54 protein-coding genes, 3 tRNA genes and 1 pseudogene are annotated in these 54,845 nt (G+C 63.7%); 31 read left to right on the top strand and 27 right to left on the bottom strand.

Translation table 11 applies throughout. The annotated features are described in order from the left end of the window. The first annotated feature begins 381 nt into the window (after positions 1-381). Positions 382-837 carry an Hsp20 family protein gene (locus Q0D31_RS22710; RefSeq protein ID WP_291856291.1) on the top strand — a complete coding sequence of 152 codons (456 nt, stop codon included), beginning with the start codon at positions 382-384 and terminating at the stop codon, positions 835-837. Positions 838-920: 83 nt separating this feature from the next. Next, positions 921-1,238 (top strand): hypothetical protein, encoded by a 318-nt coding sequence (locus Q0D31_RS22705; protein WP_291856289.1) that lies wholly within the window; start codon positions 921-923, stop codon positions 1,236-1,238. A 133-nt stretch (positions 1,239-1,371) separates the two neighbouring features. Here Q0D31_RS22705 and Q0D31_RS22700 read toward each other — a convergent pair whose 3' ends face one another. The 3 genes from Q0D31_RS22700 to Q0D31_RS22690 form a co-directional block, all read right to left on the bottom strand. Continuing rightward, positions 1,372-1,962: a transglutaminase-like cysteine peptidase gene (locus Q0D31_RS22700; protein ID WP_291856287.1), complete on the bottom strand. Its 591-nt coding sequence runs from the start codon at positions 1,960-1,962 to the stop codon at positions 1,372-1,374. Between the two features lie 346 nt (positions 1,963-2,308). After that, entirely contained in the window at positions 2,309-2,926 is a 618-nt protein-coding gene (locus tag Q0D31_RS22695) for a PilZ domain-containing protein (RefSeq protein ID WP_291856285.1), read from the bottom strand. Between the two features lie 123 nt (positions 2,927-3,049). Beyond that, on the bottom strand, positions 3,050-3,496 hold the full coding sequence (locus tag Q0D31_RS22690) for a host attachment protein (protein ID WP_291856283.1): 447 nt from the start codon (positions 3,494-3,496) through the stop codon (positions 3,050-3,052). 241 nt (positions 3,497-3,737) lie between these two features. Between Q0D31_RS22690 and Q0D31_RS22685 the strand changes: the two genes are divergently transcribed. After that, positions 3,738-5,252 (top strand): DASS family sodium-coupled anion symporter, encoded by a 1,515-nt coding sequence (locus Q0D31_RS22685; RefSeq protein ID WP_291856281.1) that lies wholly within the window; start codon positions 3,738-3,740, stop codon positions 5,250-5,252. Between the two features lie 47 nt (positions 5,253-5,299). Then, entirely contained in the window at positions 5,300-6,073 is a 774-nt protein-coding gene (locus Q0D31_RS22680) for an enoyl-CoA hydratase-related protein (protein ID WP_291856279.1), read from the top strand. A 61-nt stretch (positions 6,074-6,134) separates the two neighbouring features. On the opposite strand, the gene Q0D31_RS22675 is transcribed toward Q0D31_RS22680, so the two are convergent. After that, entirely contained in the window at positions 6,135-6,689 is a 555-nt protein-coding gene (locus tag Q0D31_RS22675) for a PAS domain-containing protein (RefSeq protein ID WP_291856277.1), read from the bottom strand. A 451-nt stretch (positions 6,690-7,140) separates the two neighbouring features. Here Q0D31_RS22675 and Q0D31_RS22670 point away from each other — a divergent pair, with 451 nt between their 5' ends. Together Q0D31_RS22670 and Q0D31_RS22665 are read left to right on the top strand one after the other, a co-directional pair. After that, complete coding sequence (locus Q0D31_RS22670) at positions 7,141-7,929, top strand: rhomboid family intramembrane serine protease (RefSeq protein WP_291856275.1); 789 nt, start codon at positions 7,141-7,143, stop codon at positions 7,927-7,929. 218 nt (positions 7,930-8,147) lie between these two features. Further along, entirely contained in the window at positions 8,148-8,576 is a 429-nt protein-coding gene (locus Q0D31_RS22665; RefSeq protein WP_291856273.1) for a CBS domain-containing protein, read from the top strand. Positions 8,577-8,641: 65 nt separating this feature from the next. Here the strand turns inward: Q0D31_RS22665 and Q0D31_RS22660 are convergent, their stop codons facing one another. After that, positions 8,642-9,679: a patatin-like phospholipase family protein gene (locus tag Q0D31_RS22660; RefSeq protein ID WP_291856271.1), complete on the bottom strand. Its 1,038-nt coding sequence runs from the start codon at positions 9,677-9,679 to the stop codon at positions 8,642-8,644. A 229-nt stretch (positions 9,680-9,908) separates the two neighbouring features. Here Q0D31_RS22660 and Q0D31_RS22655 point away from each other — a divergent pair, with 229 nt between their 5' ends. Continuing rightward, the gene (locus Q0D31_RS22655) at positions 9,909-10,964 is read left to right on the top strand and encodes a hypothetical protein (protein ID WP_291856327.1); all 1,056 of its coding nucleotides are present in this window, start codon (positions 9,909-9,911) and stop codon (positions 10,962-10,964) included. A gap of 196 nt (positions 10,965-11,160) precedes the next feature. Beyond that, on the top strand, positions 11,161-13,629 hold the full coding sequence (locus Q0D31_RS22650; RefSeq protein WP_291856269.1) for an EAL domain-containing protein: 2,469 nt from the start codon (positions 11,161-11,163) through the stop codon (positions 13,627-13,629). A 9-nt stretch (positions 13,630-13,638) separates the two neighbouring features. Here the strand turns inward: Q0D31_RS22650 and Q0D31_RS22645 are convergent, their stop codons facing one another. Then, positions 13,639-14,202, bottom strand: a complete 564-nt coding sequence (locus Q0D31_RS22645) for a nitroreductase (protein ID WP_291856267.1) — start codon at positions 14,200-14,202, stop codon at positions 13,639-13,641. Between the two features lie 48 nt (positions 14,203-14,250). Next, positions 14,251-16,296, bottom strand: a complete 2,046-nt coding sequence (thrS, locus tag Q0D31_RS22640) for a threonine--tRNA ligase (protein WP_291856265.1) — start codon at positions 16,294-16,296, stop codon at positions 14,251-14,253. 137 nt (positions 16,297-16,433) lie between these two features. Here thrS and Q0D31_RS22635 point away from each other — a divergent pair, with 137 nt between their 5' ends. After that, the gene (locus tag Q0D31_RS22635; RefSeq protein WP_291856263.1) at positions 16,434-17,576 is read left to right on the top strand and encodes an MFS transporter; all 1,143 of its coding nucleotides are present in this window, start codon (positions 16,434-16,436) and stop codon (positions 17,574-17,576) included. Between the two features lie 6 nt (positions 17,577-17,582). Here Q0D31_RS22635 and Q0D31_RS22630 read toward each other — a convergent pair whose 3' ends face one another. Next, the gene (locus tag Q0D31_RS22630) at positions 17,583-18,551 is read right to left on the bottom strand and encodes an alpha/beta hydrolase (protein ID WP_366518545.1); all 969 of its coding nucleotides are present in this window, start codon (positions 18,549-18,551) and stop codon (positions 17,583-17,585) included. Positions 18,552-19,243: 692 nt separating this feature from the next. Between Q0D31_RS22630 and Q0D31_RS22625 the strand changes: the two genes are divergently transcribed. Next, the gene (locus Q0D31_RS22625; protein WP_291856322.1) at positions 19,244-20,617 is read left to right on the top strand and encodes an amino acid permease; all 1,374 of its coding nucleotides are present in this window, start codon (positions 19,244-19,246) and stop codon (positions 20,615-20,617) included. A 2-nt stretch (positions 20,618-20,619) separates the two neighbouring features. Beyond that, complete coding sequence (locus Q0D31_RS22620; protein ID WP_291856261.1) at positions 20,620-21,864, top strand: hypothetical protein; 1,245 nt, start codon at positions 20,620-20,622, stop codon at positions 21,862-21,864. Positions 21,865-21,893: 29 nt separating this feature from the next. Here Q0D31_RS22620 and yidD read toward each other — a convergent pair whose 3' ends face one another. Beyond that, positions 21,894-22,238, bottom strand: a complete 345-nt coding sequence (yidD, locus tag Q0D31_RS22615) for a membrane protein insertion efficiency factor YidD (protein ID WP_291856259.1) — start codon at positions 22,236-22,238, stop codon at positions 21,894-21,896. A 247-nt stretch (positions 22,239-22,485) separates the two neighbouring features. Here yidD and Q0D31_RS22610 point away from each other — a divergent pair, with 247 nt between their 5' ends. Then, positions 22,486-23,406, top strand: coding sequence for a hypothetical protein (locus Q0D31_RS22610; RefSeq protein ID WP_291856257.1), 921 nt, complete (start codon positions 22,486-22,488; stop codon positions 23,404-23,406). A gap of 134 nt (positions 23,407-23,540) precedes the next feature. On the opposite strand, the gene Q0D31_RS22605 is transcribed toward Q0D31_RS22610, so the two are convergent. Beyond that, a complete protein-coding gene (locus tag Q0D31_RS22605; protein ID WP_291856255.1) occupies positions 23,541-23,990 on the bottom strand; it encodes an iron-sulfur cluster assembly scaffold protein in 450 nt (149 codons plus the stop codon). A gap of 231 nt (positions 23,991-24,221) precedes the next feature. Between Q0D31_RS22605 and folE the strand changes: the two genes are divergently transcribed. The 4 genes from folE (at position 24,222) to Q0D31_RS22585 (ending at position 28,022) form a co-directional block, all read left to right on the top strand. Continuing rightward, a complete protein-coding gene (gene folE, locus Q0D31_RS22600) occupies positions 24,222-24,923 on the top strand; it encodes a GTP cyclohydrolase I FolE (RefSeq protein ID WP_291856253.1) in 702 nt (233 codons plus the stop codon). Positions 24,924-24,952: 29 nt separating this feature from the next. Next, on the top strand, positions 24,953-25,381 hold the full coding sequence (gene hisI / locus Q0D31_RS22595) for a phosphoribosyl-AMP cyclohydrolase (RefSeq protein ID WP_291856250.1): 429 nt from the start codon (positions 24,953-24,955) through the stop codon (positions 25,379-25,381). Between the two features lie 197 nt (positions 25,382-25,578). Then, positions 25,579-26,631, top strand: a complete 1,053-nt coding sequence (locus Q0D31_RS22590) for a transglycosylase SLT domain-containing protein (RefSeq protein WP_291856249.1) — start codon at positions 25,579-25,581, stop codon at positions 26,629-26,631. Positions 26,632-26,855: 224 nt separating this feature from the next. Beyond that, positions 26,856-28,022 carry a DUF2336 domain-containing protein gene (locus Q0D31_RS22585; RefSeq protein ID WP_291856247.1) on the top strand — a complete coding sequence of 389 codons (1,167 nt, stop codon included), beginning with the start codon at positions 26,856-26,858 and terminating at the stop codon, positions 28,020-28,022. Between the two features lie 162 nt (positions 28,023-28,184). On the opposite strand, the gene Q0D31_RS22580 is transcribed toward Q0D31_RS22585, so the two are convergent. From Q0D31_RS22580 to Q0D31_RS22560, 5 genes are all read right to left on the bottom strand, one after another. Beyond that, complete coding sequence (locus Q0D31_RS22580; protein ID WP_291856245.1) at positions 28,185-28,763, bottom strand: Hpt domain-containing protein; 579 nt, start codon at positions 28,761-28,763, stop codon at positions 28,185-28,187. 21 nt (positions 28,764-28,784) lie between these two features. Further along, on the bottom strand, positions 28,785-29,330 hold the full coding sequence (locus Q0D31_RS22575; RefSeq protein ID WP_291856243.1) for a response regulator: 546 nt from the start codon (positions 29,328-29,330) through the stop codon (positions 28,785-28,787). A gap of 101 nt (positions 29,331-29,431) precedes the next feature. After that, the gene (locus tag Q0D31_RS22570; RefSeq protein WP_291856241.1) at positions 29,432-30,211 is read right to left on the bottom strand and encodes an NAD kinase; all 780 of its coding nucleotides are present in this window, start codon (positions 30,209-30,211) and stop codon (positions 29,432-29,434) included. A 123-nt stretch (positions 30,212-30,334) separates the two neighbouring features. Beyond that, on the bottom strand, positions 30,335-32,491 hold the full coding sequence (locus tag Q0D31_RS22565; protein ID WP_291856320.1) for an adenylate/guanylate cyclase domain-containing protein: 2,157 nt from the start codon (positions 32,489-32,491) through the stop codon (positions 30,335-30,337). A 27-nt stretch (positions 32,492-32,518) separates the two neighbouring features. Then, positions 32,519-33,145 carry a hypothetical protein gene (locus tag Q0D31_RS22560; RefSeq protein WP_291856238.1) on the bottom strand — a complete coding sequence of 209 codons (627 nt, stop codon included), beginning with the start codon at positions 33,143-33,145 and terminating at the stop codon, positions 32,519-32,521. Between the two features lie 373 nt (positions 33,146-33,518). Here Q0D31_RS22560 and Q0D31_RS22555 point away from each other — a divergent pair, with 373 nt between their 5' ends. Beyond that, positions 33,519-35,030: a peptidase S10 gene (locus Q0D31_RS22555; protein ID WP_291856318.1), complete on the top strand. Its 1,512-nt coding sequence runs from the start codon at positions 33,519-33,521 to the stop codon at positions 35,028-35,030. A 98-nt stretch (positions 35,031-35,128) separates the two neighbouring features. Here the strand turns inward: Q0D31_RS22555 and Q0D31_RS22550 are convergent, their stop codons facing one another. Continuing rightward, positions 35,129-35,665: a tetratricopeptide repeat protein gene (locus Q0D31_RS22550; protein WP_291856236.1), complete on the bottom strand. Its 537-nt coding sequence runs from the start codon at positions 35,663-35,665 to the stop codon at positions 35,129-35,131. Between the two features lie 317 nt (positions 35,666-35,982). On the opposite strand from Q0D31_RS22550, the gene Q0D31_RS22545 reads away from it, so the two are divergent. The 3 genes from Q0D31_RS22545 (at position 35,983) to Q0D31_RS22535 (ending at position 37,802) form a co-directional block, all read left to right on the top strand. Continuing rightward, positions 35,983-36,363, top strand: coding sequence for a hypothetical protein (locus Q0D31_RS22545; RefSeq protein WP_291856316.1), 381 nt, complete (start codon positions 35,983-35,985; stop codon positions 36,361-36,363). Positions 36,364-36,627: 264 nt separating this feature from the next. Beyond that, a complete protein-coding gene (locus Q0D31_RS22540) occupies positions 36,628-37,341 on the top strand; it encodes an outer membrane beta-barrel protein (protein WP_291856234.1) in 714 nt (237 codons plus the stop codon). Between the two features lie 221 nt (positions 37,342-37,562). Further along, the gene (locus Q0D31_RS22535; protein WP_366518546.1) at positions 37,563-37,802 is read left to right on the top strand and encodes a hypothetical protein; all 240 of its coding nucleotides are present in this window, start codon (positions 37,563-37,565) and stop codon (positions 37,800-37,802) included. A 48-nt stretch (positions 37,803-37,850) separates the two neighbouring features. On the opposite strand, the gene Q0D31_RS22530 is transcribed toward Q0D31_RS22535, so the two are convergent. Beyond that, positions 37,851-38,123 carry a hypothetical protein gene (locus Q0D31_RS22530; protein WP_291856229.1) on the bottom strand — a complete coding sequence of 91 codons (273 nt, stop codon included), beginning with the start codon at positions 38,121-38,123 and terminating at the stop codon, positions 37,851-37,853. A gap of 183 nt (positions 38,124-38,306) precedes the next feature. Continuing rightward, on the bottom strand, positions 38,307-38,510 hold the full coding sequence (locus Q0D31_RS22525; RefSeq protein ID WP_291856227.1) for a hypothetical protein: 204 nt from the start codon (positions 38,508-38,510) through the stop codon (positions 38,307-38,309). A gap of 60 nt (positions 38,511-38,570) precedes the next feature. On the opposite strand from Q0D31_RS22525, the gene Q0D31_RS22520 reads away from it, so the two are divergent. Both Q0D31_RS22520 and Q0D31_RS22515 read left to right on the top strand, forming a co-directional pair. Beyond that, positions 38,571-38,936: a hypothetical protein gene (locus Q0D31_RS22520; protein WP_291856225.1), complete on the top strand. Its 366-nt coding sequence runs from the start codon at positions 38,571-38,573 to the stop codon at positions 38,934-38,936. Then, complete coding sequence (locus tag Q0D31_RS22515; protein ID WP_291856223.1) at positions 38,933-39,781, top strand: alpha/beta hydrolase; 849 nt, start codon at positions 38,933-38,935, stop codon at positions 39,779-39,781. The genes Q0D31_RS22520 and Q0D31_RS22515 overlap by 4 nt, the downstream gene beginning before the upstream one ends. Positions 39,782-39,804: 23 nt before the next feature. On the opposite strand, the gene Q0D31_RS22510 is transcribed toward Q0D31_RS22515, so the two are convergent. The 5 genes from Q0D31_RS22510 to Q0D31_RS22490 form a co-directional block, all read right to left on the bottom strand. Continuing rightward, positions 39,805-40,275: a hypothetical protein gene (locus Q0D31_RS22510; RefSeq protein ID WP_291856221.1), complete on the bottom strand. Its 471-nt coding sequence runs from the start codon at positions 40,273-40,275 to the stop codon at positions 39,805-39,807. Positions 40,276-40,434: 159 nt separating this feature from the next. Next, positions 40,435-40,686, bottom strand: coding sequence for a hypothetical protein (locus tag Q0D31_RS22505; protein WP_291856219.1), 252 nt, complete (start codon positions 40,684-40,686; stop codon positions 40,435-40,437). A 307-nt stretch (positions 40,687-40,993) separates the two neighbouring features. Continuing rightward, entirely contained in the window at positions 40,994-42,982 is a 1,989-nt protein-coding gene (locus Q0D31_RS22500; RefSeq protein WP_291856217.1) for an AI-2E family transporter, read from the bottom strand. A gap of 186 nt (positions 42,983-43,168) precedes the next feature. Continuing rightward, a tRNA-Thr gene (locus Q0D31_RS22495) sits at positions 43,169-43,243 on the bottom strand. A gap of 171 nt (positions 43,244-43,414) precedes the next feature. Further along, complete coding sequence (locus Q0D31_RS22490) at positions 43,415-43,813, bottom strand: hypothetical protein (RefSeq protein ID WP_291856215.1); 399 nt, start codon at positions 43,811-43,813, stop codon at positions 43,415-43,417. Positions 43,814-44,005: 192 nt separating this feature from the next. Here Q0D31_RS22490 and Q0D31_RS22485 point away from each other — a divergent pair, with 192 nt between their 5' ends. The 4 genes from Q0D31_RS22485 (at position 44,006) to Q0D31_RS22470 (ending at position 47,905) form a co-directional block, all read left to right on the top strand. Beyond that, positions 44,006-44,701: an urease accessory protein gene (locus Q0D31_RS22485; RefSeq protein ID WP_291856213.1), complete on the top strand. Its 696-nt coding sequence runs from the start codon at positions 44,006-44,008 to the stop codon at positions 44,699-44,701. A gap of 7 nt (positions 44,702-44,708) precedes the next feature. Continuing rightward, complete coding sequence (locus tag Q0D31_RS22480; protein ID WP_291856211.1) at positions 44,709-45,518, top strand: tripartite tricarboxylate transporter substrate-binding protein; 810 nt, start codon at positions 44,709-44,711, stop codon at positions 45,516-45,518. Between the two features lie 315 nt (positions 45,519-45,833). Then, a complete protein-coding gene (locus Q0D31_RS22475) occupies positions 45,834-47,234 on the top strand; it encodes a selenium-binding protein SBP56-related protein (protein ID WP_291856209.1) in 1,401 nt (466 codons plus the stop codon). A gap of 2 nt (positions 47,235-47,236) precedes the next feature. Then, a complete protein-coding gene (locus Q0D31_RS22470) occupies positions 47,237-47,905 on the top strand; it encodes a hypothetical protein (protein ID WP_291856314.1) in 669 nt (222 codons plus the stop codon). A gap of 37 nt (positions 47,906-47,942) precedes the next feature. On the opposite strand, the gene Q0D31_RS22465 is transcribed toward Q0D31_RS22470, so the two are convergent. Both Q0D31_RS22465 and Q0D31_RS22460 read right to left on the bottom strand, forming a co-directional pair. Then, positions 47,943-48,365 carry a nuclear transport factor 2 family protein gene (locus tag Q0D31_RS22465; protein WP_291856207.1) on the bottom strand — a complete coding sequence of 141 codons (423 nt, stop codon included), beginning with the start codon at positions 48,363-48,365 and terminating at the stop codon, positions 47,943-47,945. 10 nt (positions 48,366-48,375) lie between these two features. Beyond that, positions 48,376-50,016: an alkaline phosphatase family protein gene (locus tag Q0D31_RS22460; protein ID WP_291856206.1), complete on the bottom strand. Its 1,641-nt coding sequence runs from the start codon at positions 50,014-50,016 to the stop codon at positions 48,376-48,378. Between the two features lie 244 nt (positions 50,017-50,260). On the opposite strand from Q0D31_RS22460, the gene Q0D31_RS22455 reads away from it, so the two are divergent. Further along, complete coding sequence (locus Q0D31_RS22455) at positions 50,261-50,698, top strand: hypothetical protein (protein ID WP_291856204.1); 438 nt, start codon at positions 50,261-50,263, stop codon at positions 50,696-50,698. A 30-nt stretch (positions 50,699-50,728) separates the two neighbouring features. Next, positions 50,729-51,094: a hypothetical protein gene (locus Q0D31_RS22450; RefSeq protein ID WP_291856202.1), complete on the top strand. Its 366-nt coding sequence runs from the start codon at positions 50,729-50,731 to the stop codon at positions 51,092-51,094. A gap of 58 nt (positions 51,095-51,152) precedes the next feature. Here the strand turns inward: Q0D31_RS22450 and rlmB are convergent, their stop codons facing one another. Next, positions 51,153-51,980 carry a 23S rRNA (guanosine(2251)-2'-O)-methyltransferase RlmB gene (gene rlmB / locus Q0D31_RS22445; protein ID WP_291856200.1) on the bottom strand — a complete coding sequence of 276 codons (828 nt, stop codon included), beginning with the start codon at positions 51,978-51,980 and terminating at the stop codon, positions 51,153-51,155. A gap of 203 nt (positions 51,981-52,183) precedes the next feature. On the opposite strand from rlmB, the gene Q0D31_RS22440 reads away from it, so the two are divergent. From Q0D31_RS22440 to Q0D31_RS22430, 3 genes are all read left to right on the top strand, one after another. Further along, positions 52,184-52,269, top strand: a tRNA-Tyr gene (locus tag Q0D31_RS22440). A gap of 240 nt (positions 52,270-52,509) precedes the next feature. Continuing rightward, positions 52,510-53,574, top strand: a complete 1,065-nt coding sequence (locus tag Q0D31_RS22435) for an HWE histidine kinase domain-containing protein (RefSeq protein ID WP_291856198.1) — start codon at positions 52,510-52,512, stop codon at positions 53,572-53,574. A gap of 395 nt (positions 53,575-53,969) precedes the next feature. Continuing rightward, positions 53,970-54,043: transfer RNA gene (locus Q0D31_RS22430), tRNA-Gly, on the top strand. Positions 54,044-54,087: 44 nt separating this feature from the next. Here Q0D31_RS22430 and Q0D31_RS22425 read toward each other — a convergent pair. Further along, positions 54,088-54,845, bottom strand: a pseudogene (locus Q0D31_RS22425) (integrase core domain-containing protein); the annotation flags it as partial.

Genomic DNA, 54,845 nt, shown 5'->3' with positions numbered 1-54,845 from the left:
GACCTGCTTCAATGCGGCCGGTTAGCACAGGTCTGTCGCGTCTAAAACCCGCGTCTGGCTTGGCAACTATTGAATTCTTACCAAACCGCTCAGTATCGGGCTTTTTTGGGGCAAAAACGCCTTGGAACCCCCCGCGTCAGGCGAGGGGCCATCTGGAATCCGGCTACGAATGTCGGGAAGTCGGCTCCGTCTCGCTCTGCAAATACCGACCATTGGGGTTGCAGAATTTTCCTCTGCCCCCTTGAAACCAGATCGCGTTTTTCTCATTTTTTTCGCTGCCGCCAGAGGGCGGCCCGGGCGCCCGACGGGCCCGGTCGTGAGACGGGCACCGGTCGTGTCCGGTGCCGCTCGTATCCAACTTGCTCTATGGAGGATTTGGCTATGCGCACCTACGATTTTACACCGCTGTGGCGTTCGACGGTTGGTTTCGATCGCCTCTTCGATCTCGTCGAAACCGCACAACGGGCGGGTGAGGACAATTACCCGCCCTACAATATCGAGCGGCTTGGCGAAGACCGCTATCAGATATCGCTTGCTGTCGCCGGCTTCTCAACCGATGAGATTTCCGTCACGGCCGAGCAGAACACGGTCACGATTGAAGGCCGGAAGGCCGAGAAGGAGCCGCGCGAGTATCTGTATCAGGGTATCTCGGCGCGCCCCTTCAAGCGTCAGTTCAGCCTTGCCGACCATGTGCAGGTCAAGAGCGCGTCGTTTCAGGACGGACTGCTCAGGATCGAACTGTTCCGGGAAATCCCCGAGGCCAACAAGCCTCGCCGCATTGCGATCAATGGCGCGATGCCCGCTAACGTCCAGCAAATCGAGGCGCGGGCCGCCTAGCCGTCGCGCCACGAGAGGGACCGACAGCTCCCGCCCGGCCAGCACGGGCGGGCAGCCGGCGATTTTTTGGGAGATCACAAACCATGACCCACCGATCAAACAACATTGTTGAGCTTGATACCGTACTCAACCCCGCCAGCGTGTTCGATCACCCGCGCGACGTGGTGGCCGATGAAACGCTCTCAATCAGTGAGAAGCGCGCGATTCTCGCTTCCTGGGCATCGGACGCCGCGGCGGTTGCTTCAAGTCCCGCCCTGCGCGAGTGGTCCGGCGCAAAACGCATCGTAACGATCGACGAGATTCTCGAAGCGCTCTCGTGGCTCGATCGAAATCCGCCGGACCCGCCGGGCGGCAAGCCGATGCGAACGAAGCCGACGTCGCGCGTCGCGCTCGCGGCATAGCCTTTGGACGGCATACGCCTCTCGAAAAAGGTGCGGCCAGGCTTTGGGGGAAGCCTGGCCGCGCGCGAACCGGTCGGGGACGGGGAGGGGTGGGGATGTGACCGGATCGCGGGTTCGTGAATACCTGTTCGGGTTAGCGGTCGCGTGAGGAGGCGGTGGCAACCGCTGGGCGGTTGTCACCGAGCGAAACCCAGAGATTGGGGTCGGACTGCGACTGGCGCTTGACGAAGCGGTATCCGGTTTCGGTCCAGGCCAGGACGTTTTCGTTCTGGTTGTCGAGGACGAACTCGCCCTTGTCGGACTTCACGGTCAGCACCGCGTGGCCTTCGCCCTTCGTGTCGCGCACCACGGTGATCAGCAGCGCCTCGCGCGGCCATCCGGCGTCGATCAGCATCTTGCGCTTCAGCAGCACATAGTCCTCGCAGTCGCCGTAACCGTCCGTCGGCAACGACCATTTTTCGACCACGCCCCAGTGTTCGATGTCGGTGATCGGCTTGATGGTCTCGTTGACCCACTTGTTGACCCGCACCAGATCCCGCCATGCCGTCTGCGACATCACGATGTCGCGCGGCTCTGACGCGCCGCCGCGGCAATCGCCGGGGTTCTCGGCGCAGAATTCGACCCAGCCGATCGGCGGGCGCGCGGTGTCGGCGAGGCTTGCGTAGACGACGTCGCCGGCCTTGGCCGTGGCGGTCATTCCCAACAGGATGGCGATGAGCGCCATCCGCTTTCCCTGTCCCTTGAACAACATTGTGGCCCCCGTTTCTTGTTGGGGGCAGTATTCGCACAAAGGATTTTCGCCGCCGCTAAATGCAGCAAGCACATTCGACGCGAATACTAGTAAAACCTGCGGAAAATTGGATATATACTTGAATAAAACTCGAGTAAAATTGTAAACAACTGTAGTTGATTCAATTTTTATGCATTAACCCGGCCGGCGCTGTATCGACTGGGGTTTTCGGCGCTGGCGGGCGCGGGGTTAACCTGCTCTTGCCGGCGCCAAAATGCGCCGGGGCGGCACGGAATACCGCCTGCTCACGCCGCCAGAGGGGCTGCGGGCGTCCGGCTGTTTACCGCGCGGTAACCGCGTCTTCGAGCGTCTCGGGGGTCTGCTCGTGGACGAACTCGAGCGCAAAGCCTTCGTCGAGATTGCGCACCACGCGGGATTGCACCTTGCCAAGCATGACCAGCGACTTCACTGGCGGGCGGTTTTCCGCCGCAATTGCGGCGCCGGACATCGACAGGTCCATGATGCGGCAGGTCATCTTGCTGCCGTCCTCGAGCGTGAGCAGCGCGATCGGGTTGCGCGGCACGATACGGTCGTGGCGGCGGTCTTCCGGCAGGTTGAGGATATCGCGGTTGGCGAGCCAGGTGAGCTGGGCGGCGAGCTTGTCGCGCTTGCGCGCGGTGGCGCCGACCGTCATGGCAAAGCCATTGTCGATGATGCGGGTGATCTTGCCCTCGACCCGGCCGATATGGTCGAGATAGGCGATCACGCGGTCGCCGACATTGCCGATGCCGGGCGCCAGCAACGCCAGTCCGCCCGGCGACATGTTAATGATCTGGCAGGGAAATTCGCGGCGATCGGGCAGCATGTAGCGGCCGAGCAGGTGGACCTTGACGCGCTGGAAGCGCCGCCGCTCCTCGGTGGAGGGGAGGGAGGATGATTTCTTTTGCGCAAACGACATCTTCGCCACCCGACAGCCGGTCCCTTGGCGTCAGAACGACCCTACGACCGACAGGGTTAACGATGTGTTATCGCCGTTCGCGCGAACGCGCTGCGTTCGCACCATGCGCTGGCGAGCTGGCATTCAAGCCAGTAGCTGCTTCTCGATTTCATGCACGGGCATCTTGACCAGATCCTTGGCCACCTCGCCATGAAGGGCCTTTCTTATTGCATCCGAGTAATCCAGCCTGATCATGCCCAGCGCGCGGGGTGACGCCACCATCGTCAGGGCAGAGGTTTCGCCGGTCTTGACCGCGGCATCCAGCCGCTCGGCCAGCGCCTTCAGGAACGATCGCTCGGCCTCGTCGTGCCAGTCCGTCTGCTCGATCGAGCTTCTTGCGCCGCCGGTCGACTGGTAGACGCGACCCGGTGCCGCGCTGCCCTGGGCATGTGTAGGCAGGTCCGGCTGCTCACGCACTTCCCGCATGCGCAAGTTGGGAAACATGCGATCACCGACGTTTTCGAGGATGAGCGCCTTGCGGCCGTCGCAAACAACGATCCAGTCACCAGTCCCGACCTTCATCTTGGTCATCTGAATGCTCCGCGATGCCACGATATCAAACGGTTCGGTGCTTGTTGCATCAGCAAGCCCTGCAAAATAGGTAAAGGCTCCTGGGCCAGGGCAGTTTGCGCGAGATCAAATCGGCAGCGAATGCGGGCGACGACGCGCGACGGACACTGGGGAGAGTAGAGGCGGGGTGGTCGTGCGTTTGATCCAGCGCAAGACGGCGACTGCCGTCCTGGTCAATCGTGCCGCGCGGGGAGGAACGTGCATGGCCATTCTGGAACAGGGATCGGCGGGTGGCGCTGTCCCGCGCGACGAACAACGCGGCTGGATCAGGGCCAATTGGGGATTGCTGCTGGCGGTTGCCGCGATTGCCGCGATCCTGCTGCTGCCGACCCCTGAGGGTCTGCCGGTCGCGGGCCATCGAATGCTCGCCATTCTCGGCTTCGCCGTCATTGTCTGGATGACCGAAGCGATCGATTACGCGGTTTCGGCCGTCGTGATCGCAGTATTGATGGCGTTGCTGCTGGGGCTGGCGCCTGGCATCGCCAATCCCAAGGTGCTGATGGGCACCAGCGCCGCGCTCGGCCTCGCGTTCAGCGGCTTTGCCAATACGGCGCTGGTGCTGGTGGCGGCGGCGCTGTTCCTGGCCGCGGCCATGGCCGCGACTGGCCTCGACCGGCGCATTGCCCTGACGATCCTGTCGCGGGTGGGCACCGAGACTCGGAATGTCGTGATCGGTACCATTATCGTCGGATTTGTGATCGCGCTGATGGTGCCCTCGACGACCGCGCGCGTCGCCTGCCTGGTGCCGATCACGCTCGGTATCATCGCCGCCTTTGGCGTCGACAAGCGCGGCGCGTTTGCCGGTATGCTGATGATCACGACGGTGCAGACGGCGAGCATCTGGAACGTCGGGATCAAGACCGCCGCCGCGCAGAACATGGTGGCGATCGGCTTCATCGAGAAATCCTTCGGCGCGACCATCACCTGGCTGGACTGGCTGATCGCCGCCGGACCATTCGCGGTGCTGATGTGCATCGCGCTGTATTTCGTGATGACGCGGATGATGCCGTCGGAAGTAGCAACGGTGCCGGGCGGACGCGAGGCTATCCGCAAATCGTTGCTCGAACTCGGCCCGATGAAACCGTCGGAGCTCAAGCTGCTGTTGCTGTCGGTCACGTTGATCGGATTCTGGGCGACCGAGGGAGCCCTGCACAAATTCGACACCAGTACGACGACCATCACCGCGGTTGCGCTGATGTTCCTGCCGGGCTTCGGCATCATGAGCTGGAAAGAGGCGCAGCCCAGGATTCCCTGGGGCACGATCATCCTGTTCGGCGTCGGCATCAGCCTCGGCACCGCGCTGCTTCAAACCACCGCCGCGACATGGCTTGCCGACATCGTCGTCAATCAATTTGGCCTGAAGAACGCAACCGCGCTGTTCATTCTTGGCGTAATGAGCCTGTTCCTCGTGGTCATTCATCTTGGTTTCGCCAGCGCCACCGCGCTGGCGTCGGCCATGATTCCGATCGTGATCGCGGTACTCAAGAGCGTCGCGACGCCCGGCATCAACGTCGTCGGCATGACCATGCTGCTGCAGTTCGTCGTCAGCTTCGGATTCATCCTCGTGGTCAACGCGCCGCAGAACATGGTCGCCTATGGCACCGACACGTTCAGCGCCCGCGATTTTGTCCGCACCGGGCTGGTGCTGACCTTGATCGCGCTGGTGCTGGTGATGGTGCTGGCCTCGACTTACTGGCGCTGGCTGGGCTATGTGTGAGGAGGGGCGCGATCGCATCGCCTGTGCGCCCCGTTCGGAGGGGCAGGATGGCGGGAGTGAAGCGCGAACGCGACGGCAGCGTGGGGGTGCTAACGCTGGATGAGCCATCGACCCTGAACGCGATGACGCCGGATCTGTTGGGCGACCTGGCGGGCGCCATTGGCGAGATGACGGACGACCCGCAGGTGAGGGCGCTGGTCTTGACCGGCGCCGGCCGTGGTTTCTGCTCGGGCCAAAATCTCAAGGCTGCGCAAATCCTGGGCGACGACATCGTCGCGGGGGTGATGACGCACTACTGGCCGGCGTTCAAGGCGCTGCGCGAATGCCGGGTGCCGGTCGTGGTGGCCGTCAATGGCGTCGCCGCGGGCGGCGGATTCAGCCTGGCGATGGCGGGCGACATGATCGTGGCGGCGCGGTCGGCCAGCTTCATCCAGGTGTTCAGCCGCATCGGGCTGGTCCCGGACCTCGGCTCGACCTGGCTGTTGCCGCGTCTCGTCGGCCGCCAGCGCGCGCTTGAACTGATGCTGACCAACGAGCCGCTGTCGGCCGATCAGGCCAGGGAATGGGGATTGGTCCGCGAGGTGTTCGACGATGCGGCGCTTCTCGATGGCGCGCTGGCGCTGGCGGGCAGGCTCGCGCGAGGTCCGACCCGCGCGCTGGTGGCGACCCGCCGCCTGATCGAGGACAGCGAACATTCCAGCTATGCCGAGCAGTTCCGCCGCGAGATCGAAACCCAGGCCGAGGTGCGGCGCAGCGCCGACGCGCTCGAAGGGCGCAATGCCTTCCTCGAGAAACGGACCGCGCGCTTCAGCGGAACTTGAAACCAGGCTGCTATCGCGACGGATGACGCGCCGATATGGCTGGCGGCGCGCCAATTCGCGCCTACCGCAATCCCTCATACACCATGAAGCCGCGGGCGACCGCGAGCTTGCGCAGGGCGCGCGGCAGCAGTTTCTGCGGCCGGTGCAGGTAGCGCCAGGACGTCACCTTGAAATCCCCGAGCGTGCCGCGATCGCTTTCGAACGGGGCCAGCACGCCGGTCAGGCTGATCGGTGCGTGCGCGCGGTTGACGAACGGCAGCAGCAGCAATTCCAGATGCGCGACGCCGCCATCCTTTGTGGCCGCGGTGATGCCGGCAATCGCCGGCAGCGTCTCCTCGGCGACGTAGCTGATGATGTTCTCGATCTCGCGGCGGCCATCAGGCGCAAACAGCGCGGAGAAGCTGGCGTCCTTGAGGTCGCGGCCAAGCAGGGCTGAGACCCGCGTGCCGGCGACGCGAAACGGGTAGCCGGCCTCGTTGTCATAAGACAGCACGAAGATATCGCCGAGCAGTTCGCGCACCGCGCCGGGTTCGATCTCGCTGCGGTCCGGCGCCAGTGCATCGCCGCGCTTGGCGTCCCAATAGGCGTAGAACCCGCGGCTCGATGGGTGTTTCATGTTTGACCCTCCCGGCTGGCTCGGGCGGGACACTTCTGTCCCGCTTTTGCGCACCCGCCTTCCCTTGGTTGTTGTGCAGGACAGGCTTTGCAGCGTCCATGCCGGGGACCGCGAATTGGCAGCCAGAGGCGCGGCTTTGCGACGTTAAGGTTAAGTTAACTATCGGGTTGGCGACGGCAGTGCGTCGTGGCTAGGGTAGAGCGCATCAGGCAGCGCCGGATTGGCCCGATGAGCTGGCGGCGCGGTTGGTACACAGGTGGCGTCAAACAGTTTGATCATCGCGACGGACGGGGACGCGGTCCCGCTTCGGAAGCGCGAAAGATCGACAAGATGAGGGAGGGCTTTCTCAGGGCTCTCCCTTTTTCTTTGCGGTTTGCGCCCTTGCACCGGGCGGGCAAAGCCGCCTATCTGGGCCGATACGCCGCATGCCACCAGCGAAGGCCCTCGACCCTTGGAATCCCAGCCTGATACCTTCCGGGGAGCGCCGCCGGACGCCCCGCGGGAACCCATCTTGACGCTGCCGCGCGCACTGACAGCCTATGTCGTGCTGATTGCAGCAATTCATCTGCGGGTGCTGCTGCCGCCCGAGTTCGAGAACTGGACCATCGACGTCTTCGGCTTCATTCCGCGGCGTTACGACTCCACGCTGTTGAACATCAGCTTTCCCGGCGGAACCGGCGCCGAAATATGGACCTTCGTCACCTATTCGCTCTTGCACGCCAATCTCACCCATATCGTTTTCAACGTGCTGTGGCTGCTGCCGTTCGGCAGCGCGCTTGCCCGCCGGTTCGGGCCTGTCAGGTTTTACGTGTTCATGGCGGTGACGGCGGCGGCGGGCGCGCTGGCGCATCTACTCACGCATGAGCATTCCATCGCGCCGATGATCGGCGCCTCGGCGTCTGTGTCCGGCACCATGGCGGCCGCCATTCGCTTTGCCTTCGTGCAGGGAAGTTTTCTCTCGTTCAACCGGGGCGATGCGGACGTCGCTGCGAAGATTCCGGCGCTGCCGCTTTCGCGGGCCCTGCGCGATGGTCGTGTGCTGGGATTTCTCGCGGTCTGGTTCGGCGTCAACATTATCTTCGGTCTCGGCTCGATTTCGATCGGCGCCGAAGGCGCGAGCGTCGCCTGGCAGGCGCATATCGGCGGGTTCCTCGCCGGCCTGATGTTGTTTTCGCTGTTCGATCCGGTGCCGCGGGCGATAGCGAACGCCACCTCGCTGGACAGCCCCGGCGACGCCTGATCGCCGCTTGCGGCGCAGCGCGATTTCATCCATCATCGATTGAGGCAGTGACGCAAGCTGAAGCCTGCCGTTGCGCGTGATTGCCTGGCTGCACTATCCTGGCTTGCTTACGCTGGCTTGCGCTCCGCGCCACGATAGCAAGCCGGCGTGGAACTGTTGATTGAAGACTCGTGAAAAGGTCGGGCCCTCGCGGGCGCGAACGGATTCTGGAGGCGACAATGACGGTACGTGCGATACTGGATTCCAAGGGTCATGACGTCCTGAGCGTCGAAGCGGACGCCAAGCTTTCAACCGCGATCAAATTGCTGGCCGAGCGCCGGATCGGCGCGGTGCTGGTCATGAACCAGGAGCGCCTGGAGGGCATCCTTTCGGAACGCGACATCGTCCGCGTGCTGGGCGAGCGCGGAGCCCGGGTGCTCGAAGAGCCGGTCAGCGCCGTGATGACGCGCAAGGTCGTCAGTTGCCGGCAATCCGACACCGTCGCCGGCATCATGGAAATGATGACGATCGGCAAGTTCAGGCATTTGCCCGTGGTCGAGGACGGCAAGGTCGTTGGCCTGATTTCGATCGGCGACGTCGTCAAGCGCCGCGTTCACGAATATGAGACCGAGCAGGAAGCGCTTCGCGACTACATCAAGACGGCCTGATGCTGCCTTGACGCGATTTCCTGGCGCGAAATGATCACGAATTCGCGCGAAGCCGTCGCGCTGCCTCACGTCTTTTCGACTGGTTTTTCGGCTTCGGCCCTCGGCGGAACCAGAATGTGAATCGCCTCCTGGATCGATTCGATGGCGCGCTCGGCCGCGCGCGCGCCATGGGCGATCAGGTCGTCGGCGCGGTGGAAGTCGAACCAGCCGATCTGCCCGACGCGGGGCGAGATCAACAGGTCCGGCGGGTCGCCGGCCAGCCGCGCGCGGGTGATGCGGTCCTGCATGATGTTGAACGCGTCGACCATGACCGAGGAGATACCCGGTCGCCCGCCGCCGCCGAAGAACTCGCGTTTCATCGTGCGCTCGGCGGAGAAGAGTTTGCCGATGCCCAGCTTTCGCGGCTCGGGCGCCGGGTCTGGCGCCGAGGCGGAAGCGCCGGCCGACGGGCCGTGCGAGTAAACGGTCGTCGAATGCGCGAAAACATCACTGGAGAGATTGGCGGCGATCACGATCTCCGCGCCCATGGCGCGCGCCGCCGAAACCGGAACCGGATTGACCAAGGCGCCATCGACCAGCCAGCGGTCACCGACCAGGACCGGCGAGAATATCCCGGGCAAGGCATAGGAGGCGCGCATGGCGTCCACGATCGGCCCGTGCGTCAGCCAGATCTCGTGGCCAGTGCGCACCTCGGTCGAAACGGTGGCAAATTTCACCGGCAGATCCTCGATCAGGCTCTGGCCCATCGCTGCCTCGAGTTCGGCGGCGAGCTTGGCCCCGCCGATCAGGCCGGAACCGTTCAGGCGGATGTCGAGGTAGGAAAGGATGTTTCGCGGTTGCAGGCTGCGCGCCCATTGCTCCAGCCTGTCGAGATGTCCGGTCGCATAGGCGCCGCCGACAACAGCGCCGATCGACGTTCCCACGACGACGTTGGGAATGATGCCGTGGGCGACCAGCGTACGGACGATCCCGATATGGGCAAAGCCGCGCGCAGCCCCACCGCCCAGCGCCAGCCCGATCACCGGCCGGCGGATGGTGCCCAACCCCACCTTGTCGCGGCCGTCGGCGCCCCTGGGGCCGCGACCCATCAAGCTATCCAGCACCGATATTCTCCTGAGGCTTCATCGTTTTAGCGATGGCGCGGCCACGCCAGAATCATGCATTGCTCTCCGCACCCATATTTTTATGCCCTGCGGTTCAGGAAGGAAATGTGACTGGACACGAGAGTAGGCGCAAGCGATGGCTGTTCCCATGGGTTCCGCGGCCGGTTGGGGCAGGAACTTCTGTGCTTCCAGGCTTGAATTCGCCGCGTTTTCGGTGAAAAGCATCGCCATGATCTGGAGCGGCAAGGGTATCGCGGGAACCGGGCGGGGCGGGTGGCCCTCTCCCGCGCTGCTGGTTGCGTTGATGCTGATCTTGCTGCTGCCGGCCTCAGGCTCAGCCCAGATGTTTCAGGAGCGTCCGCCGCCGGTGCCGCCGGCCGCGGTGCCGGATGCGCCGGGCGGACCCGCCTTGAATCTGGCGCCGTCCACGGGACCGGGGGCGGCTCCACCCCTGCTCACGCCGTTGAACCAGCCGACCATCGTGCCGCCCTCGATCGCCACGGTTCCGCCAACGCCGCCGCCGGTGAGCCAGCCGGTGCTGGCGCTGACGGCGCGCTACGGCAAGGATCTGCCGGTGATCACCAGCGGGCTGGTGTGGCGGGTGTTCGCCGACAAACCCGACGACACCGGTACCTTCAAGCTGATACGCGAGGAGCGCGGCGCGTCACCGAACCTCATGCTGCCGCCGGGCAACTACGTCGTTCACGTCGCCCATGGCCTGGTCAGCGCGGTGCGGGCGGTCAGTCTGAAATCGGACACCGAGCGCGAGTCTTTCGTGCTGCCGGCCGGCGGCCTGCGCATCGAAGGCCGCGTCGGCACCAGCAAGATCCCGGCAAACCAGATATCGTTCACGCTCTACAAGGGCAGCCAGTTCGAAGGGGCCGAGCGCTCCTCGCTGATCCCCAACGTCGCCGCCGGCGACATCGCGCTGCTGCCGGAAGGCACCTATTACATCATCTCCAACTACGGCGACGCCAATTCGGTGGTGCGCTCCGACATCCGCGTCCAGGCCGGCAAGCTGACGGATGTCACCGTGTCGCATCGCGCCGCGGTGATTACGTTGAAGCTCGTCAGCGACCGTGGCGGCGAGGCGCTTGCCAACACGGCGTGGTCGGTGATCACGCCGGCGGGCGACGTCATCAAGGAGTCGATCGGCGCGTTTCCGCGCGTGGTGCTGTCGGAAGGCGAATACCGCGTCATCGCTCGAAACGAAGGCAAGGTGTTCGAGCGCCCCTTCAACGTCGTCAACGGCGTCGACGGCGAGGTCGAGGTGATCGCGCGGTAGCGTCTGACTGAGAGGAGGGCGCGCTTCTGGAGTCGGGACAAGCCCGCCGCGGCCGTCATAATTTCTAATTCGCGCTAACCATCGATCATTATAAATCTGTCATAATCACGGCTGGGCAGCGCCGCTGCCCGGCGTTTCACACCGCATTAAGCTCGTCCGGGTTGTATGGGCCGACGTTTGTGCGGTGGAGAATGCGATGATTGCATCGAAAAAACCGGCAGGGAAAACCAATAATGAACTGTTCGACGACGTTCCGGTCCTGCAGCGCAAATGGCACGCCGCGCTGCAGCCGGATCAAGGCCTGCCGCACTATGAAGACGTCATGCTCGGCAGTCTGGGCCGCTTGGCCGACCACATCGTCCTCCTGAGGAAGGACGGTCACGGGTTCGAGGTCTCGCGCACCGGCCGTTACGTCCAGAAATGGCTGGAGGACGACCGGTGGAATATTCCCTTGAGCGCGCTGGCACCCGACTGCGCCACCGTAATCGGCGAAGCCGCCGCCAGCGCGATCCAGAATCAGCGCCCGTATCACGGCGCCGCGCATTGCGTGCGCGACGGGCTCGTCCGCACCTACGACCTCCTGGCGCTGCCGACGTCTTCGCGATGGGGCGGCACGCTGATCGGCGTCTACGTCAACGAACGCGGTCCGCATTACAATCTGCTTAGTGCGATTTTCTCCACCACCGACGAGGGTGTATTGTCGCTGGCCGCGATCCGCGATTCAGCCGGGCGCCCGTTCGATTTTCAGATCGTCCATCTCAACGAGGGCGCGTCTCGGCTTCTGAAGCTGCCGTCTGCCGAACTGCAATGGCGTCGGTTGAGCACCGGCGGAAACCTGCTGTGCGAGCCGGCAGTGATCGGGCGACTGCTTGAGGCCGTCGGAAGCGGCGTTGGCGGTCAGTTCGAGATCGACAGCGATGATCGCAACCTGAGGCTGGGAATGAACAGCTTTGGCGACATTCTGTCGCTGACGGTCACCGACGTGACCGCGCTCAAGCAACGCGAGTCTTCTTATCGTCTGCTGTTCGACGACAATCCCATGCCGATGTGGGTGTTCGACGCCCAGACCACCGATTTTCTGAACGTCAATGACGCGGCGGTGCAGCATTATGGTTACAGCCGGGCGACGTTTCTCGGCATGAAGCTCAGGGAAATCTGGCCGGAGGACGAACGGATCAGCCACAGCCAGGCGTTGCGTGAAATCGACGACGCTTATTGCAATCGGGGCTGGCGCCATCTCAAGGCCGACGGAAGCGAGATCCAGGTGTTAACCTTCGGGCGGCGCGTCACCTTTGAAGGTCGTGATGGCTTCCTCGTCGCTGTGGTCGACGTCACCGAACGGCACAGGGCTGAGGCGCGGATCGCGCACATGGCCCATCATGACGGCCTGACCGATCTTCCGAACCGCGCGCTCTTTCAGGAGCGCCTCCAGCAGGCGCTGCAGCAGGGCCGGACCGGAAACAAGCGCGTGGCGGTGCTGTGCCTCGACCTCGACATGTTCAAGAACGTCAACGATTCCTTCGGTCATCCAATGGGCGACCGCCTGCTGAAGGCAGTTGCCGACCGGCTGCGGTCGGAAATTCGCGGGAGCAATCTGGCTGCCCGGCTGGGAGGCGATGAGTTTGCGGTCCTGCTGGCCCCCGATGTGTCGCCCAACGCGGCGAACGATTTCGCGGCTCGGCTGATCAGGGTGTTGAGCGACCGTTACGATATCGACGGTATCGAGGTTGTGGTCGGCGCCAGCATCGGTATTGCGCTTTCGCCCGGCGATGGAGACACCTCGGAATTGCTGACGCGTAACGCCGACATGGCGCTGTACCGGTCCAAATCCGACGGTGGCGGCGTCCACCGTTTCTTTGAACCAGAGATGGACCGGCAGGCGCAGAAGCGGCGCGACATGGAGATTGATCTGCGGCATGCCTTCGCAAATGGCGAGTTTGAACTGCACTATCAGCCGCTGGTGAATATCGCCGCCGACCGGATCAGCGGATTCGAATCGCTGCTGCGCTGGCGGCATCCCGAAAAGGGCATGATCTCGCCGGCGGAGTTCGTTCCGGTCGCCGAGGATATCGGGCTGATTTCCTCGCTCGGCGAGTGGGTGCTGCGGGAGGCATGCACCGAAGCCGCGAGATGGCCTGCCGAGGTCAAGGTCGCCGTCAACCTGTCGCCGGCGCAGTTCCGCAACCGCAACCTGGTTCAGGTGGTGATTTCGGCGCTGGCTCATTCCGGACTATCGCCGCGGCGGCTCGAGCTTGAAATTACCGAATCGCTTTTCCTGGCGGAGACCGAAGCCAATCTGGCGATCCTGCATCAGCTGCGCGAACTCGGCGTCAGCATTTCGATGGACGATTTCGGTACTGGATATTCCAGCCTGAGCTACCTCCGCAGTTTTCCGTTCGACAAGATCAAGATCGACCGCTCGTTTGTGAAGGACCTGGCGCGGTCGGCCGACTGCATGGCGATCGTGCGGGCGATCGCCGGCCTTGGCCGCAGCCTCAACATCACCATCACGGCCGAAGGCGTGGAAACCGCCGAGCAACTCGAATGGCTGCGCGCGGAAGGCTGCAACGAGGCCCAGGGTTTTCTGTTCAGCGCCGCGCGCCCGACGGCCGAACTCGGCGAGCTGTTGTCGCGGCTGGGCCGGCAGGCATCGAGGGCGGCGTAACGGCGCGGTTCAAAACCGGGTGACGATGTCGGACAGCGCCGGGCGGGGGCGGTCCTCGGCGGGCTTTGTCGGCGTGCCGATGTGGATAAAGCCCGCAAGCCTTTCGTCCGCCTTCAATCCGAATCCTTCGAGCACGTCGCGGTCGAACGCAAACCAGCCGGTGAGCCAGCTGGCGCCGTAGCCGAGCGCGGTTGCGGCGGTGATGATGTTCATGGCGCTCGCGCCGGCGGACAATTCCTGCTCCCACGCCGGCACCTTGGGGTGCGGCTTCGTGAAACTGACCACGGCGATCACCAGTGGCGCGTCGGTCAGCCGGCGTTTCTCGATCTCGATGTCGGCGGCCGGGGCGGTCGGGTTCTTTTGCCTGAAAACCCGCGCGATGATCTCCCCGGCGCGAACCCGGGCCTCGCCCTCGAAAACGATGAAGCGCCAGGGCGTCAGCTTGCCATGGTCGGGCACCCGGGCGCCGATGGTCAGGATGGTGTTGATCTCGCCGGCCGAGGGGCCGGGACCGCTCATCTCGCGCGGCTTTACCGAGCGGCGGATCTTGAGGAGTTCAAGGGCGTCAGGCACTGGGGGCTCTTTCGTCGGGATGAATCTGTGCCGGAAGATGAATCGTGATCAGGTTTCCGATCGCGCCCGCTTCACGTCCGGGGGCGTTGCTTCCTCCACCAGCGCCGCCAGCGCCTCGTCGGTCGGAAACACTTTCTGGCCGTCGCTGCCGAGCCGGCGAATCGACACTGAACGGGTCTCGGCTTCCTTCTTGCCGACCACGAGCAGCGCGGGGATTTTCGCCAGCGAGTGCTCGCGAACCTTGTAGTTGATCTTCTCGTTGCGCAGGTCGATCTCGACCCGCAGGCCGGCGCGCCGGGCCGCGGCGGCGACCACCTTGGCGTACTCGTCGCCTTCCGAGGTGATCGTGGTGACGACGACCTGCACCGGCGCCAGCCAGAGCGGGAAGTTGCCGGCGAAGTGCTCGATCAAGATGCCGATGAAACGCTCGATCGAGCCGCAGATCGCCCGATGTACCATCACAGGCGTCTTCTTCGAGCCGTCGGCGTCGATGTAGAAGGCGCCAAAGCGCTCCGGCAGGTTGAAATCAACCTGGGTGGTGCCGCATTGCCAGTCGCGGCCGATGGCGTCACGCAGCACATACTCGAATTTCGGCCCGTAGAACGCGCCTTCGCCCGGATTGATCGTGGTCTTAATCCGGTTGCTGCCGGAGGCCTGAATTTCCGCCAGCACCGTCGCCATCACGCGCTCGGCGTGATCCCACATCTCGTCGGTGCCCACGCGCTTCTCCGGCCGGGTCGAGAGCTTGACCGTCAATTCACCCTCAAAGCCGAAATCGGCATAGGTCGACAGGATCAGGTCGTTGATCTTCAGGCACTCGTCGGCGAGCTGGGCTTCGGTGCAGAACACATGGGCGTCGTCCTGGGTGAAGCCGCGCACGCGCATCAGGCCGTGCATCGCGCCCGACGGCTCGTAGCGATGCACCACGCCGAACTCGGCCAGGCGTAGCGGCAGGTCGCGGTAGCTCTTGAGGCCGTGCTTGAAGATCTGGACGTGGCCGGGGCAGTTCATCGGCTTCAGCGCAAACCAGCGCTTGTCCTCGGCCTCGTCGCCGGCCGATTGCGCCGCGAACATGTTCTCGCGGTACCAGTCCCAGTGGCCGGAAGTTTCCCACAGCACCTTGTCGAGGATCTGCGGCGCGTTGACCTCGCTGTAGTCGCCGGTCAGGCGGCGGCGCATATAGGCGATCAGCGCCTGGAAGATGGTCCACCCCTTCGGGTGCCAGAACACCACGCCGGGGCCTTCCTCCTGGAAGTGGAACAGGTCGAGTTCGCGGCCGAGCTTGCGGTGGTCGCGCTTTTCGGCCTCCTCGATCTGTTTGAGGTAGGCATCGAGCTCTTCCTGCTTGGCGAACGCCGTGCCGTAGATCCGCGTCAGCATCGGATTGTTGCTGTCGCCGCGCCAATAGGCGCCGGCCACCTTCATCAGCTTGAAAGCGTTGCCGACCTTGCCGGTCGAGCTCATATGCGGGCCGCGGCACAGGTCGAACCAGTCGCCCTGGAAATAGATCTTGATCGGCTCGTCGCCGGGAATGGCGTCGACCAGCTCGACCTTGAAGGCTTCGCCCTTGTCGCGGAACACCTGCTTGGTCTTTTCGCGCGACCAGACTTCCTTGGTGAAGGGTCTGTCGCGGGCGATGATCTCGCGCATCTTCTTTTCGATTGCGGCGAAATCTTCCGGCGTGAACGGCTCGTTGCGGAAGAAGTCGTAATAGAACCCGTTCTCGATCACCGGCCCGATCGTCACCTGGGTGCCCGGCCACAGCGATTGCACAGCCTCGGCCAGCACATGCGCGGCGTCGTGGCGGATCAATTCCAGCGCGCGCGGATCGTCGCGGTTGACGAGCTCGATCTTCGCATCGCATGAAATCGGATCGTTGAGGTCGGCAATGACGCCGTCCAGCGCCATCGCCACGGTGCGCTTGGCGAGCGAGGGCGAGATGCCCTTGGCGATCTCCAGTCCGGTGACGTCTCTGGGATATTCGCGCCGGGCGCCGTCGGGAAAGGTGAGGGCGACCTTCTGCTGGGGGTCGGCCGGTTTCAAATTCGCAAGGCCATACTGGAATCCCGGTGCGGGCGTGTTTTGGTCAGGCATAGCATTCTCCTGAAGCTCACTCCTGCGAACGAGCGCAGGTAAGCGGGAAGCAGCGGTATAGCAGGGGATTCGGCGCCTGCAATCGGGCAAATTCGAGAAATTACGCATTAAAGACCAGAGCTGATATATGGGCGCGGATGAAGAGCTATGCGCCGACCGCCCTCATGCTCGGCAACGTCGTCACCGGCTGCGCGGTGTTGGCGCCGGCGGGCATGCTGGGCGAACTGGCCTCGGGTCTGGACGTCAGCATCGCCGCCGCCGGGCTGTTGGTCACGTTCGGCGCGGTCGTGCTCTGCGTCGGCTCCCCGGTCACGGCCTGGCTGACGTCAAGGATTGAGCGCCGCACCTTGCTCGCGGCGACGCTGGCGATACTGGCGCTTGCCAACATCGCATCCGCCTTCGCGCCTGATTACGCGAGCCTGCTGGCGATTCGCCTGGTCATGCTCGCGATCGGCGCGCTCTATACGCCGCAAGCGGCGGGAACCGCCGGCATGATCGTGCCGGAGCAAAAGCGCGGCAGCACGATCGCCTACATCTTTCTCGGCTGGTCGGTGGCGGCGGCGGTCGGCCTGCCACTGATCACATTCATCGCCAGCCGCTATGGCTGGCGCGCGGCGTACGGCGGCATCGGCGCGATCGGCTGCATCAGCTTCTTGTTGCTGGTATGGCGTCTGCCGGCTGGGCTGCTCGGCGCGCCGGTCGACCTCAAAACCTGGGCCGATATCGGCCGCAACCGGCTGATCTTGCTGCTGCTGTCGGTCACGACGCTTCAGATGTCCGGCCAGTTCGTCGTCTTCACCTTCATGGGGCCGCTGCTGGCAAAGCTGACCGGCGTTGGACCGGACGCGATCGCGCTGGTGTTCGCCTGCTACGGCGTGTGCGGCTTCCTCGGCATCGCAGTCGCAACCCGGATCGTCGATTCCTGGGGTGCGTGGAAAAGCTCGGTGCTGTTCATGGGATTGTTACTGGCCGGCGTGACCGGCTGGGCGCTCAGCGCCGGCCTCTATCCGCTGATGGTCGCTTCCGTCGCGATCTGGGGACTTGGCTTTGCTTCCACCAATTCGATGCAGCAGGTGCGGCTGGTCGGCGCGGCGCCGTCGCTCGCCTCCGCCTCGGTGTCGCTCAACACCTCGTTTCTCTATGTCGGACAGGCCGTCGGATCTGCGATCGGCGGCTTTCTGTACGCGCGCGACTTGTTTTATGCCGCAGGCTACGTCGCGGCGGCGCTGGTCGCGCTGGCGTTCACGTTGGTGGTCCTGAGCCGGCCGAAACCAGCCTAGCGCCAGCTACCGCGCCGCGTAGGGCGCGCCGGCGATCCTGGTCAAGGCGGGCGTTGCCGCCATCTTGATCAACAGATCCTTCAGCGGATGCTCGGTCCAGGCTTGCGTCACGTAATCGCGATGGGTAACGCCGTCGGGCGTCTGCACGAACACGACGCTGCCGGGCCGCAACGGTCCCTCCAGGCTCTCGGTCACCGCGATGCCCTTGCCACGCAGCATCTCCATCAATTCCTGATCGTACCGCGCGGTGTGACGGGTGTAGGCGCTGACGAAGAAACCCGCACGATTCTTCTCGATCCAGGTCGCGAACTTGTCGAGCTCGCCATAGACGGCATCGAGCAGGAAGACGCCACGGACCCGGTTCTGGATACCGCCGACCTCAAGGCTCCAGGCCGCCGGCATGAATCCACCGCTGTAGCCGACAATCACGATCGGCAGGTTCGCGAATGCCTGCGCCGATTTCGGATCGCCGTAGAGGCGGGCGAGGTGGCTGGCCGATTCATCGATGAAGCGCTTGAAGCCCCCGGGCTGCCAGAACTTGCCGGCGCTGGAATCGGCGGCGTTGACCGCGAGCTGCGGCGCGAGCAGCACGGCGTTGACGCCGGAATCCGAGATCTGCTGCGGCACCAGCTGGCGGTCGCGGACGTCGCGTTCCAGCGTCGCGCCGTTGCCGTGGAAGAACACCACGATCACGCCGGGCTTGCGGACATCGAACGCCTCGGGGACGTGCACCAGCACGCGGCTGTCGTTGTAGGTTTCGTCCTGCCAGTAGACCCGGCCGTTGTAGCTGCGGCGGCCCTTGCGCTCGCCCTTGCTGATATTGAGAAAGGGTTCTTCGGTGCGCGGATTGTTGCCGAAATAGGGGAAGGCGGACGACTTCATGCTGATCAGCGTCGTCAGCTCTTCGCGCTCGCTGGTTCGGGGCAGGTCAAGCGCCGGTGTCAACGACGCCACCCGCACCGGCTCGGTACGCACGGTTCGCCGCGGCGGTGCCAGCGCGGCCTCGCGCGGAAGCTGGGGCAGGCTTTCTCTGGAGGATGGGAAACGGTCGGAAAATCGCGGCTTGGGGAAGCGGTCTTCGAACGTATCGGCGTTCGAGTCGAAAGCCGGAGAGCTGGAAGCTAAAGATCTTGCGCCTTCGATGTTCGCCGCGAGCATCCCGGCGCTCGGCGCCTTTCCGCGTAGAACGAGGGCGAACGATAGCGCCAGCAACAACGCAGCCAGCAGCGTAGCCCAGCGCAACCGAAGGCGCCGGCGATGACGCGGCGCGGCCGGGGAAATCGTCCGGCCGCCGCGATCAGCTATCAGGAATTCGGGAATAGCTCCGACCATCCACCCACTTGCCCCGGGATTCGCCGTCATCCGGCGTATGCTCGCGTGTGACCAGTCAACACCAGATCAGGCAACACAAAGTTACCGGAAAACGCCCCAGTCCGGAACCCCGACAGGACCATGCAATCGTGTCGCGATTGTGGGACAGTGATGATGTTTGGGCAAACGGCGGTGCCTTGCAACCGCTTTCGCGGGGGAACGGTATGATATGACCTGTTTCCCCTCCCAACTTAAGCCATTGTTTGCGCAGTTGAATTGATCGGCGCCTGCTTCGCCAAGGGGAACGTCGGGCGCGGCGCGCGGGGAAGGTTGGGTCCGAGGTGGCAGCAACGGAACTGGCGGCAGCAGAAGCGTTAGGGGCGTCGCGCTCCGGTCCGCGCCCCGGCGGCGGCTCCACCATTTCGGTCGTGGTGGCGGTTGCAATCGTGGTTGCCGACATGGTGGGCGTCGGCGTCTTCACCAGCCTCGGGTTCCAGGTCAAGCAGATCCCTTCCGGGTTCTCGATCCTGTTGCTGTGGACCATCGGCGGCATCGTCGCGCTATGCGGGGTGTTTTGCTATGGCGAACTCGGCGCGATGTTTCCGCGCTCGAGCGGCGAGTACAACTTGCTCGGCCGGGCCTATCACCCGGCCTTCGGTTTTGTGGCGGGCTGGGTGTCGGCGACGGTCGGCTTCGCGGCGCCGGTCGCGCTGGCCGCGATGGCGTTCGGCGAGTACGGCAAAGCAGTGTTGCCCGATACACCGCCGATGCTGCTCGCGGTCGGCGTGGTCTGGATGGTATCGCTGGTGCAGCTCGCCGGCGTCAGGCATTCTGGCAGGTTTCAGCTGATCGCGACCATCCTCAAGGTGGTGCTGATCATCGCCTTTCTGGTGAGCGGATTCGCAATCGGTACGGCGCAACCGGTCTCGTTTGCGCCGTCCGCTCCCGACCTTGCCTACATCGCCAGCGCCCCGTTCGCGATCAGCCTCGTGTTCGTGATGTATTCGTTCTCGGGGTGGAACGCCGCGACCTATATCATCGGCGAGGTGCGCGATCCCGAGCGCAACGTGCCGCGCGCGATGCTGTCCGGAACGCTGATCGTGCTGGTGTTGTACGTCGCGCTCAACGCGGTGTTCCTGTACACCGCGCCGATCGACAGGCTGGCGGGGCAGCTCGACGTCGCGCGTATTTCCGGCAGCTATATCTTCGGCGAGTTCGGCGGGCGGATCGTCGGGGCGATGATCTGTTTCGGGTTGATTTCATCGATCAGCGCGATGATGTGGATCGGGCCGCGCGTGATGATGACGATGGGCGAGGACATTCCGGTGCTGCGGCCGTTCGCCCGGAGGTCCGCCGGCGGCGCGCCGGTCTACGCCATCCTGTTCCAGCTGGTGGCCGCGAACCTGATGCTGCTCACGCGCAGCTTCGAGGCGGTGCTCGATTTCATCCAGTTCTCGCTGTTGTTCTGCTCGTTCTTCACCGTGCTCGGCTTGATCAAGCTGCGCATCACGCATCCCGAATTGCCGCGACCCTACCGCGCCTGGGGATACCCGCTCACTCCCCTGGTCTTCCTGCTCGTGACCGGCTTCATGATGTACTACCTGCTGACGCAACGGCCGCTGCAATCGGCCCTCGGTGTTCTGATCATGCTGTCGGGTCTCTTGATCTACGCCGTTTTCCGAAAGCGATCGGCCGGCGACGCCGCCGTCGCGCCTTCGGGGCTACAATGAACATGACGCCTTCCTTGAAGGTCGCCTTGCGAGCTTCCTTGCGGACTGCGACGCTTGCCGCCGTCTTGTTGTTCGCGGCCGGACTTTCCGTTCGCGCCGATACCGCGACGGCGGACGATACCGCGAAGTTTCTGGCCGGCATGATGCCTTCAGCGGGCTCGCCATTGACGCCGTTGACCAGCGATCCGGCCTGGCAACGCCACGCCAAGTTCTTCGACAACGCCTTCGCGCAGCTTGAACAGCGGCAGCTGTCGCGGATCCGCGCCTGGTCGGAGGTCCATCTGGCGGCGCCGCGGCCGACCATGTTCTACATGTTCTCGGGGCCGGACTTCCTATATGCCAACGCGTTCCATTCGAAGGCCTCGACCTATGTACTGAGCGCGCTGGAGCCGACGGGATCGGTGCCCGATCTGACGAAACTGCCCCGCGGCGGCATCGCCTCCGCGCTCTACAATGTCGAACGGTCGTTGGGCTCGATCCTGAGCTTCAGCTTCTTCATCACCAAGGAGATGAAGACCGACCTGCAGGCGGGACAGGTCAGCGGCACGTTGCCGATCCTCTACGTGTTTCTGGCGCGCGCGGGGATGACGATCAGGAGCGTCACCCCGGTCGCGCTCGACGACAGCGGCGCGGCGTATTTCGCCAACGAGAATCCGGGAGCTAACGCCGTCCGCGGCGTGCGCATCCTCTTCGCCGGCAGCGACGGTCAGGACAAGACGCTGTATTATTTCTCGACCGACCTCTCCAATGCCGGCGTCAAGGCGAGCGGCTTCCTGAAATTTTGTTCGACACTTGCGCCCGGCAACAGTCTGCTCAAGAGCGCGTCTTATCTGCTGCACTCCCCCAACTTCACCACGGTGCGCGACTTCATCCTCGCCAACAGCGCAACCATCATTCAAGACGATTCCGGGATTCCGCTTGCCTATTACAGCCCCAGGAAATGGCGCTTCTTTCCGTTCGGTCGCTATAAGGGAGCGATCGCGGAATTCCCCGGCCGCTATCAGCAATCCTACGCCGAACTGTTCCGGCGCGCGCAGCCGATGGATTTTGGCATCGGCTATCGCTGGCGCGCGCCTGAGTCGAATTTGCTGCTGTCGGTGCGGTTGCCCGACGACGGCTCATCCGGTTCGGACGCGATGTCGACGACTGACCCGCCGCCGTCGCCACCACTGCGTTCCCGAGCGCCGCGTCCGCCCGCGGACATCGGCCCCGAACAGCCGAGAGGTGGCATCTTCTTTTGGCGGTAGCCGGAGCCTGACGCATCCTGAGCTATACGCTAGGGGCCGTTGACGCCGCGCCAGCGGCCGTAGCGCCACGGCAGGTACCATCGCGCACCCGCAGGCGGTTTCAGCGGCACGTTGTCAATACCTGATGTGCCCCAGGGTTGGCAGCGTAACAGCCGCGCCAGCGTCATCCATCCGCCACCCCACAAGCCGAAGCGTGCGATTGCTTCATCGCCGTAGACCGAGCATGTCGGCAAATGCCGGCAATTGTAACCGATCAGCGGCGACAGCGTGTGCCGATAGACCCAGATCAGCGCGCGCCCGGCGAGGCGCGGCAGGTTCCGCAGCGCATTCCCGAATGCCGCTGCCGGCGAAGGTTCGGACGATGATTGTTTCATGGTCGAGGTGCTGAAATCTCGCGCGTCTTCTTGCCGGGTTTCGTGGCAGGGAACCGGATGCTCTCAGGTATTTGCGCCACACCCGACAAATAATCGCATGTTTCTGGCGAGAGTGCAGCAAAGGTTCTATGGACGGACGCGATTCGCGCGACTACCGTTTTGATGGCGCGCGGATGACAGAATCATGTCGCGTTGCATGGGGGGCGTTGCCACTGCTCGTTGACGGGGCCTTGGGGAAGGGACCAAATTGACGCTGGTAGGGTCGCTGAAAACTCGCGGCTGGGCGCTTCTGGGCGCCACCGCCTTCTGTCTCGCATTGCCCGGCGCAATCACGACGCTCGGCTATTCGGCCCACGCCGGCGGCAGCCTTGAACAACGCAAGCAGCCGATGCAGTTCAGCTGGGTTGCGTGTCAGCCGGACTGCGGCTCTTGGGTGTCGGCGGTTGGCATCGTGACGGCGGACAGTCCGAGGGCCTTCGACGAATTCGCCCGGCGTCATCAGCTCGCCGGCGCAACCATCGTGCTCGATTCCAGCGGTGGTTCGGTCAACGATTCCATCACAATCGGCCGTCGCTTGCGCAGCCTCGGTGCGTTGACGACGGTTGGCGCCACGGTGCGGACGCAGACCGCACAGGGCGAACGCGTCAGCGTGGTGCCGGAGGCCTATTGTGAGTCGATGTGCGTTTTTCTGCTGCTGTCGGGCAAGACCCGATACGTCCCGCCCTCGGCGCGCGTCCGCGTGCATCAGATCTGGATGGGCGATCGCGCCGATGACGCCAGGGCCGCGACCTACACCGCGCAGGACCTGATGATCGTGGAGCGCGACATCGGCCGTCTCGCCAAATACACCTTCGACATGGGCGGCACCGGCGACTTGCTGTCGCTCGCCCTGAGCGTGCCGCCGTGGGAAGATCTGCACCAATTGTCGCGCGCTGAACTACGCTTGACCAACCTGGCCACGACCGATGTGGTGGCCGACGTGTTGCCGATGTATCATGCTTCGGCGCCGATGGCCGACGCGAAATCGGCCAAGCCGACTCAGGATCGCTTCCTCAACTGGGCGGTCGAGAGCGAGGCGCTACCGCAGGCGGTCAAATCAACCAAGACAGCGGAAGCCATGGCGCCGACCGGCGGTGCGGCGACGGAACCGACGCAGCCCGCCAAATAGGGCATGTGGCGCACCGGCGGTGTCACCTTCCGCAAAAGCGGATGGTTGAGCTGCGGCATTTGATAGACGATCATTTGGGCGTGCTGGCTGCGCCGCATGCGCGGGCCATGACGGCGGTATGTTGGTTCAGCCGCTTACGCCGATGCCGATTGCTTGGCTCTCGCTTCGATCTGGCCGATGGCGTCGACCACGGCATCGAAGGTCAGCATGGTCGAGGCGTGGCGCGCCTTGTAGTCGCGCACCGGTTCAAGCAGCGCGATGTCCGCCCATTTGCCCCGCGGAGGGCTGCCGTTTTCCTTCAGCATCTTGCGCACGGTTTCGCGCAATTCGCGCAGTTCGGCGGCGGTGGAGCCGACGACGTGGCTTGCCATGATCGCGGACGAGGCCTGGCCCAGCGCGCAGGCTTTGACGTCGTGGGCAAAGTCGGTGACGACGGGGCCGTCCATCGTGAGGTCGATCTTGACGGTAGAGCCGCACAGCTTGGAGTGGGCGGTGGCGCTGGCATGGGGGGCGGGGAGGCGGCCTAGACGGGGGATATTGCCTGCCAGTTCGATGATCCGCTTGTTGTAAATGTCGTTCAGCATAGATCAGGGTCCCGGAAACGCCCGTGCGAGCGCCCTTGGCGGCAAGGTTTCATCGTCCTATATATGGTTATGGAGGCCGGAAAAACAGCCCGGCCGTTTCGCCAAGATGCGCGAAAACGAAACCAGTTCGGCTACGACCGTATTTCTTGATGGGACTCAGGCGCCCGGCGGCCAGATCGCCCCGTCTGCCCGGTGACACTCCGGTCTTCGGACCGGTCGAACGGAGAAGACATGGACGCATTGATCAAATCCCTCCGCAAGCCTTCAGAAGTTAAATCCCCGGATATGACCCCGGAATCTCGCCCGGCCGAGCTTGATCCGGCGGAATTCCTGGCGGCCGCCGTCCGCGCCGACCTGCCGCGGCCGTCACGGGCCGAGGCCGAGCACGCCGTTCACACGCTGCTCAGCTATATCGGCGAGAATCCGGACCGCGAGGGTCTACTGGATACCCCTCGCCGGGTGGTGGAAGCCTTCGACGAACTCTATCAGGGGTATCACCAGTGCCCGGCCGAGGTGCTGAACCGCACCTTTGGCGAAACCGCCGGTTACGACGATTTCGTCCTGATCCGCAATATCGAGTTCACCTCGCAATGCGAGCACCACATGATGCCGTTCTACGGCAGGGCGCATATCGCCTATACGCCGGTCGAACGGGTGGTGGGGCTGTCGAAGCTTGCGCGCCTGACCGACATCTTCGCCCGTCGCCTGCAGACCCAGGAGCACCTCACCGCGCAGATCGCCGCGGCGATCGATGAAGTCCTCAAGCCTCGCGGCGTTGCGGTCGTGATCGAGGCGGAGCATACCTGCATGTCGGTGCGCGGCGTCGCCAAGCATGGCGCGATGACATTCACCAGCCGCTACACCGGCATGTTTCGCGATAACCCCGCGGAACAGGCGCGTTTCCTGTCCATGGTGCGAGGACCGAACCGGTAGCCTCGCCTCGATCTTTGCGAGGACCAAGCGTGTCCACATCCACCGCTACCAGCGAACGCGAGGAGGGGCTGGAATTCCGGCCCAAATTCGACGCATCCGGCCTTCTGACCTGCGTAGCGACGGATGCCGCCTCCGGCGAGGTGCTGATGGTCGCGCACATGAACGAAGAGGCGCTGCGCAGGACGATTTCAAGCGGCGAGGCCTGGTATTTCAGCCGTTCACGCCAGTCGCTGTGGCGAAAGGGCGAAACCTCCGGCCATACCCAGCGCGTGGTCGAAATGCGTTTGGATTGCGATCAGGATGCGATCTGGATTCGCGTCGAGCAGCGGGACGCTGCGTGCCATACCGGACGGCGTTCATGCTTCTACCGCAAGATCGAAGCCGCCGACGGCGGCGCAAGATTGTCGTTCGTGGATGCGGACAGGCCATTTGATCCCGCCGAAATCTATCGCAAATAACGCCGTCGTTCCGGGGCAGCCCGAACGGCATCTCTGGATTCCGGGTTCGCGCAAATGCGCGCCCCGGAATGACGCATCGCGGGAACCCCTTAACCCCTCATTAACCATGATTGCCGCAGTATCGGCCTTGCACGGGCGCTGATTGCCGGTGTCTGCGAAGCCCAGCGGTCGTTTCGCGAGGAGCGGGGCACCAAACCATGTCGGTCGACACGATGAATCCCATGGCTACGGGAGGGGGCGATCCCACGCGCGCCAGGATCGCCGGCTCGATTCGGCAGGCCGCGTCCACCACCGGCGCCAGCTTTGAATATCTGCTCGCCACCGCCAAGATGGAATCCAATTTCAATCCGAAGGCCGCCGCCACCACCTCGTCGGCGCGCGGGCTGTTTCAGTTTATCGACCAGACCTGGCTCGGTACGGTGAAGGAGGCGGGCGCCCATCTCGGCTACGGCAAATATGCCGACGCCATCACCCGAAATCCCTCCGGCAGCTATTCGGTCAGCGACCCCGCCGCGCGCGCCGCGATCATGAAGCTGCGCGAGGATCCGGACGCGGCCTCGTCGATGGCCGCGGTGCTGACCCAGTCCAACAGCTTCAAACTGACCGGCAAGATCGGCCGCCGTCCGACCGACGCCGAACTCTACATGGCGCATTTCATGGGCGTCGGCGGCGCCGGCAAGCTGATCCAGGGCGCCGAGGAAAATCCCAACGCCTCCGCCGTGCGGATGTTTCCGCAGGCGGCGGCGGCCAACCATTCGATCTTTCATGATCGCTCGGGGAAGGCGCGCAGCGTCTTCGAGGTCTATTCGGTTCTGAACACACGCTACGCCGGCGCCGCCAATTCACCGGCGACGCGTACCGCGATGGCGACCGTCGGCGGCGATCCGCCAAGGCGCATCACGATCGCAAGCGCGGCCCCGGCGACGACGGCGATCGACAACGCCGCCTATCTCTCCAGCTTTCCGGACGTGCGAACCGTCAAGCCGGCGGAGGCGGCCTCGCGGGCCAGCCTCACCACCGCCTCCGCGCCGCCCGAGCCGATCTTCCGCTCGCTGTTCCAGGCCGGCGAACGCACGCAACCGATTTCGCCTGCGGTTCAGGAGCTATGGGGCAAAGGTTCTTCGCTGACCTCGGTTGCGCCAGCAACCTCGGTTGCGCCAGCGACTTCGGGTTTGCCGGCCAAGCCTGAAGTGCGCGCGCCCGGCCGGCTCGATCTCTTCAGCGATCGTGCGGGCCTATTCAGCAGCTGATCCTTTCAGCGAGCAAGCGCCGGTTGCACCGGCCTGCATTCCCCTCCAAGCCAATTGCCGCGTCTTATCCTACGCCAAGGTTGTTCTCCATCGCCTTTGCACCCTTAACAAAACGTCAACAAAACCAGTCGTTTATGGTGAACCCTTTGTTAAGCGCCATGGTTTATTTTGTATGACAGTGGCGCCGCGTCACGGTGTCGTTCAGGGTTGCGTAAGCCAGGTCCATGATCGTTCGTCAGTTCATCAGTTGGATACGGACCGCTCCGGCAGGCGAGCGGGCGGAGGCGACGCGGGCTCTGGCGCGGGCCTGGCTGATTTCAGACCTCAGCGCGGATGACCGCATCGCCGCCGAGGGCGCGCTGCTGATGCAGCTCGACGATTCCTCCCCGCTGGTCCGCCAGGCCATGGCGGACGTGTTCGCGCGCAGCATGGAAGCACCGGCGGCGATCGTGCAGGCGCTTTCGCTCGACCAGCCGCCGATAGCACTGCCAATTCTCGAACATTCGCCGCTTCTGATCGACGCCGACCTCGTCGACATCGTCGCGACCGGCAACAGCGAGGTGCAATGCGCCATCGCCCGCCGCGTCAGCCTGCCGCCGTCGGTTTCGGCTGCGATCGCCGAGGTCGGTTCGCCGGCTGCCGCGCTCGAACTGATCGAGAACGCCCATGCCGAGCTTGCGCCGTTCTCGTGGGATCGCATTGTCGAACGCCACGGCCATCTCGCCGCCATCCGTGAATCGATGCTGGTGCTGGACGGGCTGCCCGCCGCCACGCGGCTGGCGCTGGTCGCCAAGCTCTCCGAAACGCTGGCGCAATTCGTGGTCGCCCGCAACTGGCTCAGTCCCGACCGGGCCGGGCGGGTTGCGAGTGAAGCGCGCGAGCGCTCGACCGTGAACATCGCCGCAGGTTCGCGCGGCGAGGACATGCAGGACCTGGTGCGGCACCTGCGCGCCACCGGGCAATTGACCGCGGGGCTGATCCTTCGCGCGTTGCTGTCCGGCAATCTCGCGCTGTTCGATGTGGCGCTTGCCGAGCTTTCGGGCCTGCCGCAGGCGCGGGTGGCAGCGCTGCTGCACGACCGCGGCGGCGCCGGCGTGCAGGCGCTGTTGACCCGCGCAGGCTTGCCCGAATCGACCTTTGCCGCGTTCCGCGTCGCGCTCGAGGTCGGCCACGAGACCGGTTACGTCGATACGCCCGATGGCGCCGCAAGATTGCGCCGCCGCATGGTCGAGCGTGTGCTGACCCATTGCCGGACCGAGCGCCAGGCCGCGGAGCCGCTCCTGATCCTGTTGCGGCGTTTCGCCACCGAGTCCGCCCGCGAGGAGGCCCGCATGTTCTGCGAGGAACTGCTCGCGGAAGACGCCATTGAGCGCGATCTGATAGCGGCGTAAGTCAGTTTCTCGCAGTTAATCCGGCGTCGCCCCTGCGCAACGCAATCCATAGCCACAGCCGTCGTTTATGATTGCACGAAGTCGTTGGCCAGTGCGCATCTGACCGAGAAGCCGCAGCGTATCAGTCCCTGCGTTGGCAGGGACGACGGGGCAGGATGCGGCTCAATCCGCCGGAACGATGCTCGGAGCCAAGATTGCTTCGAGATGCTCAGGGCGGTCCTGGTTGGCTTGGACAAGAAACTCGTCCGCAACATCGCGCAACTGCCGGCTCAGGGCGCACGCGAGCACGGCGCTGTCGCGTCTGGTGCCTTCGCGCACGATTGCCTGAATGGCGTTGATATGATGTCCGATCAGGTCCGACGGCACTCCTTCGAGGTCGGGCGCGTGCTCGACGATGCGGCACAGGCTCTCGGCGGCGACGCTGGCCGAGGGAAAGCCGAACGTGGCGGCATCGCCCTTGATGTCGTGGGCAGCGCGAAACAGCTCTTCGCAGTTTTCCGGAGTGAACCCGTCGCGGAGAATGGCCGCGTGGGCGCTCGAGAGCCGGTCGGCCTCGGTGCTCATCCAGTTTCCGAATTCGCCGGACAGCCCGGCGAGCGCGTGCTCGGCGCGCGCGATGGGATCGTCAACGTCGGATTCGGGCACGCGCAACAACACCTTGCGCAGCGGGTTCGGCTGCGTGATGACGTGATGGTCGGCAAACGACTCGATCTTCAGCGCCCCGGCCCTTTGCTTCGGCATGATGTTCTCTCCAGATCTGCGCTAGGCGTTCGACCGCGCCTTGTCCAGCAGCGACGGCTGCTGCATGACTTCCGCATCGCCGCCGATGCGGCGCTCCGGGCCAATATAGGTGTTGGTGGTGTTGCGCCGGCGATCGGGGCCGAAATAGGTCTTGGTCCTGATGAAGGGACGCGGATTGGCGACAACGTTGAGGATACGCTGGTACAGCCCCTTGGCCGAGATCGGCTTGGCCATGAATTCCGTGACGCCGGCATCGCGCGCCACCATCACGCGCCGCTTCTCGGAATGCCCGGTCAGCATGATGATCGGCGCGTACGGGTTGCCCTTGGATTCCGGCTGCCGGATCATCTGCGCCAGCTCAAGACCGTCGAAGATCGGCATCGACCAGTCGGTGATGACGATATCGGGCACGTAGTGGCTGTACATTTCGAGCGCGGTGGCGCCGTCTTCGGCCTCATAGGCCTCGCGCGCGCCGAAGGAATGCAACAGCGTCCGCAGGATGCGACGCATGTGCGGATTGTCGTCGCAGATGAGAAACCGCAGCTTGTTGAAGTCTATGCGATACATGGGCGGTCCGGCCAAAGCGGTATATTGGCGTTAACCGTATCGCTGCATTGTTAACGAAGGGTTGAAAACAGCGCGAGAGACGCCTGGTGGCGAGCCCGAAATCAATATCCGAACTGCTCGCGCAGGATGCGCTCTTCGAGGCTGTGGCCGGGGTCGAACAGCATCCGCATCGCGATCGTCTTGTCCGACAGTACCTCGACCCGGCGGACGTCGCGCACGTCGTCATGGTCGGCGGCGGCGGCGACCGGGCGCTTGTCGCCCTCGAGCACCTCGATCACCACGAAGGCGGTGTTGGGGAGCAGGGCGCCGCGCCAGCGGCGCGGCCGAAAGGCGCTGATCGGGGTCAACGCCAGCAGCGCCGCGTTGATCGGCAGGATCGGCCCCTGCGCCGAGAGATTGTAGGCGGTCGAGCCGGCGGGGGTCGCAACCAGGATGCCATCGGCAACCAGTTCCGCCATACGCTCGCGTTCGTCGATCAGGATTCGCAGATGCGCCGCCTGATTGGTCTGGCGAAACAGCGCGACCTCGTTGATGGCGTGATGAACATGTACCGCGCCGTGGACGTCGGTCGCGCGCATCAGCAGCGGATTGATCAGGGATTCCCGCGCCGCGGCGAGCCGCGCGTGCAGGTCGTGGGTGGTGAATTCGTTCATCAGGAAGCCGACGGTGCCGCGGTGCATGCCGTAGATCGGCTTGTCCGAGCGCATGTGGGCGTGCAGCGTCTGCAGCATCAACCCGTCGCCGCCGAGCGCCACCACGACGTCGGCGTTATCGGCATCATGGTTGCCATAGAGCTTGGTCAGTTGCGCCAGCGCGTCCTGCGCCTCGGCGCTGGCGCTGGCGACAAAGGCGATCCGGTCGTATCGCTTGGGGGAGGTCATCGGGCGGCAAGCTCGCGGGGGGCGCCGGATTGCGCCGCGACCGTCTATACACCTTGGCGGGGCTTGTCGAGATGGCCTTGCGCGTCCCTCGGACCGGTGACCCGAACCGGGCGAGAATCGGGGCTATTTCTCCTGCAGCGTCCGGATCGGGTCCCAATCCTCGCCCGGCGGATTCCGCGCCAGTTCGCGCGCGCGGGCGCAAAACAGCGCCGCCGGCCGGTCGGTTGCCGCCGAACGATCGAAGCACCCGGCGGCAAGTTCGAATTCACGGGCGCGCCAATGCGCCAGCCCGTCGGCGTAGTTCGCGACCTCTGCCTGCCGGGAAGCCGCAAGTTCGCTCGAAAGCGCCAGCAGCTCGTAGATCTTCAGCGCCTGGTTTCGTCCCTTGACCCTGATTGCGTCGAGTTCGCGCCAGGCGAAATCTCCGCCAGCCAGCGCCACGGTGGTCTCGGAGGCGATGATTGTCGTGCCGTAGAACTTGTTGGCGCCCTCCAGCCGCGACGCCAGGTTCACCGCGTCGCTCATCACCGAGTAGTTGAAACGCCGCTGCGACCCGAAATTGCCGACCAGCGCCTCGCCGGAATTGATCCCGATCCGTTGCGCCAGCCGGTTTTCGCGGAAGAGCGCCGAGGAGCCGTTGAGGTCTGCGAGCTGCGTGCAGCAATCCAGCGCGGCGCGCGCTGCGTTGGCGGCATGGTCGGGATCGTCGGCGGGGGCGCCGAACACCGCGACGATGGAATCGCCGATATACTTGTCGACATACCCGCCATGGCCCTCGATGATGTCCGTCATCGCCGAGAGATATTCGTTCATCAGCTCCATCAATCCGTCAGGCGACATCTTCTCCGCGATCAGCGAAAACCCCTCGATATCCGAAAAGAACACGGTGACATCACGGGTTTCGCCGCCAAGCTCCGGCAATTTGTTCGACGAGAGCATGCGGTTGATAACGTGCGGGGCGAGGTAAAGCGCGAAACTCTTCTGCAGCAGGCGGCGGTCCTTGTCGGCAATGACGAAGCGGAAACCGACGGTCGCGGCCAGTGCGGCAAGGCTGGCGATGAAGGGTTCGGCGACCGGCAGCACCAGTGACTGGTTGAAGGCAAGCGTGGCGCCGGCCAGACCGAGCGCAATCATCGCCGCCCAGGCCAGGACCGCGCCGACCGGCCGCCACAGCCACGCGGCCGCCGCCGCCAGCGCCGCAAGCAGGCTCGCGATCAGGAACACCGGCAGTCGCCCCAGTTCGACGGCGGCGTTGCGCGCCATCAGGTTGTTGACGGCGGTGGCGTGGATATAGACGCCGGCCACCGTGCTGATCCGGAAGCCGGCGTTCGCCGACATGCCTTCAGCCGGCCCGCAGCGCGGCATGCGCGCACCCTCGATGCCGGTTGCAAAGCGCTTGGAGGTCAGTCGGCGATCCTCGATGTCGAGGACGGTGCCGAAGATGACGACCTTCCCGTCGAACCAGCGCCGAAAATACTCCCGGTCGTTGCGGATCGCGCAACCGCGCAGGTCGGCAAATGAAAAAGTCGGGATGTCGTCGGCGCCGCCCGCGAAATTCAGCGTCATCGTACCAGGCGCCCGGCCGGGAATCCGGTAGCCGGCCAGCGTAACCGTTCCGTCCGCGGCAAACTCGGGTGCGACGCCGAGGGCGCGGGCGGCCAGTTCGAGCGCCATCGCCGGCGTCGGCGCGCCGTTGACGGCGAATGTCAGCGGTAGCCGGCGTACCGTGTCATCGCTGTCCAGCTGGACGTTGAGGGGCCGGAGGTTCTGCTGCTGGCGAACCGCGACGCGTTGTCCCGGCGATGGCCGGATCGGCTCGTCGCCGCGCAGGATTTCGCCGAGCACCACTCTGCCCGAGGCGGACGCGGCGGCGAGCGCCCGCAGGAAATCGCGGTCGAAGCCGCGAACCTTCTCCCCGAGTTTGCCTTCGCCGAAAGGTATCTCGGACAGTTCGATCGAGGTCGGAATCACCATGTCGAATCCCACCACTCTGGCGCCGCCTTCAAGGACGGCGCCCAGCACGCGCCCGATCTCGCCGGTCCAGGTCAGCGTCGGTGACCCCTTGAAGGGCGGCGAGCGATAGGTTTCCTCGTCGATTGCAACCACGACCGCGGGCGAGGTGAGGGGGTCGTGCGTTCGACCGAACGCCTGCCAGCGCAAGGCCGTCAGGATATCGATCGAAAGTCCCTGCACCGGCTTTAGCGGGGGGGAAATCGAGACGGCAGCGCTTGCGAGCACGATCGCCGCGACCGCGAAGACGTCGCGCGTGGTTCGCTTCAGCTTCAAGACCTGAGGCTCGCCAAAAGCCTATTCCATGCGCAGCAACCGGCCGACGATCGGCGTCGCGCCGCGCTTGGCCTGCGGATCGACCCGGAACACGATCTTCGACGAGTTGAATGTCGCGGCGTACAGGCCGCCGGGAACCAGTGCCCGGTTGGTGCCCGCGAAATCGTAAAATCGTCCCTTGAACTGCCTGCCTTCCAGATCGACCTGCACACGCTCGCCGGCGATGTCGAGGCGCTCCACGATCAGCTTGCCGCGTCCTTTGGCTTCGACCAGCGGCGAAGCGCCGTACAATGTAAGCGGGGCCGGCGGTGGCGGGGTCTTGTTCGCGACGCTGCGAACCACGGTGGCGGCGGCTTCACGGTTCTCCCGCGTGGTGGCGTGCATCTGATTGGAATCACAATTGGTCTTCTCGGCCTTGACCTCGGCGAGGTGGACTGCGCTCTGCTCGGCGCCGACGACAATGGTACCGCCGCCGCTGATCGTCTCGCGACGACAGGATTTCAGGTAGCTGAGCACGATCGAGCCGTCGTCACCCAGCTTGATGACGGATTTGGGCGTCAAGTAGTCCATGAACTCGGCGCCGGTGACCTTGCCCTGAATTTCCTCGACAATCGCGACCGGCGTATCCGCCGCGACGGAAGTAGCCATTGCCAGCAGCCCTGCACAAACAGCCATCGTCAGTTTCATATCGAGACCCCATTGGAGAGCGCGGTCTTGTTAGTCGCGCCAGCGCCTGAATGGTTTCATGGACAAGTGGTCGACCGGATTCGCCCCGTGGAACCGACCGTTATCATCTAACCGTCGGCGAGGACAGCCGTGGGCAGGCGACTTTGCGTCGAATGCGGATACTGTCGGGATTGTGATTTCCGCAGCGTTCTCCGGGTTGTGTAGCACAGGTCCCGGCTGCCGCAGTCCCGGGCTGGATTTTGCGGCGCGACCGATCCTCGTCACACGGAGCAGCGACATGGCTTTTCGTTTGATGGCGCAACGCGCCGCGCGTCTGGCGGTGACGCTTCTGTGCATGTGTTGGGTGGCCGGCGCGCGAGCCGAGGACGCTGGCGCGCCGAACACGCCGCAACCGGCGGCGGTATCCTCCTCAGCCCCGTCGGGCCAGAAGGGTGCGGGGCGGGGTAACGCCGCCACGCCGCCGCCTGCGGCCGAACCACACCGCCTGCCGCCGGATTCCACGACCAGGCAGACGCTTGCGCTGCCCGACCGCACGCTCGGCTTCGCCGCGACCGCGGGCTCTATCCGCCTGTTTGACGACAAGGGCGAGCCGCAGGCCGATATCGCCTACAATTCCTATCAGCTCGACGGCGCCGACCGCGCGACCCGTCCGGTGACCTTTCTGTTCAATGGCGGGCCGGGCGCCGCCTCGGCCTGGCTGCAGTTCGGCGCCGCCGGGCCATGGCGATTGTCGATCGGCGGCGAGGGGGCGGTCTCATCGGCTACGCCGGAAGTGTTGCCCAACGCCGAGACCTGGCTCGACTTCACCGACCTCGTCTTCATCGATCCCGTCGGCACCGGCTACAGCCGTTTCGTCGCGTCCGGCGAGGAGGCGCGCAAGCGGTTCCTTTCCGTCGACGGGGACGTCAGCGCGATTGCGCTGGTGATCAGGCGCTGGCTCGAAAAGCATGATCGCTTGTTGTCGCCGAAATTCGTGGCTGGTGAGAGTTATGGCGGCATTCGCGGACCGAAAATCGTCCGCAATCTGCAGACTCAGCAGGGCGTCGGCGTGCGCGGGTTGATCCTGGTTTCGCCCTTGCTGGACTACCGCGACTTTTCCGGCTCCAGCCTGCTCCAATACATGTACACGCTGCCGAGCATGGCGGCGGTGGCGCGCGAAGCCAAGGGTCAAATCACGCGCGCGGATCTCGCCGAGGTCGAGAGCTATGCGCAAGGCGAGTTTCTCACCGATCTCATCAAGGGGCAGGCCGATGTCGAGGCCACGTTGCGGCTCGCCGACAGGGTGGCTGCGCTGACCGGCATCGATCGGGCGGTGAGCCGCAGGCTTGCCGGACGTTTTGACGTCGGCGAATTCCGGCGGGAGTTCGACCGCCGCAATGGCAGGGTGACCGGCCGTTACGACGGTTCGGTCTTAGGCTTCGATCCCTACCCGGATTCGAACTACGCCCAGTTCGGTGACCCCTCCGGCGATGCGCTGACGGCGCCGCTAACCAGCGCGGCGGTGGAAGTCACCACGCGCAAGCTCAACTGGAGGCCCGATGGTTCGTACCATCTGCTCAGCGAAAGCGTGAACAGGTCCTGGGATTTCGGCCGCGGACCGGCCGAGTCGGTATCGCAGCTACGCCAGATCCTCGCGCTCGACCCCAGAATGAAATTGCTGGTCGGGCACGGTCTTTTCGATCTGGCCACGCCGTACTTCGCGTCAAAAGTGCTGCTCGACCAGTTGCCGGCCTATGCCGGGACGGACCGCGTGAAGTTCGTCGTCTATACCGGCGGCCATATGTTCTATTCGCGGGACGACGCGCGCGCCAAATTCCGCTCGGATGTCGAGGCGCTGATGAAGTAAATTCCGGAACAGCAAAACCGGCGCCGCGGCGAGTGGCGCCGGTTTATCTGCCTCGTCGCTAGCGTTGCGCGCTAAAAAGAAACGCGAGCGTCAATGGCTCAATAAGCCAGCCCCGTGCCCGGCGGCTTTTCCAGCGCCGCCGCGAGCGAGCGATATTCCTCGCTTGCGGTGCCGGCGAGCTGGGCAATCCGGCTCAGGTGATACTGCGCCTGGTCGCGGTTACCCTGCTCAAGCTGCCACAGGCCGTAGTACTGCCAGGTCTTGACGTGGTTCGGATCGGCCTTGAGCGCGCGCTCATACCAGATTTGCGAGACCTTGTAGTCACCGAGTTGGCGATGCGCGTAGCCGATCAAATTGGCGACTGCGGCATTGTCGTCATGGCCGAGCGACTTCAGTTGGATAATCGCGGAGCCGTAGTCGCGGCGGTCGTAGATCGCGGCATAGGCGGCGCGGTAGCCGTCGGCAAATGCGGTTTGCTCAATGCCGGGGCGCGCTTCGCTCGATTTCTTTTTCTTCTTGTCCGGCGGCGGCGGATCGTTCTCGGGCGCGGCGTAGACGACGGTGAAGACAGGGGTCGCCGCGAGCGCAAGCGACAGCATCGCGAGCGTCAAAAGCCTGATCGCTAGTTTGTTCATGCATCTCTCCTGAGGTCGGCTCGGCGATCCTACACCGGGGGTCGCTGATGTGAACACCGGGCGTTCATCGACATTCCCGGCAATGTGGGTCGATTCCGTCGATATTGCGCGCGGCGCCGGGACATGACGAACATGTTATCCGTTGATCGCCGTCACGATTGGTTCTATCGACCCGTGCAGCCTGCCGGCGATGGAGACTGCGCCGGGTAACCGAGATGCGAATTCCATTTCGGCTCCGGGCGGTCTATGGGACGCGCGCGGGGAGAAGTGTTTGCTTGCCGGAAGCAGCCAAAATTGCGGCGATAGCGGTGCTGGCGATGGCGCTTTCGTCCTGTGCCGCCAGCGACGACGGCAAGCCGATCACCTTTACCGATGATCGCGGCGTATCCAACCAGCCGTTTCCCAATAACTACCGTTCGGAAGTGTTGTCGTTCTTCAAGACTTATCTCAACAACCCCGTCGGCGTGCGCGACGCCGGGGTGGCCGAGCCGGTGCAACGCGTCGTCGGCGGGCGGCTCCGCTATCTCGTTTGCCTGCGCTTCAGTCCCCGGGAGTCCGACGGCGGCTACCGCGAACCGCGGGAACGCGCCGTCCTGTTCGTCGATGGCCGGCTCGACCGTGTCATCGAAAACGCCCTCGAGCTCTGTGCCGGCGTGTCCTACATGCCCTTCGCGGAACTCGAGAAATTGAGTCGCTGATCCCTGTCACAGGCATCGGCCCGGCGGATAGACAGGCAAGACTGGATCACTTTTCAGCGAGGGTTGAACCTTGCCTTAGTCATCCCGGACATTAACAAGGCGGGAAGCCCTCCCTTGATCAAAAAGACCTTGAATCCGAGGAACAGGATCTGTTTGTTGCTGCTTTGCCACAGTTGCCCGGATAGGCTTTGCCGCAAAGCAACCTAATTGAGGTCACGTTGTTTGGATTGGTATGAGCAACGCGTTTGAAACGGGGATGACACGATGAAGAAGGTTCTGCTCGGCGCTGCTGCGCTGGCCGCCCTGGCGGCTCCGGCTTTTGCCGCCGACATGCGGGCGCGGCCCTATGCCAAGGCTCCGGCCTACAGCGCCCCTGCCGTGGTCTATAATTGGACCGGGTTCTACCTCGGCGGCCATCTCGGTGGGGCGTTTTCCGGCGATAATTCCCTGCAGGGCAGCGACGCCCGCTTCCTTGGCGGCGTCCAGGGCGGCTTCGACTATCAGTTCGCGCCCAACTGGGTGATGGGTGTCGAGGCCCAGTACAGCTGGCTTCCGAACTCGAGCAACACTGGACTTGTGTTTCCGGGCGGGACGCTGGTGACCTCAAGCACCGATCAACTCGGATCGGTGACCGGGCGGCTTGGCTATACTTGGGGTCCGGCGCTGCTATACGCCAAGGGTGGCTATGCCTGGCGTGACGGCAACAATCTCGGGGTGTCGGTGGCCGGCGTTCCCGCGGCCTTCACCGCCTCCGGCAACCACCAGGACGGCTACACCGTCGGCGGGGGCCTCGAATACATGTTCGCGCCGAACTGGTCGGCCAAGGCCGAGTACCAGTATTACAATTTCGGCGATACGACCTTCACGGCAGGCCCTGCCGCCATCGTCGGTCGCAGCTTCAGGAACGAGGAGCATACGGCCAAGGCTGGCGTGAACTACCGGTTTGGCTGGGGTGGGCCGGCGGCTTCCCGATACTAGTTTTAGCCTTGGATACCGAGACGACTAGACAAGGCCGGCCTCGCGCCGGCCTTGTTGTTTTTGAGGGACGTCTTGCGGGCCCCCTGTCGAAATTACCCTTGGTTGTGTAACGCGTGTGGCTCGCGTTCTCAGGTGCACTGAAAATAATTTTCGCGCACAGCACAACTTTTCGTCACGATCGGCTATTATGGTTCAGCCGGCTGGCGGTTGGACAAACGAACATGCGTGTTTTGGCGTTAGGGCTGATCTTTTCCGCAGCGGCGTTTCCGTGCCTGGCGCAGACAGTTCTGAAATCCGAACCGCTCATGCTGGCTCCCTATGAAATCGCTTTTGTGCAGGATCCCTCCTGCGGAGCCGGGAAAGTTCGCAAGGTCACCGGTTCGATCAGGGGCGTACAGCGCCGCAAGGCCTGCGTGACCTTGGCATCCGAACAGGCCTCGCTGGTGTCCGCGACGCCGTAGTTGGAAATATTGTAGCCTGAATCGCTGGTGTCTGGGATCTCCAGCGCCTCAGGACGCCAATCTCAATCCCGTCTCGAACTGCACTTCCGTTTGTGCCTCGCGCTCGGCCTCGGCCTTGTTGCGCGCCGGATCCTCGTGCGGCTCCGCCTGGCAGAACCGGATTTCATAGTCGTGGTCCAGGATCGCTCGGGGCTCCGCCCTGGTCTGTTCGGAGACGACGTCGACCACGAGCCCGCTTTTCTGGGCGACCTTCCACACGTCGGCCTCGCCCGGATAGGTCTTGCTCAACTTGGCCTCTTTGGAGAACAGCGCATAGGGCATCGTTCGCTCCGTCAAAAACGGTCAACGCGGATGGCGGCGTCCGGGTTTCCATTCCCGCCAGCTTCACCGATCTGTGAGAGGGAAAACGGCCCGTTTCAGGCCGTTTTGGTGGAGTTCTGGGGTTGATTCTGAGTCGTAAACGGGAGGTAAACGTCCTGAAAAAGAATCCCCGGGACTCCTCCACTAGAATCGCCGGATGTTTCCGGCCATGCGGACGATCCTCCAGACCTCCTGCGGGCGGGTCCAACTCATGCTGACGGTCGTGCTGTTCGTCGCCTCTGCGGCGAACATGGCGCTGGTATGCGCCTGGCTTTGAGCGATCGTTGTGGGCAGTCGGAGCAACGCGCCCATTCCGGCGATTGACGCCGCCGCCAATGCTTCCATCATGCCTGCTGGCGAGCACCGGGCAGGGGATGGCGCCAGGGCGGCTCGGGGGCAGGGACGGTCATGATCGAGAAGCTGCAGCAACGGGTCAACAACGATGCAGGCCTGGTCCGGCGCGGTCGCTACCTGTCGACCACGTTCCTGCTGGAGGTAGGCCGCACCTCCTGGCTGATTACGATCTTCGAGGGCCGCATCGTCTCGGTGACGTCAGGCCCGTTCGTGATGCCGTCCTCGTCGTTTGCGCTGCGCGCGAGCGAGGACGATTGGAGCAAATTCTGGAGCGAGCGGCCGCCGCCGGGCTCGAATGACCTGCTGGCGCTGGTCAAGCGGCGGGCGCTGAAGGCGGAAGGCAACCTGCAGATATTCATGGCGCACCTGCGCTACTTCAAGGAAGCCCTCGGCAAGCTTCGGGAGGGAGCCGGCGCATGAGCGTGAAATTCGAGCCGATCACCGGCCGCTACATGCATCTCGATTTGTTCGGCCGGCCGCACCGGGTCTATGTCGAGGAGGCGGGCGAGGGCACGCCACTGTTGTGCCTGCACACGGCCGGCAGCGACGGCCGGCAGTATCGCGGCCTGATGAACGATGCGCGGGTGACATCAAGGCATCGCGTGATCGCCTTCGACATGCCCTGGCACGGCAAGTCCTCGCCGCCGGCCGGCTGGCACGACGAGGAGTATCAACTCACATCGGCGCAGTACACGACCATGGTGCTGGAAATATCGGCGGCGCTGCGGCTCGATCGGCCGATCCTGATCGGCTGCTCGATCGGCGGGCGCATCGCGCTGCATCTGGCGCTCGAGCATCCCGAGCGTTTCCGCGCCATCATCGGCCTGCAGGCCGGCGCCCATGTCGATCCCTATTACGACCTCAACTTCCTGCACCGGCCCGACGTTCACGGTGGCGAAGTCAGCGGCGCCATCGTCTCGGGGCTGGTGGGGCCGGACGCGCCCGCGAAGGAGCGCTGGGAGACGCTCTGGCACTACATGCAGGGAGGCCCCGGCGTCTTCAAGGGCGATCTGTTTTTCTACAAGCTCGACGGCGACATCCGCGGCCGGGTAGCGCAGATCGATACCAGGCGCTGCCCGCTATTTCTGCTGTCCGGCGAATATGATTATTCCTGCACGCCGGAGGAAACGCTGGCAGTGGCGCAAAGCATTCCCGGCTGCGAGGTCACCATCATGAAGGGCCTCGGTCACTTCCCGATGAGCGAAGACCCGCAGGTCTTTCTGACCTATCTGCTGCCGGTGCTGGAGAAGATCGGTCGCAGTTAAGTGCGTGGCGTGGCAGCCGGCGATTACTTTCCCGGACGCGTGGACCTGCCGACTTCGAGGGCGGCCTGAAGCCTGGCCATGGCGGCGCTGCAATAGGCCTCGCGCTCGCGGTTGAAGCGTTCCTGATGAGCGCGAAAATTAGCGATCCGCGCCTTGACCTCGGACTGCAGCTCGTCGCGTAGATTGGTGCGCGGGACCGGCGGGGGCCTGCGTTGCTCGGCGACGCCGCCGCTCACGGCCAGCAACGCTCCGGTGTCAGGCATGGGCCCGGGGGAGGTCGTCGTGCTTGTCTTCTGTTCGGGTCGTCTGATCGAGGGCAGCTCAACCAACTTCAGTGCTGCCGGGGACAATTCGACGGGAGGCAGGGCTGCGGACGTCGGCACGGGACGCTCCCTTGCCGCGACCTTCTCGGCCGCCAGCGTCTCGGCGGAAACCGATTGAACGAATTCCATGGTCTGCGCGATCAGCAGATCGCGGTCTTTCATCCATCTCATGCATCACCTCGGCCCAAATCACTCCATCAAAGGGCCGATGTGGAAGCAAGCGGAAGCAGATGTTAGCTGGGGATAACGTCCGGGAACCTGCGAACAGTGGCACAGGGGTAACGGTGCTCCGGCCCCAACAACGCCAGCGCGGTTCCATCGAACGTCGAGTTAGCGCTCGCTCGGGTTGATGTTGGGCATGAAAGGAGCGCCCACGACGCGAACCTGCGGGTTGTCAGTGACGTACACCAGCGACTTGCCATGCGCGGTGGCCGGGTAAACACCGGCCGAGGTCTCTTTCGCGCCGGGAGGTGGCGAATCGGAGGCTGATTCCACTACCGTGGCACCGCTTACGATCACCAGGGAGAACAAGGTTACAGCAGCGAGCAGAACCATTTTGCAGTTTTCTTCGCGAATGTTCATGGCGGAAGAACGGGGCGAGGGCAGAATGGTTCCGCGCATACCACGGTCGCGAGGCTTTGCCGCAAGTCCCTGGCGCGCGATGGACGCGAAGCGCGAGCGCACGCACTCAAAAAAAACACCCCGCCGCCGTCGACGGGGTGAAGTTCGGGAGGAAGCGGCGCCAGAGAGATCAGAACCGCCGCGAGCCGAACCTGCCATGATTCGGTCGATCGAAGTGTGCGCCAACCGACACACCCGCGAGCCAAAAGCAACCTGCGACGGCTCATTACACGGCTTGATCAACGATCGACCCCGCCGGTCCAACCCATCAGGCTGCAACCGTTGAAGGCGTGTCAGGTTTCGAGACCACATCAAGGGCTTCCGCACCCGTAGCCGCCGCGATGAACAAGCGCGCCGCATCGCTCAGGCTCGCCGCGGCAGCGTCGGCTTTCGCGCCCACCCTCAACTGTTCCAGTGCGGCGGCGTCGATATTCCCATCGAGACAACACAGCACAATCGATGCTTTGGGCAGCTTGCGCTTGAGGCGTCGAACGCTGTAGCGCATGTGCGCTGGTCCGGCCGCGTCGATGTAGATCAGACAAGCCATCGCAACACCGGTAGTATCTAGTCTGAAGATATTGGTAGAGGACAAAGCCTCGGGTGGTTCGACCTTTGCGGCCAGGCCGTGCGCGCTCGAGAGGTGGGCCAGCATGGTGGCGGCGGCCTCGTCGATGAGAGTGCGCCCGGCCACGCACAGCAGCGGGTGTTCGCCCTGCCAATCAGCCGAGAGAGTTTCCTTGGCGACAACAGGCAGGTGCTCAGCCGAAGCTGTTTCGGAAACGTCTTCCACAGCAGAAGACGCCTCTGGATCCGTGGTCGTGCCAGGCTCTGATGATGGTCGCTCGTCCTGTTCTGACAGGTCACTTACAAGCTCGCTGACGGAGTCTCTCACCGTGATAAGGCGTTCGCCGTCCAGCGCGCCACGCGCCGTATCGTTCTGCGCCAGCTGCAATCCCTTCAAGGCGACCTCGTCATAGTAGGACCCAAGCGAGCGTTCCTTCAGGAATTCTTCTGCCTTTTCGGCAGCTTCCGCCGGATCCGCGGCGAGCATCCGCTGATAGAATATTTCCGGAGGCGATAGCGCGGGCCGGTCGCCAAACATGACGTCGAGGAATTCCAGCCGCTCGACATGACGACCGAGCACGACAAGGCACACAGTCAGCGGGGTTGCCAGTACAAGGCCGATCGGCCCCCAAAGTGCGGTCCAGAACGTCGCGGCAACGACCACCGCGACCGGCGAAAGCCCGGTGCTGTGGCCATACACCATCGGTTCGATCACATGGCCCACCATCGGCTCCACAACAACAAAGAGGGCGAGTGTCCAGAAGAACATCGACCAGCCGGGATCGACGGCCACGGCCAGCGCAAGCGGAAAGGCGGCGGCGATAATGGCGCCGATGTAAGGCACAAAGCGCAGAGCTGCCGCGAGAATGCCCCAGAGGATGGGGCTGGGTACGCCGATGATCCAAAGCCCAAGGCCGATCACGACGCCAAAGCAGCCGTTCACGGCAAGTTGAGTGAGGAACAGCCGGCTGAGGCGACCCGCGGCGTCGTCGAGCGCGGCCGTGGTGCGTTGCAGATCATGGGATCCCGCCAGCCGGATCAGCCGGTTTCGGAGATCCTCGCGTTTGAGCAAAATGAAAATGACGAAGATGATGATGATGCCCGTCGTCGCGAGAGGATGTACGAGCGGGGAAACCACATCGCGCAGACTTTCCAACGCGCTCGGATCGGGCTGACGAACTTCCACGGGAACCGGGGTTTGCGCCGGCGCATTTGGAAAAATCGAGGATGCCGTCGTACGGCCTGCCGGTGCTTCCCTTGGCCTGTCGAGTTCCTTGCTGAGATCCTTCAGCATTTCAGAGGCACGCTCGAGCGTGCCCGTTCCGGCCTGGGTGTCTTTGAACGATTGTATCTTCTGTCTGATCGTCGATTGATAGCGAGGGAGATCTTCCGCCAATTGCGTCACCTGGGTAGCCAAAAGACCACCCGTCGCAAATATCAAAGCGAAGGCAAGGAGGACCACGCCGACCACAGCTATTCCCCGTGGCACATAGATTCGCTGCAGCTTCGCCACCAGCGGCGCAAGCACGAAGCTGAGAAGGATGGCCAATGCAATCGGAACGAAGATTTCGCGCCCGAAATACAGCATGGAAATGATGATGACGGCGAGGATTGCGGTCGCTACCGCGCTCAGCAGGGCGATCAGTTCCTCGGTGTTTCGCGCTCTAAATGGTAGGGTCTTTTCGGGCTTCATCTTGTTCCAGTTCCGGATGCGGTCGGCTCTTGGTGACAACGGCAAGGCCGATGGGCCAAGGCCGGCATGTCCGGATGCAGTTCCCCGGTTGACCGCTCGGTCACAATCCTTGGGGAACGCAACGGTTTCATATGCGAGCAAAGAAAGTCTTTGGGGAGCGGGCCCGACAGGCGGGTTACGGCGCGATGGTGCCGGTTGAGAGGATTGAACTCCCGACCTTCGGTTTACAAAACCGCTGCTCTACCGCTGAGCTAAACCGGCGAATTGGCTTGATCGGTCCGGCGATGAAGTCCCGCCCGCCTGGGTGCGATCCTTGCGGTTCGAATACCAGACTTGTCCGCAAAGGGCCAGAACCCCCGAGGCGCCTGGTGCGCTCACACGGTCAAAAGGCGGCCAGATGGCCGCCTTTTTCCGTGATCAATGCGGGGATGCTTACTGGCAAATTTGGGTTCGGCCATTCTCGGCCCGGAACAAGGTGCCGGGGACACAGACAAACCCGTTACGGCGCGCATAGTCCTGGCCCGCGATGTCCTGGCCCGCGATCGCGCCGGGCACTCCGACGCGCCCGGCGACCGTGACATCCCCGGTCCATACGCGGCCATCGTCCCACTGGTTGTAGCTGTTGCGCCACCCATCGCGATAGGGCTGGTCAACGACCTGACGCTGGTAGCTCCCGGTGTACGGATTTCCAGGGGCCTTGGTCTGGCAATTGGCGTTTGGATAGAACTGCGCGCAATAGCCGGGGTTCGAGATGACTTCCTGCGCTAGCGCGGGGCCTGCAAGGGTGGACGCGACGACGGCCGCAGCGGCGAGAATTCCGGATCTGATCATAAGATGCTCCTTGGAAGAATGATGCGTGGGTAAAGTGACATCCTTGCGTAGCGTTCCCCCATTTCTTCTCCGTCGATTCAAACCGGCGTGATGCCTAAAGGCCGGCCGCGGGTCCGATTTCGGTTGTGTGATCCGCCATCCGGTGTGAAATTCCGGCTGCCGCGGATGAACCGGCATAGTGGGCGGGGGCGTATGTTCGCAATTTTGGTGTTGGGGTTTTTGCTGGGCATGCAGCATGCACTGGAAGCCGATCACATTGCCGCCGTATCCAGCATCGCCGCGCGCCGCAACCGCGTCGCCGATATCGTCAAGCACGGGCTGACCTGGGGGCTTGGCCATACGCTGACGCTGTTCGTGTTTGCCGGCGCCGCCATCCTGCTCGGCCGCGCCATCCCCGAGGCCGTCGCCGGGCCGCTCGAGGCCGCCGTCGGGGTGATGCTGATCGGCCTGGGTGCGCACGTGCTGTGGCGGTTGTGGCGCGACCGTGTGCATTTTCACCGACACCGCCATGGCGACGGCACGGTGCATTTCCACGCCCACAGCCATGCCGGCGAAACCGCGCCGCATGCGCGCGAAGCCCATGCGCACGCGCACGGCTTCCGCTGGCGCACGCTGCTGGTCGGGTTGATGCACGGCATGGCGGGATCGGCCGCGCTGCTGGTGCTGGCGGCGACGCAGGCCTCAAGCCCGGCGTTGGGAGTTGGTTATATCGGGCTGTTCGGGATCGGCTCGATGATTGGCATGGGTGTGCTGTCGACGGTGATCGCGGTGCCGCTCGCGGTCTCCGCCCACGGACTCACCTGGGCCAATCGCGGCCTGCAGGGCGCGGTCGGCCTTGCCACTGTCGCCATCGGGCTGATGACGATCTACGAAACCGGGTTTGCTTGAGGGAGGATTGCTCGATCGCAACGTCATCGTCGAGAACCGCACCGGCGGCGACGGGCTGATCGCCATCAAGTCGGTCAAGGGCGCCAATCCCGACGGCACGACCATCCTCGTCACTACGGGACCGACCATGTATCTGCTGCCGATGGTCGAGACGACGCCGAGTTTCGACACCGCGCGGGACTTCGTGCCGGTTTCGCAACTGGTGCGCTTTGAGTTCTGCGTCTTCGTCGGCCCGGCCGTCCCGGCTGCCGAGGTCAAGGATTTCCAGCAGTTCGTGGCCTGGCTGAAGGCCAATCCGGACAAGGCCACTTTCGGCGTGCCGAGCAACGGCACCATTCCCCATTTCACGGGGTCGCGGCTCGAGGAGGTGCTCGGCGTCAAGATGACGCGCGTGGTCTATCGCGGCAGCGCGCCGATCATCAACGACCTGATCGGCGGCCATCTGCCGTTCGCGATTTCCACCCTGACCGACGCCATCCCGCAGCATCGCGCCGGCACCATCCGGATTCTCGCGGTCAGCAGCGCCACGCGTTCGCCGTTCCTGCCGGAAGCGCCGACCCTGAAGGAAAGCGGCATCGATCTGGTGGCGGACGGCTGGTACGGCATGTGGCTGCCGGCCGGCAGTCCGCCGGACTTCGCCAGGAAATTGAGCGAGGCCGCCGCCGCGCTCGCCAAGGCCGAGGTCAGGGAAAAACTGCAGGCCATCGGCCTGATCCCGGTCGGTTCGACGCCGGAAGGCCTGACCCAGCAGCTCGCCGCCAACACCGCGTTCTGGCAGCCGATCGTGGAGGCGACGGGCTACAAGATCACGAATTGACGCGGTGCTCCGTCAGGAGGCGCGAAAGCGCCGTCTTGAAGGATGGCCATACGCACCAGCCGGGCCTCATGGTTCGAGACGCGCGAAGACGCGCTCCTCACCATGAGGACTAACCGCCGGCATGATCCGATCTCCTCTGTGATCCGCCAACTCCGTTCTGTTCAGGGCGCCCTAATGGTGATTTATTTGGTGGTCTGTTCTGACACCAAGCGAACCGGACGGCGGCATGCGCAACAGGAATTGAAACGCGCCGGTTTAACCTGCTGCGGCCGCTGGGCTGCTTATGCACCTTCACGCGAACAGGGAGGCAGTACGATGACGATCAGGCCCGACCCGACGTTTCACGCATCGCCCAAGCTTGCCATGGAAGCTCCGCCCGAGAGCTTCGCCTACACCTTGTTGCTGAGCCCAGACTTCTCGAAACCCGACGCGCTCGCCGTGGTCGACGTCAAACCCGGCTCGTCAACATACAGCAAGGTCGTTCACACGGTGACGATGCCCAACAAGGGTGACGAGTTTCACCATTTTGGCTGGAACGCCTGCTCGTCGGCGCTGTCGCCGCTCGCCGGGCACGCGTTCCTCGAGCGGCGCTACCTCATCATCCCAGGCATCCGGTCCTCCCGGATTTACATCATCGACACCAAGCCGGATCCGACCAGTGCGAAGATTCACAAGATCATCGAGCCTGAGGAGATATTCAGAAAGACCGGCTACTCGCGGCCCCACACGGTGCATTGCGGACCGGAAGGCATTTACGTCTCGACGCTCGGCGGCGGCGGCAAGGACGGGACCGATGGACCGCCCGGCGTCTTCATCATGGACTGCCAGACCTTCGAGGTTTTGGGACGTTGGGAGATCGATCGTGGCTCCCAGAACCTGCACTATGATTTCTGGTGGAATCTGCCGCGCGACTACATGGTGACGAGCGAGTGGGGGCTGCCGCCTCAATTCGAGAACGGGATCGTGCCGGAGGATCTGCTCGCGAACAAATACGGCCATCGGATCCACTTCTGGGACCTCCGGGCGCGGCGAAACGTTCAGACCATCGATCTCGGCGCCAACCACCAGATGGCGTTGGAAGTTCGTCCCGCGCACGATCCGGTTCGCGAGTACGGCTTTTTGGGCGTCGTGGTCGACACCACCAATCTCGAAGGTTCGATCTGGACCTGGTGGCGCGAGGGCGGCAAGTTTCACATCGAGAAGACCGCCACCGTTCCGCCCGAGCCCGCGACCAAGGAACAGTTGCCGCCGCTGCTGCAGGGGTTTGGCGCGGTGCCGCCGCTGATCAGCGACATCGATCTGTCGATGGACGACAAGTTTCTCTACGTCTCCTGCTGGGGCACCGGCGAGATGCGTCAATACGACGTCACCGATCCGAGGAAGCCAAAGCTTGCCGGATCGGTCCACATCGGCGGCATCGCCCGTCGCACGCCGCATCCGAACGGCAAGGCCTACGGAGGCGGGCCGCAGATGGTCGAGATCAGCCGCGACGGCAAACGGGTCTACTGGACCAACTCACTCTACTCGACGTGGGACGACCAGTTCTATCCTGGTGGCGTTCCGGGCGCCGAGGTGATGGCCAACGCCAGTCCGGGTGGCGGCCTCGCGCTGGCAAAGGACTATTGGGTTGGCTTCCCCGACGGATACCGGGCGCATCAGATCCGGCTCGACGGCGGCGACTGTTCGACCGACTCGTTCTGCTATCCGTCGGTTTGAGTTTGAGCGAAGCGGACTGGACGCCAGCCTTGCTCTGGCTGGCTGTCGTCGCGAGCGGCCTCTACCACGGCGTCAATCCGGGAATGGGGTGGCCGCTCGCCGTGTCGGCGGGATTGATGGAACGGAGTCCGCGGGCGCTGGCTTCAGCGCTTTGGCCGCTGGCGGTCGGCCATCTGCTGGCGATGCTGCTGGTGATCCTTCCTTTCGCGCTGCTCGTCACCCTGGTCGAGTGGCAGCGCCAGATCCAGATCGGCGCCAGCCTCCTGGTCATCGCCTTCGGTGTCTTCCGGCTTGTCGGCCGCAGCCATCCACGCGCGTTGGCGCGGATTCCACCGACGCAACTCGGGTTGTGGTCGTTCGCCGTCGCCATCGCGCACGGCGCGGGATTGATGCTGGTGCCGATCTATCTCGGGCTCTGCCGGGAAGCCAGTCTCGACCGGGGTCACGCGGCCGCTGACGCCCTCATCAATACCAGTGTTTCCATGGCGGTACTGGTCGCCCTTGTTCATGCCGCCGCGATGATCGCCGCCGGCGGGTGTTTGGCGTGGCTGGTTTACCGCTATCTCGGGCTCAAATTCGTATCGCGCAGCTGGTTCAATCTGGATATGTCCTGGGCCATCAGCCTTGTTCTGGTCGGGGCCATCGCACTGGCGCTCAGCGTCGCGGGGTAGGGCGAGCGTCAGTTGCTGCGCTTACGATCAACCGGGACTAGATCGGCTTGCGGTACACGTCCTTGGTCGCGAGCAGGCCGTCCCTGAACGTATACCGCTCAATTCCACGCTGCTCCCGCTGTTCGCCCGTGGCTCTAGCGGTCTCGCTGAGGCGAAACGTCATGAAGGTCATATCGGCGGCATGGTAGTAAGCTACCTCGCGAAAACGCTGCTCCGAGAACAACGCCTTCTGCTCGGCTAGATGCGCGCGAATGGCAACCGGACCGGAGAGCGCTTTCGTCGTGCCCAGGCCGTCATGGAAGCTCCAGAGAAAATCAGGTGCAACGACCTTGTAAAGCGCGTCCACGTCGCCCTTGAACAGAGCGCGTGCAAAGCCTTTGAGCAGTTCGTCTCTCACGGCAGGCGAAGGGACCAAAATTGCTTGAGATATCGTCGGGACGGCGTGCGTCTCGTGGTCCATGGCGTTTTCCTTAAGGCTTCACCCCGATCTTGTCCCGGATCGCGCCGAGCTCCGCCTCGTCCCAGATGCCGATCAGAACGCCGTTCCTGATTTGCAATTGCTGGCTCGAATAGGCGGCGATCCTTTCGTTGGGAGTGGTGATGTGCATTTTCGGATGCAGCGCCCAGTCGAACAGCGCCGACTGCAGCCGCGCCACGACATCGGCGCATGATAGGTCGGCGCCGCGATCGCTCAACTCCTTGGGATCGGCTTGGAGGTCGTAGAGCATCGGCCGGAAGCCAGAGGCGTGGATGTATTTCCAGCGGCCGTCGAACGCCATGAACAGCCGGCAGCGCTCGATCGGCTGGTCCAGCATCACGCGGACCTCCTGCATGGCATAGTCGTATTCGGAGAAGGCGACCTTGCGCCAGTCGGCCGGCCGTTTCCCGTGCAGCAGCGGCAGCAGTGAGCGGCCTTCGAGGATATGGTCCGGCGGCGTGCCGCCGAAATAGCCGATGAAGGTCGGCGCCAGGTCGATCGCCTCGACCAGCGCATCGTCGACGGTGCCGCGGGTGCCGTCGGCCTCGGCCGACGGGTCAATCACGATCAGCGGAATCTTGGCGGACTGTTCGTGGAACAGGTCTTTCTCGCCCATCCAGTGATCGCCGAGATAGTCGCCATGGTCGGAGGTGAACACGATCATGGTGCTTTCGAGCAGGCCGCGCGCTTCGAGGAAACCCATCAGCACGCCCATCTGGTCGTCGATCTGCTTGATCAGGCCCATATAGGTTGGAATGACTTTCTCCCGCGCCTCGCTCCGCGCCATGTTGCGGGAGTAGCGCATGTCCATGTAGGCGGCGAACACCGGATGGGCGTTGGCGCGCTCTTCCTGCGAGCGGATCACCGGCTGCACGTCCTTGGGCCCGTACATGCTGGCATAGGGCTCCGGCGCGATATAAGGCCAGTGCGGCTTGATATAGGACAGATGCAGGCACCAGGGGCGGCCGTCGTCTTCGGCCTCGGCGATGAAATCCATCGCGCGCCGGGTCATGTAGGGCGTCTCCGAATGCTCCTCGGGAACGCGTGCGGCCTTGTCGGCATGAACCAGCAGCCAGCCGTTTTGCAGGCTCCCGTCCTCATCGGCGCCGGAATTGGCCCAGTGCTCCCACGGATTGTCGGCCTCAAATCCGTGCTCGCGCAGATATTTGTCGTAGGCCGGGCGCGGCCGCCCGGTGGGATGCAGGCCATCGTCGCGCTCATAGGGTTCGAAGCCGCATTCCGACACATGCACGCCAATGATGGAGTCCGCAGGAATGCCCAGATTCTTCAGGCCTTCGAGGTCGGGCGCCATGTGGGTCTTGCCGACCAGCACGTTGCGCACGCCGATGTTCTGCAGGTGATCGCCGAGCGTCGGCTCGCCCACCCGCAGCGGCCAGCCGTTCCAGTGCGAGCCATGCGAGCGCATGTAACGGCCGGTATAGAACGACATCCGTGACGGGCCGCAGATCGGCGACTGCACATAGGCGTTCGAGAACAGGACGCCACGCCTGGCCAACGCGTCGATGTTCGGCGTCTTCAGCACCGGATGCCCGGTGCAGCCGAGATAGTCGTAGCGCAGCTGGTCGCACATGATCCAGAGCACGTTCCTGGCGGGCATTTTGCGGCGGGTCATGGCATGCGATGCGGGTTGGAGGGCGGCGGATGGTGCGATATTGCCGCGCAAATGACAATCGACCGGACGCAGCCCCCATGGCGTTAACATTTCAGCGCCGGGTTTTCGGGGTTCAAGCGGCGTCCCCGGCGCATGCGCGTTAGGCATACCGGCACTTTTGGCCGGATGCCTTAACCTTCTGAAACACTCCCTTCGGTTACACTGGCGCTTGAGAACAGCGGGAACCTTACCCATGCGCGTTGGCATGACGGCAGCATTCTTGGCGGCGATGATTTCGGCGGCGCTGGCCGGCGGGGGCTTTGAGGTTGTGATCCCCGGCCGCCCCGGCGTACCCATCATCATTAACGGCGTCGATGCGTCCTATGCAGTGGTCGAGGGCGTGTGGGGACTCGGCAAGGGCAACCAGGTTGCGCCGACCATCTACGGCGGCCGTTATGTCGATCCACTTCCGTCCGTCGGCCGCTATTATCCAAGCGCCGGTCAAACGCCCGGCTACGGCCGCCTGGAAATCGAGCCGCCGGAAAACCGCGCGCTGCCGCGGCCGGCCGAAAGCTATCATCAGTCATGGTCCGTGCAATCAGCGCCGCTGCCGGCGCAGTCCAGCGTGCCGGTCGATCCGCCCGCAATCATCTACGCGCCACAGGATTACCGGGGCACGCCGCCGCCCAACGTTCCACGCTAGGAAAATCACGACCACCCACAGGAGAAAGTAATGCGTCAGGTGATCACAGGATTGGTCGCGGCGGTCGCCGCGATGGCCGCCACTCCCGCGATGGCGTGCGGCTACGGCGCCTGCGTCCATCCGCACGTCTATGTCGCGCCGGTGGCGCCCTACGGCTACGGCTATTCGGCCTGCAACCCCTGCGTGGGCTGGACCCGCGAACTGCTGCCCGATCCGCAGCAGCAATATTACTACGTCAACCAGGGCCCGACCTACACCGGTCCGGGCAACTTCGCGCCGCCCCCGGTCTATCGCGAAGGCTCGATTTCCGGCTACGGACATGGCTACAACCGTCCGCACCGACACCGCGCGCACCGCTATCACCAGGGCCAGCCCGTGCTGAGCCGCTATTATTGATCCGGTCGCGACACCGAAACTCGGACGCCCTCTCGCTTCGGTCGCGAGCGGGAGTCTGTCATTTCATGAGTCCGAGCCGGCTGGCGACAACATAGAGCGCCAGCACCGCGGCGTTCGACACGTTCAGGCTCTTGATCTCGCCGGGCATGTCGAGCCGCGCCACCACGCGGCAGGTCTCACGGGTCAGTTGCCGCAGGCCCTTTCCTTCCGCGCCCAATACCAGCGCCAGCGGCTGCTGCATCGTCACCGCGCCGAGGTCTTCGCTGCCCTGGCTGTCGAGCCCGACCGTCATGAAGCCGCGGTCGTTCAGTGCGGTCAACGCGCGGGCGAGGTTCTGCACCGTTACCAGCGGCACCATCTCCAGCGCGCCGGAGGCGGATTTCGCCAAGACCCCGGTCGCCTCCGGGCTGTGGCGGGCAGTGGTAACGACCGCCTTGACCGCGAAGGCGGCGGCCGAGCGTAAGATCGCGCCGACATTGTGCGGATCGGTGATCTGGTCGAGCACCAGCACGATGCCGTGCGGCGGCAGCGTGTCGATGTCGGGCGAGGGCAGGGGTTCGGTTTCCGCCAGGAGGCCCTGGTGTACGGCATCGGGGCCGAGCCGCTGGTCGATGACGCTGGGCCGGACGATCTCCGGGGCGACGCGGGTGTCGATGTTTTCGTCGGAGAGACGGCGGGCGGCGTTCTCGGTCAGGAACAGTTTTTGGATCCGGCGCTGCGGATTGGCGAGCGCCGCCGCCACCGTATGCCAGCCATAGAGAATGACCGGCCCGTCGAGGCCCATTTCGCGGTCGCGGCGAGCCGCTGGACGGGCGAATTTCCGCCCTTTTTCGAACGGCTTGCCGCCGCCACGGCGGAACGGCGGTTTTCGGTCGCGATCGTTCATGGGCACGCTTGTGTCACGGGTTCCCGATTATGGCAATTTGGGTAGCTGAGGTGGTGTTTGGCGGCTTCCGTTGGTTGACTTTGCCATCCCGCTTCGCCCATAAACGCGCCCGACCGGGAGTTCGCCATCGGCTCGCGGTATTAACGTCATCCAGGGCCTGATCTACCGCCTCCATGCGGTTGGGCTTGCGATGTTGTTGGAACGGGGGAGTGTCCCGAGTGGCAAAGGGAGCTGACTGTAAATCAGCCGTCTTACGACTTCGAAGGTTCGAGTCCTTCTTCCCCCACCAATACTTTCAAGGGGCTTATGCCCTTGTGCTTCCCAGCTTCTCAGGGCCAGCGCGAATTGGGAAGCATTGCGCTGCTGAACGTCCCCAAGCTTCAATCAAGTGGAGTCGGTGGTGCGTTGATCGGCTATAGAAACTCTGCTGCAAGCCGACCTCGTAAAAGCACAACCGGGGGAGATAACCGACTATACCTGCCATGTCTTTGCGATGGTGGTCGGGAATGCCGAATGCCGCTCTTTCGCCTTGAAATTCGGCCTGCCGGTGTTCAAGTTAAGGCAGTACCGATGGGGGAGTGGCGTGGGCATCGTTCGACGATTTGCGCGTTGGCGTTTAGAGCCGGGGTCGAACGAAGCCTATGCGTTTGCCATCGGTTGCGTGGCGGTAGCTACCGCTTTGCGCTGGGGTCTTGGTTTAATTAGTGACGACATTCTACCATTTCCCACTTACTATCCTGCAGTTCTCTTCGCGGCCCTTATTGGCGGGACCTATGCCGGGACCCTAGCGGCGACGCTGGGCGGGCTGATCGCGTGGTGGGCCTTTGTGGCGCCCCAGTACGCGTTCCTGCCGTTGAATGCCGGATCAGGGATCAGCTTGGTGCTGTACTTTATTGGGACCGCTTTAATCATCTGGAGTGCTAATCATTATGCCACGGTTGCAGCGCGCCTTGAAGCGGAAGAAGAACTTCGCAAACTTGCAGTCGAAGAACTTTCACACCGGTTGAAAAATAAAGTCGCGACCATACAGGCGATCATCAGTTCTAGACTTCGAGATTATCCGAAAGCAAGAGATACGGTCATCGATATGTTAGCCTCTCTTTCGGCTACCGACGACCTGATTATCTCAACACAGGGCGAAGGGGCTTTCATCAAAGACATAATTAAAGCTGAGGTTGGACCATACGATAGTTCGCGAGTGTCCATGCAGGGGCCTAGCGTACTCTTGCCTCAGAAGCTGGCTATCACAATGGCCCTCGTTGTGCATGAACTTGCTACTAATGCTGCCAAGTACGGAGCGCTCGCAAGTCCGACAGGCAGGTTGCATATCGTTTGGTCAGTGAAGGCGAGCCAAATGGTCATTCGCTGGCAAGAAAGCGGGGGGCCACTAGTTACCTCATCGAACCATCAGGGATTTGGCTCGCGACTTTTAGACCGCGCTTTAATGCCCTTCGATGGAAATATCGAAAGACGTTTTGAGCCTGATGGCCTGATCTGCGAAATGACTCTCAACATACGGACAGCACAGGGCCTTGAAGAGACTATCCAACCAGCGCCCCCAGTGACGGGAGACAAGGTTGGGAGTCCATCGTGAATTGAGAGCCGCTGCGGGGATGACGCAGCGGCCTTGGCCATAGCGGGGAACCCATCCGCGCCGTGGTCAATTGGATAACACCCCACGCAATTAAAAAGGCGCGGCGGGATTGCTCCGGCCGCGCCCCAACTATTGTGCTCGCTGGTCCAGGGCTGAGAGCGCCCCGATGCCAGGCCAAAGAACGCAGGCCTAGCGGGCGATCCCAGCGAGGTGACAGCGCTTGGTACAAGACACTGGATCACCTCCTTTCGTGGTTGATGGAGCCAGCAATATAGGCGGCGATTCGGCGTCTGTTAAGGCCCGAAACCGGCGTCGAACGCCGATGGAAAGGCGCCGCCGGCGGGAGCGGGGGCGGGTTGAGGCGGCCTGCCCGGCGTGTTAGTTCAACGTCCGACGCGGGTGTAGCTCAATGGTAGAGCAGCAGCCTTCCAAGCTGAATACGAGGGTTCGATTCCCTTCACCCGCTCCATTCGCGCATTTGTCCGGCCCGGACACATAGGTAACGGAGCGTACCTAAGACATCGGTGACAACCTCGTGCCGAACGGGTTGTCGAGGGGTTGCAGGGTTTTCTGCTCAGGTCGAAATATCCCAGATCATAATGCATGAAGGAGACGAGCCAAATACCCTCGTCGACTTCCTTGATGCCGAGCTTTTGGCCGGCCAGCACGGTTGAGATGTTGATCCGCTTGCGATGCAGGCAGAGACGTCCGCAGGCGGTGACGAGTACATCGCGGTCGTGGAACGGGTAGGTCAGCTCGGGCAGCCCTTGGTAGGGACGTGGCGAGGCGGTGTAGAGTTCCGCCGGGCACCTCATGTCGAGGGCCTCGTGCGGGCGTTCGGCGTTGAACTCGCGAACGAAGGCGTCGAAGCGCTCCTGCAGCTGCAGACTGTTGCAGCCTGGCGGCCGGGTGGCTTCCCGCTTGAGGGTGAGATGCATACGCTCGTGTCGGCCGTTCTGCTGCGGCTGGCCCGGCTTGATGCGCTCGATGGCAATGCCGAGCCTGAGCCACCAGACCGAGAGCCTGGAGAGATTGAACAAGGCATTGGGACTGGCGAAGGGCACGCCGTTGTCGGAGCGGATGGCCAACGGCAGGCCACGTTCACGGAATAGCCGCTCGAAGGCCGTGCAAGCGGTGTCCTCGCGGGTTGAATCCAGCGCCTCGCAGAGCAGCAGGAAACGCGAGGCATGGTCGGTCGCGGTCAACGGGTAGCAGTACCGTCCATTGCCGAGCTTGAACTCACCCTTGAAGTCGGCGCACCAGAGGTCATT

Origin of the sequence: Bradyrhizobium sp. (assembly GCF_022844465.1) — a bacterium.
Taxonomy (GTDB): Bacteria; Pseudomonadota; Alphaproteobacteria; order Rhizobiales; family Xanthobacteraceae; genus Bradyrhizobium.
This window is presented reverse-complemented; position numbering and strand designations above follow the sequence as displayed.

What these genes read in the sequence shown, in the direction of transcription:
- Q0D31_RS22710 (WP_291856291.1), top strand. Translation starts at nt 382, where the DNA reads ATGCGCACCTACGATTTTACACCGCTGTGGCGTTCGACGGTTGGTTTC.
- Q0D31_RS22705 (WP_291856289.1), top strand. Translation starts at nt 921, where the DNA reads ATGACCCACCGATCAAACAACATTGTTGAGCTTGATACCGTACTCAAC.
- Q0D31_RS22700 (WP_291856287.1), bottom strand. Translation starts at nt 1,962, where the DNA reads ATGGCGCTCATCGCCATCCTGTTGGGAATGACCGCCACGGCCAAGGCC.
- Q0D31_RS22695 (WP_291856285.1), bottom strand. Translation starts at nt 2,926, where the DNA reads ATGTCGTTTGCGCAAAAGAAATCATCCTCCCTCCCCTCCACCGAGGAG.
- Q0D31_RS22690 (WP_291856283.1), bottom strand. Translation starts at nt 3,496, where the DNA reads ATGACCAAGATGAAGGTCGGGACTGGTGACTGGATCGTTGTTTGCGAC.
- Q0D31_RS22685 (WP_291856281.1), top strand. Translation starts at nt 3,738, where the DNA reads ATGGCCATTCTGGAACAGGGATCGGCGGGTGGCGCTGTCCCGCGCGAC.
- Q0D31_RS22680 (WP_291856279.1), top strand. Translation starts at nt 5,300, where the DNA reads ATGGCGGGAGTGAAGCGCGAACGCGACGGCAGCGTGGGGGTGCTAACG.
- Q0D31_RS22675 (WP_291856277.1), bottom strand. Translation starts at nt 6,689, where the DNA reads ATGAAACACCCATCGAGCCGCGGGTTCTACGCCTATTGGGACGCCAAG.
- Q0D31_RS22665 (WP_291856273.1), top strand. Translation starts at nt 8,148, where the DNA reads ATGACGGTACGTGCGATACTGGATTCCAAGGGTCATGACGTCCTGAGC.
- Q0D31_RS22655 (WP_291856327.1), top strand. Translation starts at nt 9,909, where the DNA reads ATGATCTGGAGCGGCAAGGGTATCGCGGGAACCGGGCGGGGCGGGTGG.
- Q0D31_RS22650 (WP_291856269.1), top strand. Translation starts at nt 11,161, where the DNA reads ATGATTGCATCGAAAAAACCGGCAGGGAAAACCAATAATGAACTGTTC.
- thrS (WP_291856265.1), bottom strand. Translation starts at nt 16,296, where the DNA reads ATGCCTGACCAAAACACGCCCGCACCGGGATTCCAGTATGGCCTTGCG.
- Q0D31_RS22635 (WP_291856263.1), top strand. Translation starts at nt 16,434, where the DNA reads ATGAAGAGCTATGCGCCGACCGCCCTCATGCTCGGCAACGTCGTCACC.
- Q0D31_RS22620 (WP_291856261.1), top strand. Translation starts at nt 20,620, where the DNA reads ATGACGCCTTCCTTGAAGGTCGCCTTGCGAGCTTCCTTGCGGACTGCG.
- yidD (WP_291856259.1), bottom strand. Translation starts at nt 22,238, where the DNA reads ATGAAACAATCATCGTCCGAACCTTCGCCGGCAGCGGCATTCGGGAAT.
- Q0D31_RS22605 (WP_291856255.1), bottom strand. Translation starts at nt 23,990, where the DNA reads ATGCTGAACGACATTTACAACAAGCGGATCATCGAACTGGCAGGCAAT.
- folE (WP_291856253.1), top strand. Translation starts at nt 24,222, where the DNA reads ATGGACGCATTGATCAAATCCCTCCGCAAGCCTTCAGAAGTTAAATCC.
- Q0D31_RS22590 (WP_291856249.1), top strand. Translation starts at nt 25,579, where the DNA reads ATGTCGGTCGACACGATGAATCCCATGGCTACGGGAGGGGGCGATCCC.
- Q0D31_RS22585 (WP_291856247.1), top strand. Translation starts at nt 26,856, where the DNA reads ATGATCGTTCGTCAGTTCATCAGTTGGATACGGACCGCTCCGGCAGGC.
- Q0D31_RS22580 (WP_291856245.1), bottom strand. Translation starts at nt 28,763, where the DNA reads ATGCCGAAGCAAAGGGCCGGGGCGCTGAAGATCGAGTCGTTTGCCGAC.
- Q0D31_RS22575 (WP_291856243.1), bottom strand. Translation starts at nt 29,330, where the DNA reads ATGTATCGCATAGACTTCAACAAGCTGCGGTTTCTCATCTGCGACGAC.
- Q0D31_RS22570 (WP_291856241.1), bottom strand. Translation starts at nt 30,211, where the DNA reads ATGACCTCCCCCAAGCGATACGACCGGATCGCCTTTGTCGCCAGCGCC.
- Q0D31_RS22560 (WP_291856238.1), bottom strand. Translation starts at nt 33,145, where the DNA reads ATGGCTACTTCCGTCGCGGCGGATACGCCGGTCGCGATTGTCGAGGAA.
- Q0D31_RS22555 (WP_291856318.1), top strand. Translation starts at nt 33,519, where the DNA reads ATGTGTTGGGTGGCCGGCGCGCGAGCCGAGGACGCTGGCGCGCCGAAC.
- Q0D31_RS22550 (WP_291856236.1), bottom strand. Translation starts at nt 35,665, where the DNA reads ATGAACAAACTAGCGATCAGGCTTTTGACGCTCGCGATGCTGTCGCTT.
- Q0D31_RS22545 (WP_291856316.1), top strand. Translation starts at nt 35,983, where the DNA reads ATGGCGCTTTCGTCCTGTGCCGCCAGCGACGACGGCAAGCCGATCACC.
- Q0D31_RS22540 (WP_291856234.1), top strand. Translation starts at nt 36,628, where the DNA reads ATGAAGAAGGTTCTGCTCGGCGCTGCTGCGCTGGCCGCCCTGGCGGCT.
- Q0D31_RS22535 (WP_366518546.1), top strand. Translation starts at nt 37,563, where the DNA reads ATGCGTGTTTTGGCGTTAGGGCTGATCTTTTCCGCAGCGGCGTTTCCG.
- Q0D31_RS22530 (WP_291856229.1), bottom strand. Translation starts at nt 38,123, where the DNA reads ATGCCCTATGCGCTGTTCTCCAAAGAGGCCAAGTTGAGCAAGACCTAT.
- Q0D31_RS22525 (WP_291856227.1), bottom strand. Translation starts at nt 38,510, where the DNA reads ATGATGGAAGCATTGGCGGCGGCGTCAATCGCCGGAATGGGCGCGTTG.
- Q0D31_RS22520 (WP_291856225.1), top strand. Translation starts at nt 38,571, where the DNA reads ATGATCGAGAAGCTGCAGCAACGGGTCAACAACGATGCAGGCCTGGTC.
- Q0D31_RS22515 (WP_291856223.1), top strand. Translation starts at nt 38,933, where the DNA reads ATGAGCGTGAAATTCGAGCCGATCACCGGCCGCTACATGCATCTCGAT.
- Q0D31_RS22510 (WP_291856221.1), bottom strand. Translation starts at nt 40,275, where the DNA reads ATGAGATGGATGAAAGACCGCGATCTGCTGATCGCGCAGACCATGGAA.
- Q0D31_RS22505 (WP_291856219.1), bottom strand. Translation starts at nt 40,686, where the DNA reads ATGAACATTCGCGAAGAAAACTGCAAAATGGTTCTGCTCGCTGCTGTA.
- Q0D31_RS22500 (WP_291856217.1), bottom strand. Translation starts at nt 42,982, where the DNA reads ATGAAGCCCGAAAAGACCCTACCATTTAGAGCGCGAAACACCGAGGAA.
- Q0D31_RS22490 (WP_291856215.1), bottom strand. Translation starts at nt 43,813, where the DNA reads ATGATCAGATCCGGAATTCTCGCCGCTGCGGCCGTCGTCGCGTCCACC.
- Q0D31_RS22485 (WP_291856213.1), top strand. Translation starts at nt 44,006, where the DNA reads ATGTTCGCAATTTTGGTGTTGGGGTTTTTGCTGGGCATGCAGCATGCA.
- Q0D31_RS22475 (WP_291856209.1), top strand. Translation starts at nt 45,834, where the DNA reads ATGACGATCAGGCCCGACCCGACGTTTCACGCATCGCCCAAGCTTGCC.
- Q0D31_RS22465 (WP_291856207.1), bottom strand. Translation starts at nt 48,365, where the DNA reads ATGGACCACGAGACGCACGCCGTCCCGACGATATCTCAAGCAATTTTG.
- Q0D31_RS22460 (WP_291856206.1), bottom strand. Translation starts at nt 50,016, where the DNA reads ATGACCCGCCGCAAAATGCCCGCCAGGAACGTGCTCTGGATCATGTGC.
- Q0D31_RS22455 (WP_291856204.1), top strand. Translation starts at nt 50,261, where the DNA reads ATGACGGCAGCATTCTTGGCGGCGATGATTTCGGCGGCGCTGGCCGGC.
- Q0D31_RS22450 (WP_291856202.1), top strand. Translation starts at nt 50,729, where the DNA reads ATGCGTCAGGTGATCACAGGATTGGTCGCGGCGGTCGCCGCGATGGCC.
- rlmB (WP_291856200.1), bottom strand. Translation starts at nt 51,980, where the DNA reads ATGAACGATCGCGACCGAAAACCGCCGTTCCGCCGTGGCGGCGGCAAG.